Annotated in this window: 65 protein-coding genes and 2 riboswitches (1 of these 67 running past the window's edge); of the genes, 59 read left to right on the top strand and 6 right to left on the bottom strand. The window is 46.4% G+C overall.

What is annotated here, in order from left to right; genetic code table 11:
• Positions 1–22 precede the first annotated feature (22 nt).
• From deoB to lysA, 14 genes are all read left to right on the top strand, one after another.
• Entirely contained in the window at positions 23–1,207 is a 1,185-nt protein-coding gene (gene deoB / locus G9F50_RS10460; protein ID WP_015417748.1) for a phosphopentomutase, read from the top strand.
• Positions 1,208–1,218: 11 nt separating this feature from the next.
• The gene (locus tag G9F50_RS10455) at positions 1,219–2,037 is read left to right on the top strand and encodes a purine-nucleoside phosphorylase (protein WP_007409407.1); all 819 of its coding nucleotides are present in this window, start codon (positions 1,219–1,221) and stop codon (positions 2,035–2,037) included.
• Between the two features lie 136 nt (positions 2,038–2,173).
• Entirely contained in the window at positions 2,174–3,343 is a 1,170-nt protein-coding gene (locus tag G9F50_RS10450) for a D-alanyl-D-alanine carboxypeptidase family protein (protein WP_007409410.1), read from the top strand.
• 95 nt (positions 3,344–3,438) lie between these two features.
• Positions 3,439–3,792: an anti-sigma F factor antagonist gene (spoIIAA, locus tag G9F50_RS10445; RefSeq protein WP_007409411.1), complete on the top strand. Its 354-nt coding sequence runs from the start codon at positions 3,439–3,441 to the stop codon at positions 3,790–3,792.
• Positions 3,789–4,229, top strand: coding sequence for an anti-sigma F factor (spoIIAB, locus tag G9F50_RS10440; RefSeq protein WP_003153347.1), 441 nt, complete (start codon positions 3,789–3,791; stop codon positions 4,227–4,229). The genes spoIIAA and spoIIAB overlap by 4 nt, the downstream gene beginning before the upstream one ends.
• An 11-nt stretch (positions 4,230–4,240) precedes the next feature.
• The gene (sigF, locus tag G9F50_RS10435; protein WP_003153348.1) at positions 4,241–5,008 is read left to right on the top strand and encodes an RNA polymerase sporulation sigma factor SigF; all 768 of its coding nucleotides are present in this window, start codon (positions 4,241–4,243) and stop codon (positions 5,006–5,008) included.
• 126 nt (positions 5,009–5,134) lie between these two features.
• Positions 5,135–5,755, top strand: coding sequence for a stage V sporulation protein AA (locus G9F50_RS10430; protein ID WP_007409412.1), 621 nt, complete (start codon positions 5,135–5,137; stop codon positions 5,753–5,755).
• Positions 5,745–6,170: a stage V sporulation protein AB gene (locus tag G9F50_RS10425; protein WP_014418289.1), complete on the top strand. Its 426-nt coding sequence runs from the start codon at positions 5,745–5,747 to the stop codon at positions 6,168–6,170. The genes G9F50_RS10430 and G9F50_RS10425 overlap by 11 nt, the downstream gene beginning before the upstream one ends.
• A 12-nt stretch (positions 6,171–6,182) precedes the next feature.
• Positions 6,183–6,635 (top strand): stage V sporulation protein AC, encoded by a 453-nt coding sequence (spoVAC, locus tag G9F50_RS10420; protein ID WP_007612334.1) that lies wholly within the window; start codon positions 6,183–6,185, stop codon positions 6,633–6,635.
• A gap of 11 nt (positions 6,636–6,646) precedes the next feature.
• On the top strand, positions 6,647–7,663 hold the full coding sequence (gene spoVAD, locus G9F50_RS10415; protein ID WP_015240132.1) for a stage V sporulation protein AD: 1,017 nt from the start codon (positions 6,647–6,649) through the stop codon (positions 7,661–7,663).
• Positions 7,664–8,014 carry a stage V sporulation protein AE gene (spoVAE, locus tag G9F50_RS10410; RefSeq protein ID WP_007409415.1) on the top strand — a complete coding sequence of 117 codons (351 nt, stop codon included), beginning with the start codon at positions 7,664–7,666 and terminating at the stop codon, positions 8,012–8,014.
• 3 nt (positions 8,015–8,017) lie between these two features.
• The gene (gene spoVAEA / locus G9F50_RS10405; RefSeq protein WP_025284950.1) at positions 8,018–8,626 is read left to right on the top strand and encodes a stage V sporulation protein SpoVABEA; all 609 of its coding nucleotides are present in this window, start codon (positions 8,018–8,020) and stop codon (positions 8,624–8,626) included.
• Positions 8,580–10,061 carry a spore germination protein gene (locus tag G9F50_RS10400; RefSeq protein WP_007409417.1) on the top strand — a complete coding sequence of 494 codons (1,482 nt, stop codon included), beginning with the start codon at positions 8,580–8,582 and terminating at the stop codon, positions 10,059–10,061. The genes spoVAEA and G9F50_RS10400 overlap by 47 nt, the downstream gene beginning before the upstream one ends.
• Before the next feature lie 124 nt (positions 10,062–10,185).
• Complete coding sequence (lysA, locus tag G9F50_RS10395; RefSeq protein ID WP_060562765.1) at positions 10,186–11,505, top strand: diaminopimelate decarboxylase; 1,320 nt, start codon at positions 10,186–10,188, stop codon at positions 11,503–11,505.
• 44 nt (positions 11,506–11,549) lie between these two features.
• On the opposite strand, the gene G9F50_RS10390 is transcribed toward lysA, so the two are convergent.
• Positions 11,550–12,449 (bottom strand): DUF1002 domain-containing protein, encoded by a 900-nt coding sequence (locus G9F50_RS10390; RefSeq protein WP_060562766.1) that lies wholly within the window; start codon positions 12,447–12,449, stop codon positions 11,550–11,552.
• Positions 12,450–12,733: 284 nt separating this feature from the next.
• On the opposite strand from G9F50_RS10390, the gene G9F50_RS10385 reads away from it, so the two are divergent.
• The 9 genes from G9F50_RS10385 (at position 12,734) to ribT (ending at position 19,394) form a co-directional block, all read left to right on the top strand.
• The gene (locus tag G9F50_RS10385; protein ID WP_003153363.1) at positions 12,734–13,165 is read left to right on the top strand and encodes a peptidylprolyl isomerase; all 432 of its coding nucleotides are present in this window, start codon (positions 12,734–12,736) and stop codon (positions 13,163–13,165) included.
• Between the two features lie 149 nt (positions 13,166–13,314).
• Positions 13,315–13,806, top strand: coding sequence for a CcdC protein domain-containing protein (locus G9F50_RS10380; protein ID WP_015240128.1), 492 nt, complete (start codon positions 13,315–13,317; stop codon positions 13,804–13,806).
• A gap of 80 nt (positions 13,807–13,886) precedes the next feature.
• Positions 13,887–14,462: a signal peptidase I gene (gene lepB, locus G9F50_RS10375; RefSeq protein ID WP_032861567.1), complete on the top strand. Its 576-nt coding sequence runs from the start codon at positions 13,887–13,889 to the stop codon at positions 14,460–14,462.
• Positions 14,463–14,709: 247 nt separating this feature from the next.
• Positions 14,710–15,054, top strand: a complete 345-nt coding sequence (locus G9F50_RS10370) for a hypothetical protein (RefSeq protein WP_007409423.1) — start codon at positions 14,710–14,712, stop codon at positions 15,052–15,054.
• Positions 15,055–15,173: 119 nt separating this feature from the next.
• Positions 15,174–15,320, top strand: a riboswitch (FMN riboswitch).
• A 131-nt stretch (positions 15,321–15,451) separates the two neighbouring features.
• Positions 15,452–16,567, top strand: coding sequence for a bifunctional diaminohydroxyphosphoribosylaminopyrimidine deaminase/5-amino-6-(5-phosphoribosylamino)uracil reductase RibD (ribD, locus tag G9F50_RS10365; protein ID WP_060562767.1), 1,116 nt, complete (start codon positions 15,452–15,454; stop codon positions 16,565–16,567).
• Positions 16,548–17,195, top strand: a complete 648-nt coding sequence (gene ribE, locus G9F50_RS10360) for a riboflavin synthase (RefSeq protein WP_007409425.1) — start codon at positions 16,548–16,550, stop codon at positions 17,193–17,195. The genes ribD and ribE overlap by 20 nt, the downstream gene beginning before the upstream one ends.
• Before the next feature lie 14 nt (positions 17,196–17,209).
• The gene (locus G9F50_RS10355) at positions 17,210–18,406 is read left to right on the top strand and encodes a bifunctional 3,4-dihydroxy-2-butanone-4-phosphate synthase/GTP cyclohydrolase II (protein WP_060562768.1); all 1,197 of its coding nucleotides are present in this window, start codon (positions 17,210–17,212) and stop codon (positions 18,404–18,406) included.
• A gap of 32 nt (positions 18,407–18,438) precedes the next feature.
• Positions 18,439–18,903 (top strand): 6,7-dimethyl-8-ribityllumazine synthase, encoded by a 465-nt coding sequence (ribH, locus tag G9F50_RS10350; RefSeq protein ID WP_003153372.1) that lies wholly within the window; start codon positions 18,439–18,441, stop codon positions 18,901–18,903.
• A 116-nt stretch (positions 18,904–19,019) separates the two neighbouring features.
• Positions 19,020–19,394, top strand: coding sequence for a GNAT family N-acetyltransferase RibT (gene ribT / locus G9F50_RS10345; RefSeq protein WP_003153373.1), 375 nt, complete (start codon positions 19,020–19,022; stop codon positions 19,392–19,394).
• A 65-nt stretch (positions 19,395–19,459) separates the two neighbouring features.
• Here the strand turns inward: ribT and G9F50_RS10340 are convergent, their stop codons facing one another.
• Both G9F50_RS10340 and G9F50_RS10335 read right to left on the bottom strand, forming a co-directional pair.
• Positions 19,460–19,981, bottom strand: a complete 522-nt coding sequence (locus G9F50_RS10340; RefSeq protein ID WP_003153375.1) for a DUF309 domain-containing protein — start codon at positions 19,979–19,981, stop codon at positions 19,460–19,462.
• Positions 19,982–20,068: 87 nt separating this feature from the next.
• Positions 20,069–20,158: a YjcZ family sporulation protein gene (locus G9F50_RS10335; RefSeq protein WP_003153376.1), complete on the bottom strand. Its 90-nt coding sequence runs from the start codon at positions 20,156–20,158 to the stop codon at positions 20,069–20,071.
• Between the two features lie 207 nt (positions 20,159–20,365).
• Here G9F50_RS10335 and G9F50_RS10330 point away from each other — a divergent pair, with 207 nt between their 5' ends.
• The 14 genes from G9F50_RS10330 to G9F50_RS10265 all read left to right on the top strand — a co-directional run bounded on the left by G9F50_RS10330 (position 20,366) and on the right by G9F50_RS10265 (position 33,326).
• The gene (locus tag G9F50_RS10330) at positions 20,366–21,121 is read left to right on the top strand and encodes a segregation/condensation protein A (protein WP_007409427.1); all 756 of its coding nucleotides are present in this window, start codon (positions 20,366–20,368) and stop codon (positions 21,119–21,121) included.
• Positions 21,111–21,704, top strand: a complete 594-nt coding sequence (gene scpB, locus G9F50_RS10325; protein WP_007409428.1) for an SMC-Scp complex subunit ScpB — start codon at positions 21,111–21,113, stop codon at positions 21,702–21,704. The genes G9F50_RS10330 and scpB overlap by 11 nt, the downstream gene beginning before the upstream one ends.
• A gap of 89 nt (positions 21,705–21,793) precedes the next feature.
• Positions 21,794–22,279 (top strand): DUF3907 family protein, encoded by a 486-nt coding sequence (locus G9F50_RS10320; protein ID WP_015240120.1) that lies wholly within the window; start codon positions 21,794–21,796, stop codon positions 22,277–22,279.
• 112 nt (positions 22,280–22,391) lie between these two features.
• Complete coding sequence (locus G9F50_RS10315; protein WP_060562769.1) at positions 22,392–23,543, top strand: D-alanyl-D-alanine carboxypeptidase family protein; 1,152 nt, start codon at positions 22,392–22,394, stop codon at positions 23,541–23,543.
• On the top strand, positions 23,531–24,121 hold the full coding sequence (locus G9F50_RS10310; RefSeq protein ID WP_003153385.1) for a nucleoside recognition domain-containing protein: 591 nt from the start codon (positions 23,531–23,533) through the stop codon (positions 24,119–24,121). The genes G9F50_RS10315 and G9F50_RS10310 overlap by 13 nt, the downstream gene beginning before the upstream one ends.
• A 4-nt stretch (positions 24,122–24,125) precedes the next feature.
• The gene (gene spmB / locus G9F50_RS10305) at positions 24,126–24,662 is read left to right on the top strand and encodes a spore maturation protein SpmB (protein WP_003153387.1); all 537 of its coding nucleotides are present in this window, start codon (positions 24,126–24,128) and stop codon (positions 24,660–24,662) included.
• A 93-nt stretch (positions 24,663–24,755) separates the two neighbouring features.
• A complete protein-coding gene (gene rluB, locus G9F50_RS10300; RefSeq protein WP_007409432.1) occupies positions 24,756–25,490 on the top strand; it encodes a 23S rRNA pseudouridine(2605) synthase RluB in 735 nt (244 codons plus the stop codon).
• An 84-nt stretch (positions 25,491–25,574) separates the two neighbouring features.
• Entirely contained in the window at positions 25,575–26,114 is a 540-nt protein-coding gene (gene resA, locus G9F50_RS10295; protein ID WP_003153391.1) for a thiol-disulfide oxidoreductase ResA, read from the top strand.
• Entirely contained in the window at positions 26,111–27,739 is a 1,629-nt protein-coding gene (gene resB / locus G9F50_RS10290; protein ID WP_015240118.1) for a cytochrome c biogenesis protein ResB, read from the top strand. The genes resA and resB overlap by 4 nt, the downstream gene beginning before the upstream one ends.
• Before the next feature lie 18 nt (positions 27,740–27,757).
• Positions 27,758–28,933 (top strand): c-type cytochrome biogenesis protein CcsB, encoded by a 1,176-nt coding sequence (ccsB, locus tag G9F50_RS10285; RefSeq protein WP_015240117.1) that lies wholly within the window; start codon positions 27,758–27,760, stop codon positions 28,931–28,933.
• An 81-nt stretch (positions 28,934–29,014) separates the two neighbouring features.
• Complete coding sequence (gene resD, locus G9F50_RS10280) at positions 29,015–29,737, top strand: DNA-binding response regulator ResD (RefSeq protein ID WP_003153397.1); 723 nt, start codon at positions 29,015–29,017, stop codon at positions 29,735–29,737.
• Positions 29,734–31,515: an ATP-binding protein gene (locus G9F50_RS10275; RefSeq protein WP_025284944.1), complete on the top strand. Its 1,782-nt coding sequence runs from the start codon at positions 29,734–29,736 to the stop codon at positions 31,513–31,515. The genes resD and G9F50_RS10275 overlap by 4 nt, the downstream gene beginning before the upstream one ends.
• 190 nt (positions 31,516–31,705) lie before the next feature.
• Positions 31,706–32,290: an RNA polymerase sigma factor SigX gene (gene sigX / locus G9F50_RS10270; RefSeq protein ID WP_003153399.1), complete on the top strand. Its 585-nt coding sequence runs from the start codon at positions 31,706–31,708 to the stop codon at positions 32,288–32,290.
• Positions 32,226–33,326, top strand: coding sequence for a sugar dehydratase (locus tag G9F50_RS10265; RefSeq protein WP_483861494.1), 1,101 nt, complete (start codon positions 32,226–32,228; stop codon positions 33,324–33,326). The genes sigX and G9F50_RS10265 overlap by 65 nt, the downstream gene beginning before the upstream one ends.
• A 45-nt stretch (positions 33,327–33,371) precedes the next feature.
• Here G9F50_RS10265 and serA read toward each other — a convergent pair whose 3' ends face one another.
• On the bottom strand, positions 33,372–34,949 hold the full coding sequence (gene serA, locus G9F50_RS10260) for a phosphoglycerate dehydrogenase (protein ID WP_060562771.1): 1,578 nt from the start codon (positions 34,947–34,949) through the stop codon (positions 33,372–33,374).
• Between the two features lie 206 nt (positions 34,950–35,155).
• A riboswitch (FMN riboswitch) is annotated at positions 35,156–35,290 on the top strand.
• Between the two features lie 147 nt (positions 35,291–35,437).
• Between serA and fmnP the strand changes: the two genes are divergently transcribed.
• Entirely contained in the window at positions 35,438–36,010 is a 573-nt protein-coding gene (gene fmnP / locus G9F50_RS10255; protein ID WP_015240114.1) for a riboflavin transporter FmnP, read from the top strand.
• Between the two features lie 135 nt (positions 36,011–36,145).
• Here fmnP and G9F50_RS10250 read toward each other — a convergent pair whose 3' ends face one another.
• Entirely contained in the window at positions 36,146–36,394 is a 249-nt protein-coding gene (locus tag G9F50_RS10250) for a ferredoxin (RefSeq protein WP_003153403.1), read from the bottom strand.
• A 268-nt stretch (positions 36,395–36,662) separates the two neighbouring features.
• On the opposite strand from G9F50_RS10250, the gene G9F50_RS10245 reads away from it, so the two are divergent.
• The 17 genes from G9F50_RS10245 to fni all read left to right on the top strand — a co-directional run bounded on the left by G9F50_RS10245 (position 36,663) and on the right by fni (position 52,504).
• A complete protein-coding gene (locus G9F50_RS10245; RefSeq protein ID WP_060562772.1) occupies positions 36,663–37,721 on the top strand; it encodes a YpbB family protein in 1,059 nt (352 codons plus the stop codon).
• A complete protein-coding gene (locus tag G9F50_RS10240) occupies positions 37,714–39,204 on the top strand; it encodes a RecQ family ATP-dependent DNA helicase (protein WP_165406543.1) in 1,491 nt (496 codons plus the stop codon). Before G9F50_RS10245 ends, G9F50_RS10240 begins: the two co-directional genes overlap by 8 nt.
• 14 nt (positions 39,205–39,218) lie before the next feature.
• Complete coding sequence (locus tag G9F50_RS10235) at positions 39,219–39,806, top strand: CPBP family intramembrane glutamic endopeptidase (protein ID WP_025284939.1); 588 nt, start codon at positions 39,219–39,221, stop codon at positions 39,804–39,806.
• On the top strand, positions 39,784–40,554 hold the full coding sequence (locus tag G9F50_RS10230; RefSeq protein WP_098081541.1) for a LysM peptidoglycan-binding domain-containing protein: 771 nt from the start codon (positions 39,784–39,786) through the stop codon (positions 40,552–40,554). Before G9F50_RS10235 ends, G9F50_RS10230 begins: the two co-directional genes overlap by 23 nt.
• A 68-nt stretch (positions 40,555–40,622) precedes the next feature.
• Positions 40,623–41,081, top strand: coding sequence for a YpbF family protein (locus tag G9F50_RS10225; protein ID WP_007409443.1), 459 nt, complete (start codon positions 40,623–40,625; stop codon positions 41,079–41,081).
• An 86-nt stretch (positions 41,082–41,167) separates the two neighbouring features.
• Positions 41,168–41,956, top strand: coding sequence for a metallophosphoesterase (locus G9F50_RS10220; protein WP_060562775.1), 789 nt, complete (start codon positions 41,168–41,170; stop codon positions 41,954–41,956).
• Positions 41,957–42,107: 151 nt separating this feature from the next.
• Complete coding sequence (locus tag G9F50_RS10215) at positions 42,108–42,692, top strand: genetic competence negative regulator (protein ID WP_003153412.1); 585 nt, start codon at positions 42,108–42,110, stop codon at positions 42,690–42,692.
• 160 nt (positions 42,693–42,852) lie between these two features.
• Entirely contained in the window at positions 42,853–44,127 is a 1,275-nt protein-coding gene (gudB, locus tag G9F50_RS10210; RefSeq protein WP_003153413.1) for an NAD-specific glutamate dehydrogenase, read from the top strand.
• 105 nt (positions 44,128–44,232) lie between these two features.
• Positions 44,233–45,216 carry a YpdA family putative bacillithiol disulfide reductase gene (locus G9F50_RS10205; RefSeq protein ID WP_012117874.1) on the top strand — a complete coding sequence of 328 codons (984 nt, stop codon included), beginning with the start codon at positions 44,233–44,235 and terminating at the stop codon, positions 45,214–45,216.
• A 96-nt stretch (positions 45,217–45,312) separates the two neighbouring features.
• Complete coding sequence (prsW, locus tag G9F50_RS10200; protein ID WP_003153415.1) at positions 45,313–45,969, top strand: glutamic-type intramembrane protease PrsW; 657 nt, start codon at positions 45,313–45,315, stop codon at positions 45,967–45,969.
• Positions 45,970–46,099: 130 nt separating this feature from the next.
• Complete coding sequence (sleB, locus tag G9F50_RS10195) at positions 46,100–46,969, top strand: spore cortex-lytic enzyme (RefSeq protein WP_060562776.1); 870 nt, start codon at positions 46,100–46,102, stop codon at positions 46,967–46,969.
• 24 nt (positions 46,970–46,993) lie between these two features.
• A complete protein-coding gene (gene ypeB, locus G9F50_RS10190) occupies positions 46,994–48,343 on the top strand; it encodes a germination protein YpeB (RefSeq protein WP_007409448.1) in 1,350 nt (449 codons plus the stop codon).
• An 88-nt stretch (positions 48,344–48,431) separates the two neighbouring features.
• Complete coding sequence (locus tag G9F50_RS10185; RefSeq protein WP_007409449.1) at positions 48,432–49,088, top strand: flagellar brake protein; 657 nt, start codon at positions 48,432–48,434, stop codon at positions 49,086–49,088.
• A 46-nt stretch (positions 49,089–49,134) separates the two neighbouring features.
• The gene (locus tag G9F50_RS10180; protein ID WP_003153420.1) at positions 49,135–49,311 is read left to right on the top strand and encodes a YpfB family protein; all 177 of its coding nucleotides are present in this window, start codon (positions 49,135–49,137) and stop codon (positions 49,309–49,311) included.
• A 78-nt stretch (positions 49,312–49,389) separates the two neighbouring features.
• Positions 49,390–50,064, top strand: coding sequence for a (d)CMP kinase (cmk, locus tag G9F50_RS10175; protein WP_015240110.1), 675 nt, complete (start codon positions 49,390–49,392; stop codon positions 50,062–50,064).
• A 227-nt stretch (positions 50,065–50,291) separates the two neighbouring features.
• Positions 50,292–51,440 (top strand): 30S ribosomal protein S1, encoded by a 1,149-nt coding sequence (gene rpsA / locus G9F50_RS10170; RefSeq protein ID WP_003153426.1) that lies wholly within the window; start codon positions 50,292–50,294, stop codon positions 51,438–51,440.
• A gap of 14 nt (positions 51,441–51,454) precedes the next feature.
• Positions 51,455–52,504 carry a type 2 isopentenyl-diphosphate Delta-isomerase gene (fni, locus tag G9F50_RS10165; RefSeq protein WP_032866317.1) on the top strand — a complete coding sequence of 350 codons (1,050 nt, stop codon included), beginning with the start codon at positions 51,455–51,457 and terminating at the stop codon, positions 52,502–52,504.
• Between the two features lie 34 nt (positions 52,505–52,538).
• Here fni and G9F50_RS10160 read toward each other — a convergent pair whose 3' ends face one another.
• Complete coding sequence (locus G9F50_RS10160) at positions 52,539–52,670, bottom strand: YpzI family protein (protein WP_003153429.1); 132 nt, start codon at positions 52,668–52,670, stop codon at positions 52,539–52,541.
• A 76-nt stretch (positions 52,671–52,746) separates the two neighbouring features.
• Between G9F50_RS10160 and G9F50_RS10155 the strand changes: the two genes are divergently transcribed.
• The 4 genes from G9F50_RS10155 to G9F50_RS10140 all read left to right on the top strand — a co-directional run.
• On the top strand, positions 52,747–53,349 hold the full coding sequence (locus G9F50_RS10155) for a YphA family membrane protein (protein ID WP_025284933.1): 603 nt from the start codon (positions 52,747–52,749) through the stop codon (positions 53,347–53,349).
• Between the two features lie 192 nt (positions 53,350–53,541).
• Positions 53,542–54,852, top strand: a complete 1,311-nt coding sequence (gene der, locus G9F50_RS10150; protein ID WP_003153433.1) for a ribosome biogenesis GTPase Der — start codon at positions 53,542–53,544, stop codon at positions 54,850–54,852.
• Between the two features lie 17 nt (positions 54,853–54,869).
• Entirely contained in the window at positions 54,870–55,907 is a 1,038-nt protein-coding gene (locus tag G9F50_RS10145; RefSeq protein WP_003153434.1) for an NAD(P)H-dependent glycerol-3-phosphate dehydrogenase, read from the top strand.
• Between the two features lie 317 nt (positions 55,908–56,224).
• Positions 56,225–56,334, top strand: the 5' portion of a protein-coding gene (locus G9F50_RS10140; protein ID WP_015240106.1) for a DUF2768 domain-containing protein. The gene runs 94 nt beyond the window's last position; the window shows 110 of its 204 coding nt (coding positions 1–110); the start codon lies at positions 56,225–56,227; its stop codon lies beyond the right edge, outside the window.

The raw sequence follows: 56,334 nt of genomic DNA, 5'->3' as shown, positions 1-56,334 counted from the left end.
GGAAGAAAAGGAGGCTTTTATGATGTCTGAATACAAATATAACCGGGTATTTTTGATCGTAATGGATTCTGTCGGAATCGGTGAAGCGCCGGACGCCGCCGATTTTAATGATATAGGCGCAAATACGCTCGGACACATCGCAGAGCACATGAACGGCTTACATATGCCCCATATGGCGCAGCTCGGTCTCGGACTGATCGGAGACATTAAGGGCGTGGAAAAAACGGAGCACCCTCTTGCGTACTACGGAAAAATGCAGGAGGCGTCAAACGGGAAAGATACGATGACGGGGCACTGGGAGATTATGGGCCTCTACATTGAAAAACCGTTTAAAGTGTTCCCGGAAGGATTTCCGGATGAACTTCTTCAGGAACTTGAGCGGCGTTCAGGACGGAAAATCATCGGAAATAAGCCGGCTTCAGGCACGGCGATTCTGGACGAGCTCGGAAAAGAACATATGGAAACGGGTGCGCTGATCGTTTATACATCAGCAGATTCCGTACTGCAGATTGCGGCTCACGAAGATGTCGTTCCGCTTGACGAACTGTACAGCATCTGTGAAACGGCCAGAGAACTGACGCTTGATCCGAAATACATGGTCGGCCGGATTATCGCAAGACCGTTCGTCGGAGAACCGGGCAGCTTCAAACGCACGCCGAACCGTCATGATTATGCGCTCAAACCGTTCGGCCGCACGGTAATGAACGGAATGAAAGACAGCGGATTAGACGTCATTTCCATCGGCAAAATTTCTGATATTTATGACGGAGAAGGCATTACATCTTCCCGCCGCACGGTATCTAATATGGACGGCATGGACAAAGTGATTGAAACGCTCGGTGAAGAGTTTACGGGCCTGAGCTTTGCCAATCTCGTTGATTTTGACGCGCTGTACGGACACCGCCGCGATCCGGAAGGGTACGGAAAAGCGCTCGAGGAATTCGACGCGAGGCTTCCGGAAGTGTTTGAAAAAATGAAAGAAGACGATCTGCTTATTATCACTGCGGATCACGGCAATGATCCTGTCCATCACGGCACGGATCACACGAGGGAGTATGTGCCGCTTCTTGTGTACAGCAAAAAGCACAAACACACTGAACAGCTGCCGCTTGCGGATACATTTGCCGATATCGGCGCAACCATTGCGGATAATTTCAAAACGGAAAAGCCGGAATACGGAAAAAGTTTTTTATCAAGATTACAGTAGGGGGACTTTTTTTGAAACAAAAGATCGAACGTGCTGCTGCATTTATTAAAGAACACGTGAAAGAAACACCAAAGATCGGTCTGATTTTAGGGTCAGGGCTCGGCGTATTGGCCGATGAAATTGAAGGAGCTGTCAAGCTTACATATGAAACGATCCCTGATTTTCCGGTCTCAACGGTAGAAGGCCATGCCGGCCAGCTTGTGATGGGAACGCTTGAAGGCGTGCAGGTCATCGCGATGCAGGGCCGCTTTCATTACTATGAAGGCTACTCAATGGATCAGGTCACATTTCCCGTCCGCGTGATGAAGGCACTCGGCGTTGAATCTCTCGTTGTGACGAACGCAGCCGGCGGTATCAACACTGAATTCCGCGCCGGCGATCTGATGATTATTACAGACCACATCAACTTTACGGGCACCAACCCGTTAATCGGGCCTAACGAAGCTGAATTCGGACCGAGATTCCCGGACATGTCAGAAGCCTATGACAAAGAGCTGTCAGGCTTGGCTGAAAAAACGGCCGATGAGCTGGGCATTCCTGTTCAAAAAGGGGTGTATACAGCTGTTACGGGGCCGTCTTACGAAACGCCGGCTGAGGTTCGGTTTTTAAGAACGATGGGTTCTGACGCTGTCGGCATGTCGACCGTGCCGGAAGTCATCGTCGCCAACCACGCGGGGATGCGCGTGCTCGGCATCTCATGCATTTCCAACGCGGCGGCAGGTATTCTTGACCAGCCGTTATCCCATGAAGAAGTAATGGAAATGACGGAAAAAGTAAAAGGCGGCTTTTTGAAGCTTGTAAAAGCCGTAGTCGCACGATCTCAAAAATAAGTCAGCATAAGTCAGCTGTTTCTTCGGAAGCAGCTGTTTTTTTGTGCCCTCAACACGAAACATTTTCCAGATGAGGCGTATAAAACCACCGGATTTGGAAAAAATAAAAAGGATTATGAAATGGAGGGCTTTGGAGATGAAACGTCTTATATCCACTTTGTTGATTGGCATTTTATTAACGGCATCAGCACCGTCCGCTTTTGCAAAGCCGGACGGAAAACATACATCGGAGCTCGCTCATGAAGCCAAAAGCGCCGTGCTGATTGAACGCGATACGGGAAGCATTCTTTATAACAAGAACAGCCGGGAGCGTCTGGCGCCGGCAAGCATGACAAAAATTATGACCATGCTTTTAATCATGGAAGCGCTTGACAAAGGGAAAATAAAGATGAGCGATAAAGTCAGGACGAGTGAACATGCCGCGTCCATGGGCGGATCACAGATTTTCCTTGAACCCGGAGAAGAAATGACGGTAAAAGAAATGCTCAAAGGAATTGCGATAGCTTCCGGAAATGACGCATCCGTCGCAATGGCGGAGTATATTGCCGGTTCAGAAGAGGATTTCGTCAGCCGGATGAACAAAAAAGCAAAAGAATTGGGATTGAAAGATACCTCCTTCAAAAACCCGACGGGACTGCCTGAAAAAGACCATTACAGCTCTGCTTATGACATGGCGAAAATGGCGAAGGAATTATTAAAGTATGATAAAATCACTCAATTTACGGGAACGTATGAGGATTATTTAAGAGAAAATACAGACAAAAAGTTCTGGCTCGTCAATACAAACCGGCTGATCAAATTTTATCCGGGTGTAGACGGCGTGAAGACGGGCTTTACAGGCGAAGCGAAGTATTGTTTAACCGCCACCGCTAAAAAAGGAAATATGAGGGTTATTGCTGTTGTTTTCGGAGCCAGCACTCCGAAAGAAAGAAATGCCCAAGTGACCAAAATGCTTGATTACGCCTTCAGCCAGTTTAAAACACACCCGCTGTACAAACGGGATCAAATCGTCGGAACGGTAAAAGTAAAAAAAGGAAAACAGAAACTGATCAAGCTGACCACATCTGAGCCGATTTCTCTTCTGGCCAAAAAGGGAGAGAACATGGACAAAGTAAAAAAAGAAGTGAAAATCAACGGCAATGTAACGGCTCCGGTTAAAAAAGGAGAGGTGCTCGGCAGCCTCGTTCTGAAAAAAGACGGAAAGGTGCTCGTTGAAAGCCCGGTCACGGCAAAAGACGACATGGAAAAAGCGGGTTTTCTCACTTTTCTGAAGCGGACAATGGGAGATTGGACAAAATTTAAATAATCGTGGCGAACGGGCACTAGTTTTGTCATAGTGAAGGAATTGCTTTCCCGAAAATCGAAACACTCATTATCCGATCATATCAAGGAGGAATGAGCATGAGCCTTGGAATTGACTTTCATGTCAAAGAATCCGTGCTTTGTATTCGATTAACAGGTGAACTCGACCATCATACGGCAGAATCATTAAAACAAAAGGTTACTGAATCGCTGGAGGCTGACGGCATCCGTCACATCGTGCTGAACCTTGAAGATCTTACCTTCATGGACAGCTCCGGCCTCGGCGTGATTTTAGGGCGTTATAAACAAATTAAACAGCTCGGCGGAGAAATGGTCGTGTGCGCGATTTCGCCCGCGGTGAGACGTCTGTTTGACATGTCCGGCCTGTTTAAAATCATCAGGTTCGAACAATCAGAACAAAAAGCGCTTTTAACGTTGGGGGTGGCATCATGAAAAACGAGATGCATCTTGAATTTTCAGCCCTCAGTCAGAACGAATCGTTTGCGCGCGTAACAGTTGCTTCTTTTATCGCACAGCTCGACCCGACGATGGATGAGCTGACGGAAATCAAGACCGTCGTATCAGAAGCGGTAACAAACGCGATCATCCACGGCTATGAAGAAAACTGCGACGGAAAGGTGTACATCTCCGTTACGCTGGAGGATCATGTCGTCTATCTGACCATACGTGACGAAGGCCTCGGGATCACGGATCTTGAGGAAGCGCGCCAGCCGCTCTTTACGACAAAACCCGAGCTTGAGCGCTCCGGAATGGGCTTTACCATTATGGAAAACTTCATGGATGATGTCACGATTGATTCCTCGCCGGAGATGGGAACGACGATACGCTTAACAAAACACCTATCAAAAAGCAAAGCGCTTTGTAATTAAGGAGATTTGTTATGGATGTGGAGGTTAAGAAAAACAGCAAAAACGCGCAGCTCAAGGACCATGAAGTCAAAGAATTAATCAAAAAGAGCCAAGAGGGCGACCAGCAGGCAAGAGACCTCCTCATAGAAAAAAACATGCGTCTTGTGTGGTCCGTCGTTCAAAGGTTCTTAAACAGAGGCTATGAGCCGGACGATCTGTTTCAGATCGGCTGTATCGGATTGTTAAAATCCGTTGATAAATTCGATTTGTCCTATGATGTCCGTTTTTCAACTTATGCCGTGCCGATGATTATCGGAGAAATCCAGCGCTTCATCCGCGATGACGGAACCGTCAAAGTATCAAGATCTTTAAAAGAGCTCGGCAATAAAATACGCCGGGCGAAAGATGAACTGTCAAAAACATACGGAAGAGTGCCGACCGTCCAGGAAATCGCGGACCATTTAGAAATTGATGCGGAGGATGTGGTGCTTGCGCAGGAAGCGGTGCGGGCGCCTTCATCCATTCATGAGACCGTGTATGAAAATGACGGAGACCCGATCACCCTGCTTGATCAGATCGCCGATCATTCAGAAGAGAAGTGGTTTGACAAAATCGCCCTCAAGGAAGCGATCAGTGATTTGGAAGAACGGGAAAAACTCATTGTCTATCTGAGATATTATAAAGATCAGACACAGTCGGAAGTAGCCGAACGGCTCGGGATTTCCCAAGTCCAGGTATCGAGGCTGGAGAAAAAAATATTAAAGCAGATTAAAGTGCAGATGGATCATACGGAAAGCTGACCTTTTACGGGCCGGCTTTTTTTATTTGTGCATCGGTGGTAATTTATGGTCTTTTGCCGCTGATGAATGAGAACAAAAGTGAACCGCATACTACATATATAACCACCCGAAAGATGGTGATGCAAGATGGAAAGACGAATATTTCTCAGACTTCGCCACCGCGTGAAGGCTCATACCGGAGATATCATCACAATCGGCGACGCCGCGCAGATCGCGGGACAGCAAAAGCTGAAAAAAAAACTGTCGGCACTGCCGCTGTATAAGGTCACGAAAAAAGACAAAAATATCGTTGTGCTGGACATCATAAAAGTGCTGAAAACCATTCATACCGCTTTTCCCGCGCTTGATGTACAGACCGTCGGCGGCGCTGAAACGATAGTGGAAATCCATTACCAAAAAAAGCAGCTGTCAGCCGTTTTGTTCGTCGGTGTCTGGCTCCTGCTTTTTATCGGTTCATGTCTTGCCATTATGAATTTTCATGAAGATGTCAGTATGAGAGAAGTTCATATCGCCTTATATGAAATCATAACGGGCGAACGGAATGAATATCCGTATCTGCTTCAGATTCCGTACAGCATCGGCCTCGGTCTCGGTATGATCGTCTTTTTTAATCACATCTTCAAAAAACGCCTGAATGAAGAGCCAAGCCCGCTGGAAGTCGAGATGTTTAATTATCAGCTTGATCTCGATCATTATGTCGCAATGCACGAAAATGAAGAGACGATGAAAGATCTGCATGATCGTTAGCATTCTTTTCGTTATGTTTGTCGGGCTTGGCGGAGGGCTGACCGTGGGGGCAGGCTTTGTGGCTTTTTTAACCGTTATGGGAATCGTCCCCCGCCTTATGCAGCTGACAAAAACAATGCGCTTTGTACAGGCCTACGAAGGAGCTGTTATTTCAGGAGCTGTGTTCGGCGGCTGGGAAACCTTAAATATGAATCATTTTTTTTTATCTGAATGGCTGGCCGTTCCGGTCGGGCTTTTGGCCGGCATGTTTGTCGGCATGCTGGCCGCCGCGCTTACAGAAGTGCTGAATGTGCTTCCCATTCTTGCCAAACGGATCGGCTTCGGCAGCAAAATCATCATATTGCTGATGGCCATTGTGTTCGGCAAAATAGCCGGCTCTTTATTTCATTGGCTGTATTTTATCCATCATTCATAAGGAGGAACCGACGTGACAAACTTAAAAGAAAATTACAAAACAAAAGTGAAAGACTATCAGCCGAAACCGCCATATGTTTGGAATTGCGTCAAAGCCTTTCTGATCGGCGGTTTGATCTGTCTGATCGGGCAGGCTCTTCAAGACTTTTACATCCACTTTTTTAATTTTAATGAAAAAACAGCGGGCAACCCGACGTCCGCCACTCTTATTTTAATTTCCGCCCTTTTGACCGGATTCGGCATTTATGACAGACTCGGGCAGTTTGCCGGAGCGGGTTCAGCCGTGCCGGTGACGGGTTTTGCAAACAGTATGACAAGCGCCGCTCTCGAACACAGAAGTGAAGGACTCGTGCTCGGGGTAGCGACAAACATGTTTAAATTGGCGGGAAACGTCATTGTATTCGGCGTCGTGGCAGCCTATATCGTAGGCTTGATACGGTTTGCTTGTGAAAAACTGTTTTCGTAGGAGGAGAAAAAATGAAATTGACCGGAAAGCAAACCTGGGTGTTTGAAAACCCGTTATTTGTAAATGCGGCGGGGACGGCAGCCGGACCGAAAGAAAAAGACGGCCCGCTCGGTTCGCTATTTGATAAGACATACGATGAAATGCATTGCAATCAGAAAAACTGGGAAATGGCGGAACGTCAGTTAATGGAAGATGCCATCAACTCCGCTTTGCAAAAACAGAATTTGAAAAAGAGCGATATTGATTTGTTACTCGCGGGGGATCTTTTAAATCAAAATGTGACCGCCAACTACGTCGCCAGACATCTGAAAATTCCGTTCCTCTGTCTGTTCGGCGCCTGTTCGACATCAATGGAAACGATTGCCGTCGCATCCGCGCTCATTGACGGCGGTTTTGCGAACCGGGCGATCGCAGCCACGAGCAGCCATAACGCGACGGCAGAACGGCAATTCCGCAATCCGACGGAGTATGGCGGGCAAAAACCGGATACCGCCACTTCAACGGTCACGGGGGGCGGGGCGGTCATCATCAGCCAAAACCCTTCTGATATCAAGATTACAAGCGCAACAGTGGGAAAAGTAAGCGACCTCGGAATAACAGATCCGTTCGATATGGGGTCCGCCATGGCGCCCGCTGCCGCCGACACAATCAAACAGCACCTGCAGGACTTAAACCGCACGGCGGATGATTATGATCTGATTTTAACGGGAGACCTTTCAGGCGTCGGCTCGCCGATCGTGAAAGATTTGCTCAAAGAAGAAGGCTATCCCGTGGGAACGAAACACGATGACTGCGGTCTTCTCATCTATACGCCGGACCAGCAGGTGTTTGCGGGCGGAAGCGGCTGCGCCTGCTCTGCGCTTGTTACGTACACACATATTTTTAATCAATTAAAAGCGGGGACTCTAAACAGGGTACTCGTTGTCGCGACAGGAGCGCTTTTGAGTCCGACAATGATCCAGCAGAAGGAAACCATTCCGACCATCGCGCACGGTGTGGTATTTGAGCGGGCGGGAGGTGCATCATAAATGGAATATCTGTTGGCTTTTGTTTGCGGGGGAATCATATGCATTATCGGTCAGCTGCTGCTTGACATTTTTAAACTGACACCCGCCCATGTGATGACAACTTTTGTCGTCATCGGCGCCTTGTTAGATGGGTTCGGAATTTATGACAAATTTATCGAATTCGCAGGCGCGGGCGCGACGGTTCCCATCGTCAGCTTCGGTCACAGCTTATTGCACGGCGCCATGCATCAAGCTCACGAGCATGGATTTATCGGGATCGCCATGGGGATTTTTGAACTTACTTCCGCCGGTATATCTTCAGCGATTTTATTCGCATTTCTTGTAGCCGTTATTTTTAAACCGAAAGGATAATGCCTGATGACGAAACGGAAGGTCATTCTTGTGACAGACGGGGACGTATACGCCGCAAAAACAATTGAATACGCCGCGGAAAAAGCAGGCGGACGGTGTATTTCCCAATCAAAGGGCAATCCGTCAACGAGAAGCGGCCCCGAACTTGTTCAGCTGATTAAAGCCGCGCCGAATGACCCGGTGTTTGTCATGTTTGACGATTCAGGCCTGCAAGGGGAAGGGCCGGGCGAAACGGCGCTGAAATATGTCGCCTCACATCAGGACATTGAAGTGCTGGGGGTGATTGCGGTCGCTTCTAAGACCCATCAGGCTGAATGGACGAAAGTCGATGTCTCCATTGACCGTGATGGAGAAGTGACGGAGTTTGGCGTCGATAAAACCGGAATGAGAGAAATGGACGAGCACAGAATGAACGGAGATACGGTGTATTGTCTGGATAAATTGGACGTTCCCCTCATTGTGGGCATCGGCGACATAGGTAAGATGGGAAGAAAAGATGACATATCCAAAGGCTCGCCGATCACGATGAAGGCGGTCGAATTCATTTTAGAAAGGAGCGAAAGCCATGCCGGAAAAACCGGAAAACATGATCAAGGTGTACCGGGATCCTAGAAAAAATGAACAATTTTTTAAAGACCGCGTCGGTATGGGAACGAGCTATGATGTCGGCGTCCGCAAAGTTCGAGTATTAGACCGGGAAGTCCAGATTTACTTTGTCAACGGATTAACCGATACTTTGTTTATCATTCATTTAATGGAACAGCTCGTCGACGTCAATAATTATGACGAGAATGCGGATGAAGCGATTGACGTTGTTGAAAACAGGCTTGTCAATCAGCAGGTTCAAAAAGTCAAAACGCTCGACGAAGCAACGGATCAAGTGCTTTCCGGACTTGTGGCGGTTATCGTTGAAGACGCGGGCTTCGCCTTTATCGTTGACGTCAGAAGTTATCCCGGACGCACACCTGAAGAACCGGATACGGAAAAGGTCGTCCGCGGTGCAAGAGACGGTTTTATCGAAAATATCGTCATTAATACAGCATTGATCAGAAGACGAATCAGGGACGAAAGGCTCCGCGTCAAAATTACGAAAGTCGGCGAGCGCTCTAAGACCGATCTTGCGATTGTGTATATAGAAGACATCGCGGACCCGGACCTTGTCAGCATCGTCGAAAACGAAGTGAATGCGATTGACATTGACGGATTGACGATGGCTGATAAAACGGTGGAAGAATTCATCGTCAAACAGGGTTACAATCCGTTTCCGATGGTCAGATACACAGAGCGGCCGGATGTGGCAGCCAATCACATTTTGGAAGGGCACGTCATCATCGTCGTCGATACGTCACCGAGCGTGATCATAACGCCGACAACGATATTTCACCATGTTCAGCATGCGGAAGAATACAGGCAGGCGCCTTCAGTGGGCACATTTTTAAGATGGATCAGGTTCTTCGGTATTATCGCTTCAACGGTTCTGCTTCCGATCTGGTTCCTCTTTGTTCTCGAACCGTCTCTTCTGCCTGAAAGATTGGATTTTATCGGTTTAAATAAAAATACGCACATTCCGATCATTCTGCAAATCTTTTTGGCCGATTTGGGGATTGAGTTTCTCAGGATGGCCGCGATCCATACGCCGACCGCTTTATCCACCGCCATGGGTCTGATTGCGGCGGTGCTGATCGGTCAAATCGCCATAGCGGTGGGGCTGTTTTCAGCAGAAGTGATTCTGTACGTATCGATCGCCGCCATCGGATCATTTACCACGCCGAGCTATGAGCTCAGCCTCGCCAATAAAATGATACGCCTCATCTTAATGGTTCTCGTAGCCATTTTCCAAGTAAAAGGCTTTGTGATAGGTTTTACATTGCTGCTGATCATAATGGCGAATATCCGCTCGTTTCACACGCCGTATTTATGGCCGTTTTTACCGTTTAACGGCAAGGCGCTGTGGCAGGTGCTCGTCCGGACGACAGTGCCGGGAGCCAAAGTCAGACCGAGCATTGTTCACCCGAAAGACCGTCAAAGACAGCCAAGCGGTTCATAATCGCATTGAAACCGACAGAAGATTATGATATTGTATGTCTTAACTTATACGGGACTTGTATAAGGACAGCTCAAAAGAAGCTGTCCTTTTCACCCATATGCGGATCAGAAAGAGGGAATGAGCATTGTTCTTACATGGCACAAGCAGACAAAACAAACTAGGTCATTTGGAAATCGGAGGTGTGGACGCGCTGTATTTAGCGGAGCATTACGGCACGCCTCTTTATGTTTACGATGTGGCTTTAATACGTGAGCGCGCTAAAAGCTTTAAACAGGCATTCATTGACGCGGATTTAAAGGCGCAGGTCGCGTACGCGAGCAAGGCGTTTTCTTCCGTTGCGATGATACAGCTCGCTGAGCAGGAGGGGCTCTCATTGGACGTTGTATCCGGCGGAGAGCTGTTTACGGCGGTTGCGGCCGGTTTTCCGGCTGACAGGATTCACTTTCACGGCAATAACAAAAGCGAAGAAGAGTTGAAAATGGCGCTCGATCATCAAATCGGCTGCATCGTCGTTGATAATTTTTATGAAATATCCTTACTCGCGGAACTGTGCCGCAAATCAGGGCGCACAATGGATGTGCTTCTGCGGATCACTCCGGGGGTAGAGGCGCATACGCATGATTATATTACAACGGGACAGGAAGATTCCAAATTCGGTTTTGATCTGCATAACGGGCAAATAGAAAAGGCGATTGAACAAGTATTACAGTCAGACCATATCCGCCTTCTCGGCGTTCACTGCCACATCGGATCGCAAATTTTTGATACGGCGGGCTTTGTGCTGGCCGCAGAAAAAATCTTCGCAAAACTGAATGAATGGAGAGAATCATTCGGCTTTGTCTCTGAAGTGCTGAATTTAGGGGGCGGCTTTGGCATCCGCTACACGGAGGAGGATGAACCCCTTCATCCCGCCGTTTATGTGGAAAAAATTATCGAAGCGGTAAAAGAAAACGCAGCGATGCACGCTTTTGACATTCCGGAGATCTGGATTGAACCGGGACGCTCGCTCGTCGGAGACGCCGGAACGACGCTTTATACCATCGGTTCGCAAAAAGAAGTGCCCGGCACCCGTAAATATGCAGCGGTTGACGGGGGCATGAGCGATAATATCCGTCCTGCGCTGTATCAGGCGAAATATGAAGCCGTATCGGCAAACAGAATCGGAGAACACCACGATAAAACGGTATCCATCGCGGGTAAGTGCTGTGAAAGCGGTGATATGCTCATTTGGGATATAGACCTTCCGGAAGTGAAAGAAGGCGATCTTCTCGCCGTTTTCTGCACGGGAGCATACGGATACAGCATGGCTAACAACTACAACCGCATTCCGCGTCCCGCCGTCGTTTTTGTGGAAGACGGCGAAGCGCATCTTGTCATTAGAAGGGAAACTTATGAAGACATTGTAAAACTGGATCTGCCGTTTAAGACGGGGGTCAAACAATAAATAAAAAAGAGACCGGAACAATGGCGTCCGGTCTCTTTTTGCATTCAGCTGTTAGAACTTGATCCGCTGTCTCCTGTAAATACAGACACGATCGCATTCCAAATCGAAGCGAAGAAATCAATGACTTTTTGAACAAAGCTTTTGCCTTCATCGGATTGAATGAACTTCGTGATTTTGTCTTTTGCCTTATCGAGCTGGCTGCCGACTTGGCCCCAATCAATCTTGGCGTTTTTCATTTTATTAAACAATGAAACGAGCTGGTCTTTTTGAGCGTCAGTCAGTGTAATGTTAAGGTTTAAAGCCGCATCATCGACCTTTTTCCCGATTCCTTCTTTTGTATCGGGCACACCGTTTTTCGCGAAATCATCTTTAATGTTTGCGATGAGCGCGGAGGCGTTTTTATCCCCGATTTTATCCCCGAGATTTGAAGTGGTGACAAGCTCTTGGTTGGCGACCTGTTTTACATCTTCTGAAATCGCTTTGTCTGATGAGACTTCATATGCCTTGATGATTCCCGTTAATGCTGCGGTGCCTGATACCTCAAACGGCGCCGTCACGTATACTTTCGCATCTTTCACTCCTGCTGTCATCAGGGCGTTTAAGTACATTTCATCCGTGATGGAATCGATATTATGGGTCTTAACGTCAAGCCCGGACCCTTTCTTTGCCACCGTGATGGATGATGAAGAGATGGCTCTTGTGCCGATTTGGGCATTCGATATATATTTTCCCAGATATTCATGTTCTTCTTTATTCGTGACCGTCACTTTTGTCGCGTTATCAGGGACATTTAATTCGTCAAGCACTTTCTGACGGTTTTCGTTTGACAGATCCGCCCCCAGTGTGACGATGACATCTCCGACTGCGGCATCGGCCAGGCTGATTTTCGGTATTGTGCACAATACAACGGCCGCCGCCAGCAATCCAATCCACATTTTTTTCAAAGCGGTTAACCTCCTTCTTTTCACAAATGCCGTTTTGAAGCGGTTTGTGAGGGCCTGCGTGAAGCAGTTCCGATACATAGACGGCTGTGAAGCTGTTCTGGTTTCATTTTCTTTCTGCGGAAGCGGGGAGATTCGTTTTCCGGCTGAAGGTGTGGTATAATAGCCGCGAAAAGAAGAGCAGAGGCCTCTTCCTTCAAAAGAATATCAAAAAGAAAGCCGGCTTACAATTGAAATTCATATTGAAGAAGGCTTTGACAAAAAACAATACGGAAGTAGGAATGAGAATGAAAACTGGTTATATCGAAATGGAAAACGGCAGCAGAATCGAATTTGAACTTTATCCGAATGAAGCGCCTAATACAGTCGCTAACTTTGAAAACCTGGCGAATACGGGCTTTTATGACGGCGTTATTTTCCACCGCGTGATTCCGGGCTTTGTCAGCCAAGGCGGAGATCCGACTGGGACAGGCATGGGCGGAAGCGGAAAAACGATCAAATGTGAAACAGAAGGCAATCCGCATAAACACGAAGCCGGTTCTTTATCAATGGCGCATGCCGGTAAAGACACGGGTTCAAGCCAATTCTTCATCGTACATGAGCCGCAGCCGCATTTAAACGGCGTTCATACTGTATTCGGAAAAGTGACAAGCGGTTTAGAGCATGCGAAAAACATGTCTAACGGAGACAAAATGAAAGAAATCCGTGTAGAAGGATAAAAATGGAAAACCCGCCTTTTTCAGGCGGGTTTTTTTATGTATATGAAAATTCTCATGTGTAAATCATGAAAAAATACATATATGAACATCAGTGATCATTCTGGTATAGTGATAAAGACCGATTACAACAATGAAAAGAGGTAGAAACGTTGGTTCAATTGGCAACCGTTTTATTTGTCATTATCATTCTCGCACTTATAATTTGGTTCAGGGTGAAAAAGGGGAACAGGCCGATTAAAGGCGGCGGCTTCGGCATCATTCTCCCGCTTTTGATTATCGCCGTCATTTTTACATTCAGCATCAGCCAGCTCATGAATATCCCGGGAAAGCCGTTTCATTTTCCCGCTCTTTGGGAGCTCGCCATCGCCGGACTGTTAGGCGCGGTATTCGGCGTCATCATGCTGTCGCAAACCGCCTATGAAATCCGGGAAGACGGCTTTGTCTACTCCAAGCGGAATAAAAACTTTAAATATGTCATTATCGCGATTATTGCGATCCGTATCGTGCTCAGCCAATATTTCAAAAACATTGACGCGGCGGAATTCGCCGTTTTAACGATGGAACTTGCTTTTGTGTATTTGTGCATTTGGCGGATCGGAAGCTTCGTGAAATACCGTAAAATCAGCAGATCCGGCTTATAAAATGAAAAAAATGGATGAGGTGCGGGGCTTATTTGCCCTCTGTGCAGGGATTCATGGTAAAATAAAAACGACCATGGCTAATGGGAGGAAATCACTTGAAATCAGAAAAAGAAAAAACTTCTAAAAAAAGCGCCGTACTTGATTGGGCGAAAGCCATTATCATCGCTGTCGTTCTGGCACTGCTCATCCGAAACTTTTTATTTGCCCCTTATCTCGTTGATGGAAGATCAATGGATCCGACGCTGCATGACCGCGAGAGAATCTTTGTCAATATGACGGTCAAATACATAAGCGACTTCAAACGCGGCCAGATCGTCGTGCTGAACGGAGAAAACGAGCACTATGTCAAGCGGATTATCGGACTTCCCGGCGACACGGTGCAAATGAAAAACGACCAGCTGTACATCAACGGCAAAAAAGTGTCCGAACCGTATTTAGCGGCAAATAAGCACAAGGCGAAGCAAGACGGCTATGACCGGCTGACAGAAGACTTCGGCCCGGTGAAGGTGCCGGACGACAAATATTTCGTCATGGGTGATAACCGCAGAGAATCTATGGACAGCCGCAACGGCCTCGGTCTTTTTACGAAAAAACAAATAGCGGGCACATCAAAATTCGTCTTCTTCCCGTTTAATGAAATTCGCAAGACGAAATAAACCGTACAGGCAGTTTTCTTCATGAGGAAAACTGCTTTTTTATATAAATTTATCTTTCCACCCTCAAAAACAGAACATAAATTCGTATATCTATTTAATAGATAGAAAGTTTTACAGATACATGAAACATCTTCCCTTTATGAAACGTTATATGAATAACTCACGCAGGGAAGAACGGTTTTCTATTCATGAAAAAAAGGAATATGACATAGTAATGAATAGATTGATACGGGCTGGAGGTAGAAAAATGGGAAGAATTAAAACAAAAGCAGCCATTTTACTTGTACTGCTGCTGTTATTAGCGGGCGGTTATATGGTCATAAACGATATTGAACTGAAAGACGTGCCGACTGCAATCGGACAAACCCTGTCCCAGGAAAAAGAAGAATATACAGTCAAAACATATAAAATTACGAAAATCGAAGGAACTGAGTACCACGGTACGGCAGAAAACGGCACAAAAATTATTTTTAACGGCGACAAGCTGAAGCAGGATCTCTCCGATGTGAAAAAGGGAGATAAGATTAAAGCGTATTTCAGCAAATCAAACCGGATTGACGGCTTATTGAAGGTCGTCAAAGTGAACGAATAAATAAAGGCGCCTTTTATGGGAAAAGGGCGCTTTTTATTTTTCTGAATAATTAGGTGCAAATTCATTGCGCCTGCCGCAAAGGATGTTATAATAGCGGATAAGGACAAAAAAATATTGATTGTATCCTTCGGGGCTGGGTGAAAATCCCGACCGGCGGTAATAAGGCGTTTTGCGCTTTACAGCCCGTGACCCGTATGCATCTGTATACGGTGGATTCAGTGAAAAGCTGAAGCCGACAGTGAAAGTCTGGATGGGAGAAGGATGAGAGAAGCTATGCAAAAAATAAACTTACTGTATAGTCTTATTTCCTATGGATTAAAACTGGCAAAGCCCCGAACTGTGTAAACATTCGGGGCTTTTTTGACGCCAAATTGCGTGGAAGAAGGGAGGGATAACGATGGAAGAATATTATATGAATACGGCAATAGAACTTGCCAGACGCGGTGAAGGACAGACACAGTCCAATCCTCTTGTCGGCGCTGTCGTCGTCAAAAACGGACAGATCGTCGGAATGGGCGCCCATTTGCAATACGGAGAAGCGCATGCCGAGGTTCACGCGATTCATATGGCCGGCAGACACGCAAAAGGCGCCGATTTGTATGTGACGCTGGAGCCTTGCAGCCATTACGGAAAAACACCGCCATGCGCCGAACTGATAATAAAGTCGGGGATAAAAAGGGTGTTCATTGCTGTGAAAGATCCGAATCCGCTTGTAGCCGGAAAAGGCATCGGAATGCTGGAAGCAGCGGGCATCGAAGTGAAAACCGGACTTCTCAGGCAGCAGGCAGAAGAGCTGAATAAAATGTTTCTTCACTTCATGCGGACCGGACTTCCGTATGTCACCTTGAAAGCGGCCGCGAGCCTTGACGGGAAAACAGCGACTGAAACCGGTGACAGCAAATGGATTACATCAGAGGCGGCAAGGCTTGATGCCCAGCAATACAGGAAATCGCATCAAAGCATTCTTGTCGGAGCAGGCACAGTCAAAGCCGATAATCCGAGCCTGACCTGCAGGCTTCCTGATGCGGTGAAGCAGCCGGTCAGAGTGATTCTCGATACAAAGCTGACCATTCCTGAAACGGCAAATGTGCTCACTGACGGCGCTGCGCCGACATGGATATTTACGGCCAAAGGTGCAGACGTGCAAAAGAAAGACCGGCTGACCGCACTCGGAATAAAAGTTATTCCGTTGGAAACAGACCGCATTCACGTCCCTGAGGTGCTCAGTATTCTCGCTGAAAACGGCATAATGTCCGTTTATGTGGAAGGCGGAGCATCCGTACACGGAAGTTTTGTCAAGGAAGGCTGTTTCCAAGAGCTTCATTTCTATTTCGCCCCTAAATTAATCGGAGGAACGCTTGCTCCCAGCTTGATCTCCGGTGAAGGTTTTCAATCAATGATAGATGTCCCCCATTTACAATTCACACAAATCACCCAAATCGGGCCGGATATAAAACTGACGGCCATACCTAAAGATGGAAAGGATGGTGACGATGTTTACAGGAATCGTTGAAGAAACAGGCACGATCCAAGCAATCAAAAAGACAGGCCTTTCCATGGCATTAACCATCGCCGCTTCAAAAGTGACAAGTGACGTGAAGCTTGGCGACAGCATTGCGGTAAACGGCATCTGCCTGACCGTAACCGGATTTTCTGACAATCAATTTACGGTTGATGTCATGCCGGAAACAGTGAAAGCCACTTCGCTGAACGGCTTGTCAAAAGGCAGTAAAGTAAACCTGGAAAGAGCGATGTCCGCCAACGGACGGTTCGGCGGCCACTTTGTATCAGGGCACGTGGACGGAACGGCGGAAATTACGCGGATCGAGAAAAAAAGCAACGCGGTCTATTACGATTTAAAACTTTCGCCGGAATTGACAAAAACGCTCGTATTGAAAGGTTCAATTACGGTAGACGGCGTGAGCCTGACGATTTTCGGTTTATCAGACGAAAGCGTGACGGTATCCATCATTCCGCATACCATCTCAGAAACGATTTTTCAGACGAAAACAGTCGGATCGACCGTAAATATTGAGTGTGACATGATCGGCAAATACTTATACCGCTTTTTGCACAAAACAGAACAAACGAAAAGCAATCAAACTATCACGGAAGCCTTTTTAAGCGAGAACGGCTTTTAGAAAGGAAGATCGATATGTTTCATCCGATAGAAGAGGCGTTAGAGGCGCTGAAAAAAGGTGAAGTCATCATTGTTGTCGATGATGAAGACAGAGAAAACGAAGGAGACTTCGTAGCGCTGGCTGAGCATGCCACGCCGGAAGTGGTGAATTTTATGGCGACCCATGGGAGAGGCCTGATCTGCACGCCGCTGTCTGAAGACATCGCCGGCCGGCTGGATCTTCACCCGATGGTCGATCATAATACGGACTCACATGAGACCGCGTTTACGGTCAGTATTGACCACAGGCTGACAAAAACGGGCATCAGCGCGCAGGAACGATCCTTTACCATTCAGGCGCTGTTGAACGAAGAATCTGTGTCTGACGATTTTCAGCGTCCGGGCCACATTTTCCCCTTAATCGCAAAAAAAGGAGGCGTCCTGAAGCGGGCCGGCCATACGGAAGCAGCCGTTGACCTTGCAAAAGCCTGCGGATCTCAGGGAGCGGGCGTCATTTGTGAAATTATGAATGAAGACGGCACAATGGCCAGAGTGCCGGAGTTAGCCGAAATCGCCGAACGCCACCAGCTGATAATGATTACGATAAAAGACTTAATAGAGTACCGTTACAACATTACGACACTTGTGAACAGAGAAGTTGATATTACGCTGCCGACTGACTTCGGCACGTTTAGAGTTTACGGATATACAAACGAGGTTGACGGAAAAGAACACCTCGCCTTTGTCATGGGGGATGTCCCGTTTAACAGCGAACCCGTTCTTGTCAGAGTGCACTCAGAATGCCTGACGGGCGATGTGTTTGCATCCCATCGCTGTGATTGCGGACCTCAGCTTCATGCCGCGCTTGCGCAAATTGCTGAAGAAGGCCGCGGCGTTCTATTGTATTTGCGCCAGGAAGGCAGAGGAATCGGTTTAATTAATAAGCTGAAGGCGTACCGATTGCAGGAACAAGGGTATGACACGGTTGAAGCGAACGAAGCGCTCGGCTTTCTGCCTGATCTGCGCAACTACGGCATCGGCGCCCAGATTCTCCGCGACTTAGGGGTTCAGCATATGAAACTTTTAACCAATAACCCCCGGAAAATCGCCGGCCTCGAAGGGTACGGTCTCAGCATTTCAGAACGGGTGCCGCTTCAAATGGAAGCGAGTGAGCATAACAAGCAATATTTACAGACCAAAATGAAAAAACTTGGACATCTGCTTCATTTCTAAAAACAAATCTCACAAAAAAGGATGGATAACATATGAATATCATACAAGGAAACCTAGTAGGAACAGGACTTAAAATCGGAATTGTCGTCGGCAGATTTAATGAATTTATTACGAGCAAGCTGTTAAGCGGAGCGGAAGACACGTTGCTTCGTCACGGTGTAGAATCAAACGACATTGACGTCGCTTGGGTGCCGGGAGCGTTTGAAATCCCGTTTGCGGCAAAGAAAATGGCGGAAACGAAAAAATACGATGCCGTCATTACGCTCGGCACGGTTATCAGAGGAGCGACAACGCATTATGACTATGTCTGCAATGAAGCGGCAAAAGGCATTGCCCAGGCGGGAACGGCGACGGGCGTCCCGGTTATCTTCGGCATCGTGACGACTGAAACCATTGAGCAGGCCATCGAACGAGCCGGAACAAAAGCCGGAAATAAGGGAGCGGATTGCGCAGTATCTGCCATTGAAATGGCAAATTTAAACCGTTCATTTGAATAATTTGTTGAAAAGCGTTTAAAACAGCGGCGAAAATGATATAATGTGAGGAAACGGATCGCCTTTATGTATCCGTTTGATAGGACATGAATGGACATTTTGGATATAGAGGGGTTTTTATGTTAATTCGTTATAAAAAATCGTTTGAAAAGATTGCGATGGGTCTTCTGTCATTTATGCCGAATGAAAAAGATCTCAAGCAGCTTCAGCAGACAATAAAGGACTATGAAACGGATACTGGCCGCCAGCTCTTTCTTTGGAAAGAGGATGAAGATATCGTCGGAGCGATCGGAGTCGAAAAAAAGGACTCAGAAGTTGAAATCCGGCATATCAGCGTGAATCCTTCTCACCGCCATCAAGGAATCGGAAAGCAAATGATGGACGCCTTAAAACGTCTGTTCAAAACGGAGGCACTCGTTCCGAATGAATTAACGCAAAGCTTTTTTGAACGCTGTCAACATCAAAAAGATCAGGATATCTCATATAATAACTGACAAATGCTCCCGGAATCTTCACGGTTTCGGGAGCTGTTTTGATATAGAAAAAGCAGGGCTGACCGTCAGCCTCTGCTTTTTTTTCTTCTCTCAATTTCCCGTTCGCGTTCCTTAATGACATCCGTCCTGTCCCGCAGGCGGTGTTTATGAATAAGAAAGGTATCTGATACGCCGTCTTGCCCCCATGTATAGCCCTTTCGGCGGCATTCGGCAAGACATGCTTCTTTCAGGGCTTCATCTGTAATCGGCAGCATAACACTTCTGTAAGGCAGGCCCGCTTCTATATCGTCTGACAGCGTTTCTATCAGCTCAATCAGCTTCGGGTGGCTGAGACCGAGAGAACAGACCGCCTGCTTTTCAGACCGGAGAATACGTAAGCTGTTGGCAATCAGCCGTTTCGCCCCGGCTTCATTTCCCCTGCGCTGGTGATACAGAGCGACGGCAAGCTGAATCAGGCCGACCCAATGAATGCTCCGCTTTTCAGCCGGGCTTTCTTTCCAATATTCCTCTAACAGTTCATGACACTCAAAATAATCTCTTGATGCGTGAAATTCGGCCAAAAAGCCGATATAAGCTTTAGGATACAAGCCGCTTCCTCCTTTTATGCTAAAACCAGTGTACCACAGCGCTATGAAAAGGAAAAAAGAGCGGCTTGGTGTCTGAAGCCTGAGGAACTAGCAGATGTAAGATGCTCCTACGACAACGAGCAAAATAAACAGAACGACAATTAATGCAAAACCTCCGCCGAAACAAGCTCCGCTCATGTGAAATCAGCCTCCCTTTGTTTCAAGTTTACACGGCTATCATATGTGCATCCGCCTTTAAAGGTATAGGCGTATATCTTCTTTTTCAGTATTTTCTAAATAACGGAGGACGTGTATAAAAGTATTGGACGAGAGCATTTCGGTGGATTATACTAAAGGGTAGCCAGTTTTTCCGGCAATGAGAGTGATATTGAAAATGGTGAGATAATGGTAGAATATCAAGTGAAAATTGATACGTTTGAAGGCCCATTGGACCTGCTGCTTCATCTGATTAACCGTCTTGAAATCGACATATACGACATACCCGTGGCAACCATTACTGAACAATATTTATTATATGTACATACAATGCAAGAGCTTGAACTTGATGTCGCCAGTGAATATCTGGTCATGGCGGCGACGCTTCTCAGCATTAAAAGCAGAATGCTGCTTCCGAAGCAAGAGGAAGAGCTGTTTGAAGACGAAATGCTTGAAGAAGAAGACCCTCGGGACGAGCTGATTGAAAAGCTGATTGAGTATAGAAAGTATAAAACCGCTGCGAAGGATTTAAAAGAGCGGGAAGAAGAAAGACAAAAGTCATTTACAAAGCCGCCGAGTGATTTAAGTGAGTATGCAAAAGAAATCAAACAGACGGAGCAGAAGCTGTCGGTGACCGTTTATGACATGATCGGCGCGTTTCAAAAGGTGCTTCAGCGTAAAAAAATTACGCGGCCGAAAGAAACGACCATTACAAGACAGGAAATACCGATTGAAGACAGAATGAACGAAATCGTAAAAAGCTTAAAAACGGCGGGGAGAAGAATAAACTTCACGGAGCTTTTTCCTTCTCGGCAAAAGGACCATCTCGTCGTGACGTTTTTAGCAGTCCTGGAACTGATGAAAAATCAGCAGATTATCATTGAACAGGAAGAAAACTTTTCAGATATATACATTACGGGGAGTGAATCCATTCATGGCGCTTGATATCGTGAATTGGAAAGCGATTGTGGAAGCCCTGCTGTATGCGGCGGGTGATGAAGGGCTGACCAAAAAGCAATTGGTGACGGTGCTTGAAATAGAAGAAGCGGAACTGGCCGGAATCATGGAAGAAGTGGCCGCTCAGTACAAGGAAGACGACAGAGGCATCGAGCTTACCGAATATGCGGATACGTATATGCTTGGAACGAAAAAAGAATTCGTGCCTTATTTGAAAAAACTAATCGAAGTGCCGTCAAAAGGGCTGTCACAGGCTTCTTTGGAAGTGCTGGCGATCGTTTCGTACAAGCAGCCGATCACACGGGCGGAAATTGAAGATATCCGGGGCGTGAAGTCTGAGCGGATTCTGCACAGCCTCGTGTCAAAAGCGCTGCTGTGTGAGGTGGGCCGCGCCGACGGTCCCGGCCGGGCGATTTTATACGGCACGACACCGGTATTTCTTGAACAATTCGGCTTAAAAACATTGGAGGAGCTCCCGCCGCTTCCTGAAAATGCGGAGGAAGACGTTCTCCAGGAGGAAGCCGATTTATTCTTTGAAAACTTCAACCAAACTTTTGAGGATATTAAATAATAATCGTTTTTCATCATACGATAGTAGGGAAAGGCCATTGATGAATGACGCAAATGACGACGTACAAGAGAGGAAGGAAACGGACGGAAATGGGAAATTCGATTGTGAGGGCCCATACTGAAGAAACTGGTGAATTTTTAGCCGAGGTTGTCACGATGGTCAGCAGCTATTTAAATCATACAACTTTGCCGGAGATGCGGGCTCAAGGAGAGGCGGATGAGGCATACTGTCGCGACGTGCTCAGTGTGCTGAGGAGGATGACCGTCTTTTGCGAAGGCGCCCAGGAAGCCTGCAGGCGGCTTTTAATGCAGGAGCCGTTTCATGAGGCGAGAGCGGAAAAAACGCTGTATAAAGTATATCATCAGTGCGTGGAAGAGTTTTTCATGCCGAAAAAGGATACATGGTACGAAAACAGCCGCGCCGCTTATACAGGCCAAAGCGCGATTGAATTCTACCAGCAAGTGCCGGACTCGCTGCGGAGCCTTCTGCTTTCGCTCAGCAGTGAATTTCTGCGCATGCGGGAAGAATTGGCGCAATATGAAGCATCAGGCTCAAATATGGCATCAGTCAGATAAAAACTCTTCCTTTTGGGAGAGTTTTTTTATGTGAAAGTGATGCAATTGGTATTCATAAGTCATGGACATGCGCATAAACTTGTACAAACCCACAACAAGGACGTGAGCATTCATGCGCTTTCTCAAAAAAGCTGCCGTATTTCTTTTGACTTTTGTTATTCTTTTTTCCATTACAGACGGCAATACGGCACATGCCCAAATACATGTCAGCGCAAAAAGCGCGATTATAATCGATGGAGCATCTGGCAGGGTGTTATTCGCCAAGGATGAACATCATAAGCGGCGGATTGCAAGCATTACGAAAATCATGACGGCGGTGCTGGCGATTGAATCAGGGAAGATGGAAGAGACCGTGACGGTTTCCCCGAATGCCGTAAAAACGGAAGGCTCAGCCATTTATCTTCAGCCGGGACAAAAAGTAAAGCTGAAAGATCTCGTATACGGGCTTATGTTAAGGTCAGGAAATGACGCCGCTGCGGCAATAGCGGAATATGTCGGCGGAAGCCTTGACGGTTTTGTATTTATGATGAACAAAAAAGCCGAGCAAATCGGGATGGAAAATACAAAATTTCAAAATCCGCACGGGCTGGACGACCATGAAAATTTATATTCAACCGCGTATGACATGGCGCTTTTGACTAAATACGCGATGAAAATCAAGGAATACCGAACCGTTTCAGGCACAAAAGTGTATAAGGCGGAAACGATGGACCGGGTATGGAAAAATAAAAACAAGCTTCTGACAGGGCTCTACCGTTACAGCACAGGCGGAAAAACGGGTTACACAAAAATCGCGAAACGGACGCTCGTCTCGACGGCCTCAAAAGACGGTACGGATCTCATCGCGGTCACCATAAATGATCCGGATGATTGGGATGATCATATGAATATGTTTAATTATGTCTTTGATCACTATAAAACCTATGTCGTCGCCAAAAAAGGCGGCATCCCGAAGCTGAAAAAGACGTTTTACGGAAGGCGCGCTTTTATTGCCCGGGATGTCAAATATTTGTTAAAAGAGGATGAAATCGACGATGTAAAAATCCGCACAACCTTAATAAAACCGAAAAAAGCCTGGAAAAAGGACGCCTCTCTCATTCCTGATGTCGTCGGCCGGATGACTGTTATGCATGATGGGAAAGTGATCGCCAAGATCCCCGTCTATTATGAAAATGAGCGCCATAAAAAACCGAAAAAGCATTTCATTGAGACGTTTACGAGCCTGTTTATGAGCGCGGCGGGCGGTTCGTCATGGTCAATTTAATCTGGGTATGTCTGACGGTAATCGGACTTGTCTTTGCGATGTTTAACGGTACCTTGCAGGATGTGAATGAAGCCGTTTTTAAAGGAGCGAAAGAAGCGGTTACGATCTCGTTTGGATTAATGAGCGTTCTCGTGTTCTGGCTCGGCCTGATGAAAATAGCCGAGCAGTCCGGCCTTTTGGATATATTCAGCAGAATGTGCCGCCCGTTTATTTCTAAGCTGTTTCCCGATATTCCCCCTGATCATCCGGCGATGGGATACATCTTATCAAATCTCATGGCAAACTTTTTCGGACTGGGAAATGCGGCGACACCGCTCGGCATTAAAGCCATGGAGCAGATGAAAAAGCTGAATGGAGGTAAGTCTGAGGCCAGCCGTTCCATGATTACCTTTTTGGCGGTAAATACTTCGAGTATTACATTGATACCGACAACCGTCATTGCCGTGCGCATGGCTTACTCGGCGAAATCACCGACCGATATCGTCGGGCCGACCATCTTAGCGACTTTAATTTCGGGAATCGGCGCGATTTTCATTGACCGCTACTTCTGGTACCGCCGCAAAAGAAAAGGGAGGTAAGCGAATGGAAATGGTGAATTGGCTGTCTTTAGCCATGATTCCGATTATTATCGCCGGTATATTGATATACGGCACGATCAAAAAAGTGCCGACGTATGAATCATTCGTTGAAGGCGGAAAAGAAGGAATTGAGATTGCGTTTTCCATCATTCCATATTTGGTCGGGATGCTGGTGGCGATTACCGTATTCCGGGCCTCGGGCGCGCTGGATTTTGTCATGGGGCTGTGCAAGCCTTTCTTTACAGCGCTCGGCATTCCCGCAGAAGTCGTGCCGCTTGCTCTGATCCGCCCGATTTCGGGGACGGCGGCGCTCGGCATGACGACAGATCTGATCGCCGTGTACGGGCCTGATTCATTTATCGGCAGACTGGCCTCGGTCATGCAGGGATCGACTGACACGACGCTGTATGTCCTGACGGTGTATTTCGGGGCGGTCGGCATCAAAAAAATGGGGGATGCTTTAAAGGTTGGTCTTCTTGCTGATTTGATCGGGGTGGTTGCATCAATCATCATAGTTACGTTATTATTTGGAAGCGCCTGAAATCAGGCGCTTTTTATATATCAGAATAACTCTCCTTGAAAAAGCTTGTTTGTTCAAGGGGAAAAAAGTAAGATTATACTTGAGGTGAACGACATGGAAAGACTGCAAAAAGTTATTGCTCATGCCGGCGTGGCATCACGCAGAAAGGCAGAAGAGCTGATAAAAGAAGGAAAAGTAAAGGTGAATGGAAAAGTAATAACAGAGCTCGGCGTAAAAGTGACCGGTTCTGATCAGATTGAAGTAAACGGATTAAAGGTGGAGCGGGAAGAACCCGTGTACTTTCTGCTTTATAAACCGAGAGGAGTGATCTCAGCAGCTGATGACGACAAAGGGCGGAAAGTGGTGACCGACTTTTTCAAAGAAGTGCCGCAGCGCATTTATCCGATCGGCAGGCTTGATTATGATACGAGCGGACTTTTATTGCTGACAAATGACGGCGAGTTTGCCAACAAACTCATGCATCCGAAATACGAAATTGATAAGACGTACGTCGCCAAAGTGAAGGGGATTCCTTCCAAGGAACTTCTGAGAAAGCTTGAGCGCGGCATTCAGCTTGAAGAAGGCAAGACGGCGCCGGCCAGAGCGAAATTGCTTTCCCTGGACAAAAGAAAGCAGACGAGCATCATTCAGCTGACGATTCATGAAGGCCGAAACAGACAGGTCCGCCGCATGTTCGAGGCGATCGGTCATGACGTGCTGAAACTAAAACGTGAAGAATACGCATTTTTAGATTTAAGAGGCCTGCGCACAGGAGACGCAAGAGAATTGTCGCCGCATGAGGTGAAAAGGCTGCGGGCTTTAGCTGAACACGGTAAAAACGCTTTCTAATTTTCACATAACCTTCAAAAATTACAAAACGTGTTGATGATATAATTGAATGGATTTGCAGGCAGGGGAGGGGAGCAGTGTACAATGAACAAAAAACGGCGGCGTTTATTCATTCGGACCGGCATCCTTCTCATCTTACTCTGCGCGCTCGGATATACCATCTATAATGCCGTATACACAAACGGTGAGCGTATATCTGAGGGGTCCAAAGCCCCGAATTTCGCGCTGAAAGATACAGAGGGCAGACTCATAGAACTGAGTCAGTTAAAAGGAAAAGGTGTTTTTCTGAATTTCTGGGGAACGTGGTGTGAGCCGTGCAAGCAGGAATTTCCCTACATGGAGAATCAATACAAGCATTTTAAAGACCTCGGTGTCGAGGTGGTTGCGGTAAATGTCGGCGAATCAAAGATTGCAGTACATAATTTTATGAAAACATACGGCGTCAATTTCCCGGTTGCGCTCGATACTGACCGGCAAGTGCTGGACGCGTACGGCGTATCACCTATTCCGACGACATTTTTGATCAATCCCGACGGAAAAGTCGTGAAAGTGGTGACCGGCACGATGACAGAACGCATGGTTCATGACTATATGAATTTAATTAAGCCGGAGGCGTCTTCATGAAAAAGGTCAAATGTGAATGCGGGCACGTGAACCCAGCCGGGACGGTTTTGTGCGAGTCGTGCGGGAAGCCGCTTGATGATCAAAAATCGCCGCTTGCCGATATGCGGTACGACGGCAGCGCAAGGCGTTCGCAAACATATAACAAAACAATCGTAGATAAGGTATGGAACTTCTTTTCTTCCGTAAAAGTCGGAATATGGCTGATCGTCATTACTCTGGCGGCGTCTGCTTTCGGCACGGTTTTTCCGCAGGAAGCTTATCTGCCGCCGGGCGCCCAGCCGGATACATATTATGAACAGCAGTACGGCATAATCGGCCAAATGTATTATCTGCTGGGATTTCATCACCTGTACGGCTCATGGTGGTATATGCTCCTGATCGCATCCATTGGCATATCACTGGTCATCTGCAGCCTGGATCGGGTGATTCCTTTGTACAGGGCGCTGAAAAATCAAGGAGTTCGGCGGAATCCGGTCTTTTTGAAGAGGCAGCGTCTATACAGCCGGACAGAAACCGAGCTGAGCGGGGATGCGGCTGATGGCCTCAGAACACGATTGAAAAAAAAGCATTATAGAGTGCGAGAACAAGAGGGAAGCATTCTGGCGGAAAAAGGCCGTTTTTCAAGGTGGGGGCCCTACGTCAATCATATCGGCCTGATCATTTTTCTGATCGGAGCCATGCTGAGATTTGTACCCGGTATGTATGTCGATGAAACGCTCTGGGTCCGTGAAGGCGAAACCGCCCAGATCCCCGGCACTGACGGCAAGTATTACTTAAAAAACAATCGGTTCACGATGCAGACATATAACAAAGACACTGAGAAAAAAGTATTCGCCGACGCCATTGACAGAGCCGGAAACGGCAAAGTCGCCAAATCCTTCACAACGGACGCGGTTTTGTACAAGAGGGAAGGCGACATTGTATTCGGTGAAAAGCCGAAGCTTAAAAGAGTCAAAGAAAACAATATCCGCGTCAATGAACCGCTGCGCTTTGACTCCTATTCTGTGTATCAGGTGGACTATAAAGAAAACCAGCTCGATCAGATGGTATTTCAGCTGATCGACCAAAAAACAAAACAGTCATTTGGCAAACTGAAGATCAATCTTCTTGATCCCGACACGGACTATGATCTTGGTAACGGTTACAAAGTGCAGATCGCCAGTTATCTTCCTGATTTTTATTTTAACAAGGACGGAGAACCGAGCACGAAAACGAAGGTTCCTAACAATCCGGCTTTTGTCTTTAAAATCACGGCTCCTGACAAGCCGAAAGGGGAGAAAAGTTTTGTTGCGATTCAGCAGACTGTTGAAGGTTCCGAAAGTAACAAGTACAAATTAAAATTCGACCATGTGGAAACGAAAAACATTACAGGACTCACCGTCAGAAAAGATTTAACCTTATGGGTGCTTGCCGTCGGCGGCGCGATCTTTATGATCGGCGTCATTCAAGGAATGTACTGGCAGCACAGAAGGATCTGGATCAAAACAGGTGATCATGAAGTGCTTGTGGCGGGACATACGAACAAAAACTGGTTCGGTCTGAAAAAGGATATCGAATTTGTTCTTAGCGGGACCGGGATTCAAGAGCCGGCCGATCAAAAAGAATTGGCCAAAAATCAGGCCTAGTGAAAAAGGAGTGGTGTCATGGCGGAGCTGAGCGCAAATTTTCTTTATGCTGCCTTTTTGATTTATTTAATTGCCGTCCCGGTTTTCGGCGGCGCCATCCGGGGAACAAAAGGTGCTAAGGACGGTAACGGCCGCTGGTCGGCTATCGGAATCACGTTAACCATATTCGGATTTCTTTGTCATCTCGCCTACTTCATTGCGAGATGGTCGGCAAGCGGACATGCGCCTGTCAGCAATATGTTTGAATTTACGACGTCATTCGGCATGATGCTTGTTCTCGCTTTTATTATTATTTACTTTATTTACAGACTGCCTTCATTAGGCATGTTCACATTGTCTATCGCGCTTTTGCTTATCGCATATGCAAGCATGTTTCCGACAGACATCACGCCGCTTATTCCGTCACTGCAGAGCAATTGGCTGTACATTCACGTCACGACGGCGGCGCTCGGGCAGGCGATTCTTGCGATCAGTTTTGTAGCCGGCGTCATTTTCCTGTTAAAGCATGTCGACCAATCAAGACCGGGCAAAAAAACGTTCTGGCTTGAAGTCATCATGTTTATACTCGTGACGACCGTGGCATTTATCGCCGTCACGTCGGCATTCCGGCTGGCGGACTACAAAGCTGAATTTAATTGGGTGGATAAAAAAGAAGCCAAAAGCGTCATGATATATGATATGCCTGCGCTTGTCGGCCCGCATGAGGGAGAACTGCTTACGGAAGGCGCAATGAAGCCGCTTATTGAGCTTCCGGCCATTTTTTCAGGCAGAAAGGTCAATACGGTGATCTGGTCGTTTGGCGCAGGCCTCGTTTTATACGGTGCGCTCAGGCTGATATTCAGAAAGAGAATCAGCGCTCTTATCAGCCCGCTCGTCAAAAATGTGAATCTGGACTTGGTCGATGAAGTCGGCTACCGCGCTGTTTCCATCGGTTTTCCGGTATTCACACTCGGCGCGCTTGTGTTTGCGATGATTTGGGCGCAGCTTGCATGGACGCGTTTTTGGGGCTGGGACCCGAAGGAAGTATGGGCGCTGATCACCTTTTTATTTTACGCAGCGTATTTGCACTTGCGGCTGTCAAGAGGCTGGCATGGTGAAAAGTCCGCGTGGCTTGCCGTCATCGGCTTCGCCATTATTATGTTTAACTTGATTTTTGTGAATCTCGTGCTTGCCGGACTTCATTCGTACGCATAGATGCAAAAAGCCGATACAGTTCTCAAGCTGCCGCACAGTTTGTTAAAATGAAAGTAACAGAAGGAAAGCAGGGGGAAAACGATGGATCAAACAAATGAAACTAAAATATTAGTAGTAGATGATGAAGCCAGAATTCGACGCCTTTTAAGAATGTACCTTGAACGGGAAAACTATGTGATTGAAGAAGCGGAAAACGGCGACGAGGCCATTAAAATGGGGCTGGCATCAGATTATGATCTGGTGCTCTTGGATTTAATGATGCCGGGAACGGACGGAATCGAAGTATGCCGGCAGCTCAGAGAAAAAAAAGCGACGCCGATTATCATGCTGACGGCAAAAGGGGAAGAAGCCAACCGCGTCCAGGGGTTTGAAGCGGGTACGGACGATTATATCGTCAAGCCTTTCAGCCCGAGAGAAGTGGTGCTTCGGGTAAAGGCGCTTTTAAGAAGGGCTTCCCAAACATCTTATCTGACAGCCAATACCCCGACAAAAAATGTGCTCGTCTTTTCGCATCTATCCATTGATCACGATGCTCACAGGGTGACTGCGGACGGCACGGAGGTGAGCCTGACGCCGAAGGAATATGAACTGCTGTACTTCCTGGCGAAAACACCGGACAAAGTGTACGACAGGGAAAAGCTTTTAAAAGAAGTGTGGCAGTATGAATTTTTCGGAGACCTTAGAACGGTGGACACCCATGTCAAACGGCTCCGTGAAAAATTAAATAAAGTGTCCCCGGGAGCGGCGAAAAAAATCGTCACCGTATGGGGAGTCGGATACAAATTTGAGGTAGGCGCTGAATGAAGTTTTGGAAAAGCGTAGTAGGAAAGCTTTGGTTTACCATTCTTTCACTCGTGTTAATTGTTTTATTTATTTTAACGGTGCTGCTTCTGGAATTTATCGAAAATTACCACGTTGAAGAAGCGGAAAAAGATTTAACGCAGCTTGCCGACAAAATTGCGGTCATAATAGAAAATCATGAAGACCAGCCGCTTGCCAGATCCATCACGTGGGAACTGGCGGACAATTTAACGAGCATCGCGATCATTCAGGATGATAAGCATGTCTGGTATTCGCCCAATGACGATAATCATTTATCCTCTATTACATTAGAGCAGATCAAACATGACCGGGATCTGCACAAGGCGCTGACAGACCGCAAAAAAGTAAGCAAACGCGCGGTCCCCAACAATGCCGGTTCGGATAACGAACGGCTGATCGTCGGAGTGCCGTATGAAAAAGACGGCAAAAAAGGCATGGTCTTTTTATCCCAATCGCTGCTTGCCGTCAAAGATACGACGAAACATACGACACGCTATATTTTTCTTGCGGCGGGCATTGCCATCGTCTTGACAACGTTTTTCGCGTTCTTTTTATCCAGCAGGGTGACATATCCCCTTCGGAAAATGCGGGAAGGCGCCCAAGACTTGGCGAAAGGAAAGTTTGATACAAAAATTCCGATTCTGACCCAAGATGAAATCGGGGAACTGGCCATTGCCTTTAATCAGATGGGACGGCAGCTCAATTTCCATATTAACGCGCTGAATCAGGAAAAAGAACAGCTGTCCAATATTTTAAGCAGTATGGCAGACGGGGTCATCACCATTAATATCGACGGCACCATTTTGGTGACCAACCCGCCGGCCGAACGTTTTCTGCAGGCATGGTATTATGAGCAGAACATGAACATTAAAGAAGGAGACAACCTTCCCCCTGAAGCAAAAGAGCTATTTCAAAATGCAGTGAACACGGAAAAAGAGCAAATGATTGAAATGACGCTTCAAGGAAGGTCATGGGTTTTATTGATGTCGCCTCTTTATGCGGAATCACACGTCCGCGGCGCCGTGGCCGTGCTCCGTGATATGACCGAAGAGCGCAGGCTGGATAAATTGCGTGAAGACTTCATTGCCAATGTCAGTCATGAGCTCAGAACCCCGATTTCTATGCTGCAGGGATACAGCGAAGCAATAGTGGACGACATTGCAAGCACCGAAGAGGAGAAAAAAGAAATCGCGCAGATCATTTATGATGAATCTCTTCGCATGGGCCGGCTCGTCAATGATTTGCTGGATTTGGCCAGAATGGAATCCGGACATACGGGCCTGCACTATGAAACGGTAAACCTGCATGAATTTCTGGAGAAGATCTCCCGCAAATTTTCCGGGGTAGCGAAGGAAAAAGGCGTTTCGCTCACAGAGGACATCTCAGTGTCTCAGCCGGAGTGTGTCTTTGATGAAGACAAAATGGAACAGGTGTTTACCAACCTTATAGATAATGCGCTGCGCCATACGGAGTCAGGCGGAAGCGTTCATATCGCGGCTCAGACCGTAAAAGACGGACTGAAAATCGATATCAAAGATTCCGGCTCTGGAATACCGGAAGAGGACCTGCCTTTTATTTTTGAACGTTTTTATAAAGCGGACAAAGCAAGAACAAGAGGCAGGGCGGGAACCGGACTCGGACTCGCCATCGTAAAAAATATCGTGGAAGCCCACGGCGGCTCAATTGCGGTTCACAGCAGCATCGACAAAGGGACGACGTTTACATTTTATATTCCGACAAAAGCGCAGGATGACGTCTGAAATTGACGAACAATCTTGTTCCATACGAAACACCCGCATGTTCTGCGGGTGTTTTTTATTTGTTTCTCCTTTAAAAATTTAAGAATATGTTAATATAAATTCCCTTCCAAATTCCAGTTTCTCGTAATATAGTTGTAATGTAACTTTTCAACGCATTTTTACGACAAAAAAGTGAACGGAGGGGTTTCCCATGGAAGAAACCTTTCAGATATTATATGATGCATACCATCAAGATTTATATCAATTTTTATTTTATATGGTAAAAGATAAGTCGCAGGCTGAAGATTTGACGCAGGAAGTGTATATCCGCGTCTTGAATTCCTATCATACATTTGAAGGAAGAAGCAGTGAAAAAACATGGCTGTTGTCCATCGCACGCCATGTGGCGATTGACTGGTTCCGCAAGCAGCAGACGATCAGACAGCGTATTATGGGTACGTTTGATTGGGATACACAAGATGTCAGAGATCAACATTTGCTTCCGGACGAACTCGCCGTACAGCATGAAAACGTCCGGGAAATTTATACCGCGCTTGATCATTGCACCATTGATCAAAGAGCTGTTATTATCTTGAGATTTATTCAGGGATATTCCATTCAGGAAACAGCCGCCGCTCTCCGCTTCTCGGAAAGCAAAGTCAAAACGACCCAACACAGAGGGCTCAAAATACTTCGGAAACAGATGGAGCTTTTGAGGGAGGAGCTAATGGATGATGAAGTCATATTGGAACGAAGAAAGAGTAGAGGAGTTGTTAAGACAACTTCCGGCGGTTAGAGATCATCGTTCACCCGAGGCCATTTACCGGAATATTGAAACGGGTAAACCGTACAGGAAAAAACCGGCCCGAAGCTGGATCGGCCCCGCCGCAGCCGGCGTCTGCGCATTGTGCATCGCTCTGATTATATCTCCTCACCTGATGACAAACAAATCTGCCGGTGATCTTACAGCTGACAGCCGCCAGACTGAAAAAGCCAGTCAGTCAGCTACTGTCAAGCCGGATCAGAAGACGTTTGTCGTTTCTAACGAAAACAAAAACAATTACATTACTTTGGCGTTTGCCGATTCAGATACATCCGCCGTCATTCCGGTCAGTTTTGAAAAAAAGAAGCCGGATGAATCGGTTTCAGAGGCATTATCTGATGCAGAAAACTTAGAAGTGCCCGAATCTTTCCTGTCTGTTCCTCAGCTTTTGGACGGTGTGCAGGTAACGGCGGATAAGAAGGATTTGCTTGTGCAGGTAAACGGACGGCTCTCTATCGAATCAGCTGCCGAAGCTGACTTATTGAAAAAGATGCTGAAAGAGACTTTGACATGGAGTCCTTACGAGCGGATTAAATTGAAAAAGGTTCAAAACGGAGCCGGACAGGATTTTTATAAATCTTACGGCATTTCCGCTGAGATGTCCGTACATAAACAGACAAACCGGGCGTATTTTTCTTACAGCGACAGTCTGGGACAAGAGTATCTCGTCCCGTCTGAACAAACCTATTATTCAGTATATCAGGCTATTGACGGGATGAAGACAACAGACGGAGGCTCACAGACTGCGAGCATTATAGAAGCCGATGCGATTGCATCGGTATCGGAAAGGGAAGACGGCGAGCAGCTGCGGATTCAATTGTCCGAAAAACATAAGGTTGAAGATTCGCTGGAAGGGATTTTAATGATCGAAGGACTTCTGTTAACTGCGAAGGAATTCGGTTATTCTGAGGTGCTGTTCACACATGCGCATACAAAGAAAATCGGTAATTATGATGTGACAAAACCTATCGCTGTGCCTGCCGCGCCTAATCCGCTTCCAAGCCATTAAACGTAAAAAACCCAAAACATATGAATGTTTTGGGTTTTTTGTTGGTTACGGAAGGTCAATCAGTTTAACGGAAACAATATCCTGAATTGAAGTCAGCTCATTGACGACTTTATCATCTAAATGTTTATCAAAAGAAAGCATCATAATGGCTTCTCCGCCTTTTTCTTTACGGCCTACCTGCATGGTAGCGATATTGATATCGTTATCGCCGAGGATGCGTCCTACGCGTCCGATTACACCAGTCGTATCCTGGTGCTGGATATAAACGAGGTGGCCGGCAGGATTTAAGTCAATATTAAAGCCGTTCAGTTCAACGATTCGTTCACCGAAGTGAGGGATATACGTAGCCGTTAACGTAAATGTGCTCCGGTCTCCGGTTACTTTTACGCTGATGCAGTTATCATATCCTGATTCATTGGAGGAAATCTTCTCGCTGAAGCTGATTCCGCGTTCTTTTGCTACACCGCCGGCGTTCACTTCATTGACCGTTGAGTCTACACGCGGTTTTAAGAAACCGGACAGCAGGCTTTTTGTAATAAATGATGTTTCAAGTTTGGCGATGGTGCCTTCATATTGAATCGCAACATCTTTGACGGGTTCCTTCATACATTGTGACACGAGACTTCCGATTTTATCGGCAATTTGGTGATAAGGCTGGATTTTTTTGAATTCATCTTTCGTCATCGCAGGCAGGTTGATCGCTGACATGACAGGCAGACCTTTTGCAAACTGCAGCACTTCTTCAGAAACCTGTGCCGCGACATTCAGCTGTGCTTCTTTCGTTGAAGCGCCTAAGTGAGGTGTGGCGATCACCAGCGGATGATCGGGAAGCTTTGATTCAACTGGCGGTTCCACTTCAAACACGTCAAGGGCAGCGCCTGCGACATGGCCGCTTTCCAGCGCTTCCAAAAGCGCCGCTTCATCAATAATGCCGCCTCTTGCGCAGTTGATAAGACGGACGCCTTTTTTCGTTTTGGCAATGGTTTCTCTGTTAAGCAGTCCTTTTGTTTCCTTTGTTAAAGGCGTGTGGACGGTAATGATATCCGCGCTTTCAAGCACTTCTTCGAATGTCCGGCTGTTTACGCCGATTTTGCCGGCTCTCTCTTCGGTTAAGAAAGGATCGAATACATGAACCGTCATACCGAACGCTCTGGCGCGCTGGGCAATCTCGCTTCCGATCCGGCCCAGACCGACAATGCCTAAAGTCTTTCCGTAGAGCTCCGCCCCGACAAAAGCCGTCCGGTTCCATTCTCTTGATTTTACTGAGATATTGGCTTGCGGAATGTGTCTCATTAATGAAGAAATCATCGCGAATGTATGCTCTGCCGTTGAAATGGTGTTTCCATTCGGCGCGTTTATCACGATAACCCCATGTTTTGTGGCCTCATCAATGTCGATGTTGTCTACGCCGACACCGGCTCTGCCGACGATTTTTAAAGAGGTCATTTTTTTAAACAATTCTTCGGTTACTTTCGTGGCACTGCGGACTAACAGGGCATCAAAGGTATGTAATTCATCTTCTGCTTCCGCGACGTTTTTTTGAACAATTTCTATAAAGTCTGATTCCATCAGCGGCTTTAAGCCGTCATTGCTCATCTTATCTGAGACCAAAACTCGAAACATTGTTAGATTTCCTCCTAGTTTAGCTGACTAAATATCTGATAATTTATCATATTCTCAATAGAGTGTCAATGTGTATTGACGCAGTAAAGGAGAAAAGGAAACCGCTGAATCAGCTTAAATTGGGCTTCCCCAATATTTTATTTAAATTTGAGCAGTTCTCTATACAATTGCAATTTGATCATATATAATGTGAATAAATTCATAAGATCAATCTTCGGGGCAGGGTGAAATTCCCTACCGGCGGTGATGAGCATCATGCTCTAAGCCCGCGAGCTGCTTCGGCGGCAGGATCCGGTGAGATTCCGGAGCCGACAGTATAGTCTGGATGGGAGAAGATGGAGGTTCAGCAGGCGTTTTGATGCTTATATCAAACGTTTCTTTGCCAAGCCTTAGTAAGCTCCCGCTTTTTAACAAAAGCGGTTTTTTTATTGGGGCGCAAAAGAACCTTTCCTCTTTTCGAGAGATTTGATCGAAAAGGAGAGAGCATTGTGAAAGTAAAAAAATTAGTTGTCATCAGTATGCTTAGCAGTATTGCTTTTGTGCTTATGCTGTTAAATTTCCCGTTTCCGGGGCTGCCGGATTACTTGAAAATTGATTTCAGTGACGTTCCTGCAATTATCGCCATTTTGGTTTACGGGCCTGCGGCGGGGATTGCGGTTGAAGCGATTAAAAATATTCTGCAGTATATCATTCAAGGAAGCATGGCCGGCGTGCCTGTCGGGCAGGCAGCCAATTTTATCGCAGGAACGCTGTTTATTCTGCCGACGGCGTTTATGTTTAAAAAGCTCAAATCTGCTAAAGGACTTGCAGTGAGCCTGCTGGCCGGAACCGCAGCGATGACTGTATTGATGAGTATTTTGAACTATATTCTTATCCTGCCCGCGTATACTTGGTTTTTACATTCACCGGCACTGTCAAACAGCCAGTTAAAAACGGCGGTTGTCGCAGGAATCCTGCCGTTTAACATTGTAAAAGGCGTTATCATCACCATCGTCTTTACGTTCATCTTTACGAAGCTGAAACCTTGGATTGAACAAAAACGCAGCATCCAGACACAATAAAGGCTTAAAGCGTCCGCTCTGTGAAAACAGCCGGACGCTTTTTTGTTTGTGCTGATCGCAAAAAATAAGACTCCGGCCGATAACAGCCGGAGTCTTATTCAGGACGAAAAAGCTCCTCTCACGGGGAGGGCTTTTTTATTCGTATTTCAGCGGGTCGCCTTCGAACGGTTCATCCGCAACTTTGATTGAATCAGTAGGGCATCCTTCAAATGCGTCAATCATATCTTCTTCCAGAACTTCCGGAACTTCGACGACGCCTTTATTTTCGTCAAGCGTAACGAACGCAATGCCTTCATCATCATAATCATAAATGTCTGGTGCCGCAGCTCCGCAGGCGCCGCATGCAATACACGTATCTTTATCTACAATTGTGTACTTTGCCATGAATAAAACCTCCCAGATTGTTCGTGTTGGAACAAATGGTTTACCTTATATATTTTTAAATATAACACCTATTCCTCTTACTTATTGTAATGATGTTAGTGTCAAATTTCAACAGAAAAATGATTGAGAATGCTTATCACATAAGGGATTCTCTTTAGCACTTCCCCCTAAAAGATGACTTTAAACGTCAAATTTATATGAAAATCTGTTAAAATAAAAAGAACCAAAAAACGAAACTTGTCACAGAAGAAATGTAGGTGTGTTTAGATTGGCGATAAACTACTTTGATACCGTGGTTCTCGACTGTCTGGACAAAATAGACGGCGAACGGACTCCGAGTGCTGTGTTTCATTTATTAAAAGGAAAAAAGTCGTCTCAAACCATTCAGGATGCCGGCTTATTTCAGATCGCTAAATATTTCGGCATGGCTTCACATTGTGAACGCGGCGATATTGCGGCTTCTTTGCATAAACTCACCGAGAACTCATTCATTACAGCCGGAAAAGAAGAGGGAACGTGGAAAGTGACTGCGCACGGCGTTCAAAGGCTTGAACGGGCGTTTGCCGAGCGGCCTTGGCCGAAGCACTGCCACGGCGCGAATTATCAAACGCCTGCTGTCAGCCTGTGGAGGCGGCTTTCCCTGCTCATTCAAGTCCTGTCAAACAAAGAGCATCAATGCAGTCAATATATCCCGGTTACAAACGATGTGCAGACGCTGAGATGGGTCAAACGGTTCATGCGGAAAAACAGAGACGCTAAAGAGCTCTCCGTCCAAATGCATGAGACGCTGTTTCACCTTCTGCAAGGCGTAAGTGAACGGCAGGCGCTTATTTTTGTCTATTCTTTAACTTCATTCAACAGAATCGGCAAAACGAATAAGCAGCTCGCTCTCCAGCTGAACGAAGATGAATGGTATGTGTCCGTCCAGTTTTGGGGAGCGGTACATTATGTTATTCAATCGCTTCCGCAATGTGCATATCCCGCTCTGCGCGAGCTGTTGTCCGATCTGCAGGCGGAAAGCGCGCTGACACAGTCTGCCAGAAAAACCTTTGAGCTGTTGGAAAAAGGGTTTCCGATTGAACGGATCGCCGCGGTCAGAAATTTAAAAACCGCCACAATCGAAGATCATATCGTAGAAATATCATTGCATCAGCCTGCATTTTTTATAGAACAGTATCTTTCTGAAGAGGAACAGCGTATGATAACGGCATTTGCAAAACAGCATCAAACGAATAAAATTAAACGGATTCGCGAAGGAATGCAGATGCGCTTCAGCTATTTTCAGATCAGGCTGGCGCTGGCAAAGACGGTGAATCAGCATGACTGAGCTGCATAAAGCTTTATCCAGGTATTTTGGTTTGCATTCCTTTAAAAAAGGGCAGGAAGAGATTATGACTAGCGTGCTCCAAAAAAAAGATACGATCGCCATGCTTCCGACCGGCGGGGGAAAATCATTATGCTATCAACTCCCGGGTTACATGATGGACGGGCTGGTGCTGATTATTTCGCCGCTCCTTTCATTAATGGAAGATCAGGTGCAGCAGCTGAAAGCGAAAGGAGAAAAGCGGGTTGCGGCATTAAACAGCATGCTGAATTCCGCAGAGCGGCATTTTATCCTCAGCAACATCAGCCGGTATAAATTTCTCTATATTTCTCCTGAAGCCCTTTCTTCACCTTATGTGCTGAACCGTTTGAAAAATGTCCCGGTCAGTTTATTTGTTATTGATGAGGCTCATTGCATATCAGAATGGGGACATGATTTCAGGCCTGATTACTCGAAGCTCGGACCTTTCAGGCAGGCACTCGGAAAGCCGCCTGTATTGGCGCTGACCGCAACAGCGACAAAAGAAACGCTCAGAGACGTGACGGATGTGCTCGGACTTGAGCATGCGGTGCGTCATCTTTATTCAGTCAACCGGCCGAATATTCTCCTGGCGGCAGAACATTTGGCTGATAATGCCGAAAAAATAAGCAGGCTCACGGAGCTTGCCGAAAAGCTTGAAGGCCCGGGTATCATATATTGTCCGACCAGAAAATGGGCGGAAGAGCTTGCGGCTGAGCTGAACGAAAAAACGGGAAAGCGGACGGATTATTATCACGGCGGAATGGATACAGGCGACAGGATTTTAATCCAGCAGCAATTTATCCATAACCAGCTTGATTGCATCTGCTGCACCAATGCGTTCGGCATGGGTGTGGATAAGTCAGATATCCGCTTTGTCATTCACTTTTATCCTCCCCAAACGGCCGAGGCCTTTATGCAGGAAATCGGCAGAGCGGGACGCGACGGCAGCCCGAGTGTCAGTATTTTGCTGAGGGCGCCCGGCGATACCGAGCTTCAGCAGCAGATTATTCAGACAGAAAGCCTGTCTGATTATGACCTGGAAGGCATTCTGGCCGTCATACGGGATGCCGGTACGAGTGATGAGCGAAAGCTTCGGGACGTTCTGATCAATAAGGGCGTCCAGGAAACACAGGCGCGAACGGCCGTCCATCTGTATCTGCAAGGAAAAACCACAAAAGAGCAGCTGCAGGAAGAACTGACATACCGCGTGGAAAAGAAGCTGCGTAAAATGAATCGTTTTTCGGCGTTATTAGAGCGGAAAGAATGTATAAGAGAAGCGCTGCTGTCTTATTTTGATGAACCGTATGAGCCTGATGGTCAAACCGGACAATGCTGCAGCAGCTGCGGACTTGATCTGGCTCCGTACGAGCAAAAAGGAGAACGTAAAAATATGGAACGGTTTGAAGATTGGAAGCTGGAATTAGGCCGGATTTTCGGATCAGAGTCTGCGGGTGAGTTCAGCTGAGACGGCAAAGCGAATTGATCCGGCAGCTCTCAGACCGGGAGATTGTGATGCAGCTGTACGCCACCCAATTGCTCATATTGGCGGTTTCAGCTATTATCGGCTTTTTCTTTTTTACCGACATTCACGATTTTTTAAAGCTGTGGCATATACGTGACGATAATATCATATGGTACGGTGTAACTCTTGCCGTCCTTGTCATTTTTGCCGATCTGGCGGTGATGAAATGGTGTCCTTCGCATTTATATGATGACGGCGGCATTAATGTATTGCTTTTTAAGAACAGGCCGGTTCTGCACATTTTGTTTTTGACGCTTCTCATTTCGTTCAGCGAAGAGATTTTGTTCAGAGGCGTTCTGCAGACACATATCGGCTTATGGGCCGCCAGCTTGATTTTTACCGTGCTTCATTTCAGATACTTGGCGAAGTGGCTTCTGTTTATGATGGTTGCGGGCATCAGTCTTTTGCTGGGGCTTATCTATGAATGGACCGGCAATTTATTCGTTCCGGTTACAGCGCATTTTATTATTGATGCGGTATTTGCCTGTCAGATCCGTTTTCAATACGTTAGGAGGGGTTTGCATGACGGAAATGTCAAGAGTTGAAAGAAGAAAAGCTCAGCTGCGTGCCGAGCAGCAGGTTGCCGCGGCCGCGGATGAACAAATTGAATATCTTGAAGACAGCCTCCCGACAAGACAATCTGTAAAAGAGGAGCGTAAAAAAAAGGAAGAGCAGGTGAAGGAAAAAACCAAAACAAAAACGCCGCTGTTCACTTTTCTGACCGTCCTGTTCATTATCGTAACAATCGGTGTCTTTTTCGGTCTTCTTTATATGACGAACAGCAGCAGATTTGACCCGAAGGACTATGAAGATGTCTTCATAGACCACAGTGAAAGCGCGCCTGCCGTTATTCCGAAAGGCGCTCAGAAAGAAACGTCAGAAACCGCTCTTTTAGAACAATCGAAAAAAAAGTCTGACGACAAAGATAAGAAAGAAGCGGCTGCACCTGAAAAAACGAAAGAAAAACCAAGTGAAAAAACACCTGAAAAAACGGAAACGCCCTCAGAAAAACAAGTAAAGCCGACAGACACCGATTACGCGGAGACAAAACAGCAGTCTCCGCCGGCTGTCCGTGAAAAAGCGGCTCCGGCTGAGGCGAGTGATCAAGCCGGGACTGTCCCAAAAAAAGTGCGGACCGTACAGCATACTGTACAGCCGAAAGAAACGCTTTACCGCATTTCAATGAAATATTATAAAAGCCGGGCGGGCGAAGAAAAAATCCGCAGCTACAACGGATTAAACGGAAACGACGTGTACACCGGCCAGGTTCTGAACATTCCGCTGTCTGATTAAAATAAATGCATGTTTTCACCGCGTTTTTCATATAGTGTACCAATGAAAACGGACAAGGTGTGAAGCGCATGGATTCTTTATGGAAGCAATTAGACCGATTTGCTGACGGACCGACGAAACAAATGCTTCAGGCGCTGGTGAAACGGAAATTAAAATACGAAAATTATGCTGCACAATGCCGAAGATGGCAGTGGGCGTCCCTCGTTTGTTTTTCCCTGATGTGCATACTGCTGATGTTTAAAAGCTTTAATGCCCCCCAAGCCTCTCCGCAGCTGATTCTGCAGGAAATATTAGGCCATACGGTTTACTTGTGCTGGATTATGGCTTCCGCTTTTGCGTATTGCACTTCTTATTATTTCAAAAAAAAGGAAGAAAAAGCTGAGGGTGAATTTCATAAACTGAGGTGTGAAATTATCCAAAAAAGCACGGATTTATGGCCCCAGCCTGAAAAATGGAGGGCGAGAGAATCTGTTTTTCACTTGATGAAACATCGGTATGATATCAATCTTTATTTTGAAAGCAAATAAAATGAGGCGTTTTCCGGAAAGGATAGAAACGTCTTTTTTTGTTTGTCCGTCTAATATAAGACAATGACAGAATGGAGAGTGCGTTTATGAAGCTTACAGCGGGAATTCTCGGCTCATTGGCGGGAGCGGCTGCGGTTATGGCGGCCGTTATGTACAAAACGGCAAACGGCAGCCATCTGAAAACACATACATTTACGCTTGATAAAATGAAGGGGATGAAGCCGCTCACCATCTTTTTTATATCTGACGTGCACCGCCGTTTAATTGATGAAAAGCTTCTCCGCGAAGCGGCAGGTTATAAGCCGGATGCCGTTTTGCTCGGCGGTGATTTGGCGGAGGGCGGAGTTCCTTACGCCAGAATTGAAGAAAACATCAAACGTCTTACGGCTCTCGCGCCTGTCATGTATGTGTGGGGGAATAATGATTACGAGGTCAGCCAGCAAAAACTGCTCTCTCTTTTACGGGCATATAAAGTGATCCCGCTGAGAAATGAATCGGTTCAGTTTGCTTATAAAGGGGAAACCGTTACGATCTGCGGGGTGGATGATATCAGGATGATGATGGATGATTACGAATCTGCAATCAGATATACGGATGCTGACAAAGTAAACCTCCTGCTTTGCCATAACCCGGACATCCATGAGCAGATGAGGGAGTCAGACGGGATTGACGCTGTGTTCAGCGGCCATACGCATGGCGGCCAAATCCGTTTCGGCCGGTTCGGGCCGTACGAATTGGGCGGGACGGGAACGATAAAAAAAGCGCATTACCTGATCAGCAACGGCTACGGGACGACAAAAGTTCCGCTGAGGCTCGGGGCGAAACCGGAGACGCATATGATTACGCTGTGCGGACCGGATGAGCCGTCTTCCTGAAACAAACCCGGCCGCGGTGATAAAAAACGGCATTCTGCTTGTCTTCCCGCTGTACACGGTGTAAACTGATAACAAATTAAGAACCTATGACTCATTTATTCATATACTGTGTTATATGATTTGTGTGCAAGAAGAGGCAGGAGGGAACATTATGCGGCTTGAGCGTCTGAACTATAATAAGATTAAAATCTTTTTAACCCTCGACGATCTGACTGATCGGGGACTGACAAAAGAAGACCTCTGGAAGGACTCGTTTAAAGTCCACCAGTTATTTAAAGATATGATGAATGAAGCAAATACAGAGCTCGGCTTTGAAGCGAATGGTCCGATCGCGGTGGAAGTATATTCTCTTCAGGCACAAGGCATGGTTGTGATTGTAACGAAAAATCATGACGCGGACGCAGAAGATGACGAATATGACGATGATTATATCGAGATGCAGGTCAAACTTGACGAAAGCCCGGATATTATTTATCAGTTCCATTCGTTTGAAGATATCATTCAGCTTGCCGGAAGCCTTCACCGAATCGGGATTACCGGCGGCACCGTCTACCACTATGAGAACCAATACTATGTAAGCCTTGAAGACCTCGGCTCCCGTTCCGCCGAAGGCGTCATCGCGGTGCTGGCTGAATACGGACACCCGGCGACGATTACGATTTACAGGCTCCATGAGTACGGAAAACTCATCATGGACGGCAATGCTGTGGAGACCATCCAGAAACATTTTTCATAAAAAAGACTTGAAACGGCAGCTGTTTTCAGCGGCCGTCTTTTTTTAAGCGAAATAATGGAAAAATCATTGTCTTTCTTCTATGCACGGAGATATTGAAGGTGTATACTAGTCACTGAAAGGGAGCATGAGAGAAACAGAAGATTTTAGGAGGTTAACTCAAATGGCAGCCGATCGATTCACCGGTCATAATGAAGAAGACAAACATGATGTATTAAAATCAACCCAAACCGTAATACATAAAGCTCTGGAAAAATTGGGGTATCCAGAAGAAGTGTATGAACTGCTGAAAGAGCCGCTCAGATTATTAACGGTTAAAATTCCTGTTCGGATGGATGACGGGTCTGTGAAAATATTTACAGGCTATCGTGCGCAGCACAATGATTCCGTAGGTCCGACAAAAGGCGGCATTCGTTTTCACCCGAATGTAACTGAAAAAGAGGTGAAAGCACTTTCCATCTGGATGAGTTTAAAATGCGGAATTATTGATCTTCCTTATGGCGGTGGTAAAGGCGGAATTGTTTGTGATCCGAGAAATATGTCATTCAGAGAGCTTGAAAGACTGAGCAGGGGATATGTCAGAGCAATCAGTCAGATTGTCGGACCGACTAAAGACGTCCCGGCACCTGACGTATTTACAAACTCACAGATTATGGCTTGGATGATGGATGAATATTCAAGAATTGATGAATTTAACTCACCCGGTTTTATTACGGGAAAACCGCTTGTACTCGGCGGATCCCACGGCAGGGAATCAGCGACAGCAAAAGGCGTCACCATCTGCATAAAAGAAGCGGCCAAGAAAAAAGGTCTCGATATTCAGAACGCGCGCGTCGTCGTACAAGGTTTCGGAAACGCGGGCAGCTATCTGGCCAAGTTTATGCATGACGCCGGCGCGAAAGTTGTCGGAATTTCTGACGCGTACGGAGGCCTTTACGATCCGGACGGTCTTGATATTGATTATCTGCTTGACCGCAGAGACAGCTTCGGAACGGTGACGAAGCTTTTCAATGACACCATTACGAATCAGGAGCTGCTTGAGCTGGACTGTGATATACTTGTCCCGGCGGCGATCGAAAACCAAATTACAGAAGAGAACGCTGACCGCATCAAAGCGAAAATCGTTGTAGAAGCGGCAAACGGACCGACGACACTGGAAGGAACGAAAATCCTGACAGACAAAGGAACGCTGCTGGTTCCCGATGTTCTGGCGAGCGCCGGCGGTGTAACGGTTTCTTATTTTGAATGGGTTCAAAACAACCAAGGCTTCTACTGGAGTGAAGAAGAAGTCGAGGAAAAACTGGAAAATATGATGATAAAATCGTTTAATAATATTTATGAAATGTCCCAAAACCGCCGGATTGACATGAGGCTTGCGGCTTACATGGTCGGCGTGCGGAAAATGGCGGAGGCTTCGCGTTTCAGAGGCTGGATATAAGCCAATCGTTTGCATAAACAAAAAAAATCTCCTATGATAATATAGGAGATTTTTTATATGAGTGGAAACTTATGATGGAAATGCCAATCGCAGGAGTTGAAGGACATGACAGAAGAAAAAGCAATTATAATAGGCGGAGGTCCTTGCGGATTATCGGCGGCTATACATCTGAAGCAAATTGGCGTGAACGCGCTTGTGATCGAAAAAGGGAATGTCGTAAACAGCATTTATAACTATCCGACCCACCAAACTTTTTTCAGTTCAAGTGAAAAATTGGAGATCGGCGATGTCGCCTTTATTACGGAAAACAGAAAACCGGTCCGAATACAGGCTCTCTCTTACTACAGAGAGGTTGTCAGAAGAAAAGAGCTGCGCGTAAACGCCTTTGAAACAGTGGAGCGCGTAACGAAACAGGAAGACGGCCGTTTTCTTGTAGAAACATCAAAAGACCGCTACCTCACTCCGTTTTGTATCATTGCGACAGGATATTATGATCATCCGAATTATATGAACATACCGGGTGAAGGGCTTCCTAAGGTATTTCATTACTTTAAAGAAGGCCATCCTTATTTTGATAAAGATGTTGCTGTGATCGGCGGGAAAAACTCAAGTGTGGACGCGGCTTTGGAACTGGTGAAGTCCGGTGCGCGCGTCACGGTGCTCTACAGAGGACATGAGTACTCCCCGAGCATCAAGCCGTGGATTTTGCCTGAGTTTGAGGCCCTCGTCAGAAACGGCACAATCCGGATGGAATTCGGCGCTTGTCTTGAAGAAGTGACGGAAGATGAAATCATTTTCCGCTCCGGCCGAAATGAGACGGTCCGGCTGAAAAACGATTTCGTATTTGCCATGACGGGATACCATCCCGATCACGGTTTCCTCGAAAAAATCGGTGTGCGGATTGATGCGGAATCAGGCCGGCCGTTTTTCCGGGAAGAAACGATGGAAACAAATGTTGACGGTGTTTTTATCGCCGGAGTCATTGCGGCTGGAAATAACGCCAACGAAATTTTTATCGAGAACGGCCGTTTTCACGGCGGCTTGATCGCAAATGAAATATCAAAACGGCTGGGTGCAGAGAGCATATGATCATTCATATGCTCTTTTTTAAAAAAATTGAAAGATGTAAAAATATGAACAACATGGTACGATAGATATAGGAATATAAAGGAAAGAGGTTGCCTGATGTTTGCAATCATCTCTGCAGGAATTGCTCCCGGCATTGCGCTGTTAAGCTATTTTTATTTAAAAGATCAGTATGACAATGAACCCGTACATATGGTGCTGAGGTCTTTTTTTCTCGGGGTTGTCCTTGTGTTTCCGACCATGTTTATCCAATATGTTCTTGAAAAAGAGCATGTGGGGGGAGGAAGCTTTTTCGTTTCGTTTTTGTCTTCGGGATTTCTGGAAGAATCGGTGAAATGGTTCGTTCTGATGATCAGTGTGTATCCGCATGCTCATTTTGATGAGCATTATGACGGAATCGTTTACGGGGCCAGTGTGTCTTTAGGATTTGCCACGCTTGAAAATATTCTGTATCTATTCGGCCACGGCGTTGAGCATGCTTTCATCAGGGCGCTTCTGCCGGTCTCCTGCCATGCGCTGATCGGAGTGATTATGGGATTTTATCTCGGGAAAGCCCGCTTTTCGCAGAAAAAAGCCCGTGTCAAATGGCTTGTGATTTCGCTGGCCGTGCCTTCATGTCTGCACGGTTCTTACGATTTTATTCTTACCGCCCTCAATCATTGGGTATATTATATGCTGCCGTTTATGCTGTTTTTATGGTGGTTCGGGCTGCGAAAGGCAAAAAAAGCACGCTCCGTCAATATGATCCAAGTGTGAAGAAACCGCGCGTCGCGTGCGGTTTCTTTTTTATGCCTTGACAGGGGATAAGAAGGAAACGTGCATAAAAATAACCTCGTGACAGACAATACGGGTACACTTTAAATTTTGCAGTAGGAGGCTTGAAGAGATGAAGTGCAAAGGAGCCTTTATGGCATGTCTCATTCTATTTTCTTTCGCCGCCGCTTTCTTCGATCATCATGAAACGGTTCATGCGTTTTCAAATCAAGTGATTCAAAGAGGCGCGACGGGTGATGATGTTATAGAATTGCAGGCCCGTCTTCAATATAACGGATTTTATAACGGGAAAATCGATGGTGTTTACGGCTGGATCACATACTGGGCCGTGAGAAATTTTCAGGAGAAATTCGGCATGAAGCCGGTTGACGGCCTCGTCGGCGCGAAAACCAAACAGGTGCTGATTTCTAAATCAAAATATTACCGTGAATATGTAATGGAGCAGATCCAAAAAGGGAATACGTTCACTCATTATGGCAACGTCCCATTGGAAAACCAAACAAAACCGAGAGCCGGAACGCAGAAGCCGGCGGGAACGAATAAGCCTGCTCAAAAGCCGCAAAACAATACAGGCGGTCAGTCAAATCAAAAGCAAAATACGACAGCGGCCAATATGCCTGGCGGTTTCTCAAACAACGACATCAATCTTCTGGCACAGGCTGTGTACGGGGAAGCACGCGGTGAGCCGTTTGAAGGGCAGGTTGCCATCGCCGCGGTTATTTTAAACCGTATTAAAAGCCCGTTATTTCCGAATACGGTGGCCGGCGTCATTTTCGAACCGCTCGCGTTTACCGCCGTTGCCGACGGCCAAATATATATGCAGCCGAATGAAAGGGCAAAAGAAGCGGTTCTTGATGCGATCAACGGCTGGGATCCTTCTGAAAACGCGATTTATTATTTCAATCCTGATACGGCGACAAGCAAATGGATTTGGGGACGTCCGCAGATAAAAAGAATCGGAAAACACATTTTCTGTGAGTAAAAGTACGCAAAATGAGGTGTTAACATGATTAGAGGAATCATTATCGCTGTTCTCGGTGTCGCGATCGCCGCAACCGGATACTGGGGATATAAAGAGCATCAGGAAAAAGATGCGGTCCTTCTGCATGCGGAAAATAATTATCAGAGGGCTTTTCATGAATTGACGTACCATGTTGATCAGCTTCACGACAAAATCGGGACGACGCTTGCAATGAACAGTAAAAAATCTCTGTCTCCGGCGCTCATTGATGTATGGAGAATTACATCTGAAGCACATAACAATGTGAGCCAGCTGCCGCTGACTCTCATGCCTTTTAATAAGACGGAGGAGTTTTTATCCAACATAGGAGATTTCAGCTATAAAACATCCGTCCGGGATTTAGATCAAAAACCGCTTGATAAGAAAGAATATACAACACTGAACAGCCTGTACAAACAGGCGGAGAACATTCAAAACCAGCTCCGCAGCGTTCAGCATCTCGTCATGAGCAAAAATTTACGGTGGATGGATGTTGAGATGGCGCTCGCCTCTGACAAAAAACAAAGCGATAATACGATCGTCGACAGCTTTAAAACAGTCGAAAAAAATGTAGGCGCTTTTTCTGAAGACAGCATCAGCCCCACATTTACGGGAGCAAATACAGAACGAAAAGGTTTTACGCATCTGAAAGGAAAACAAATTACGGAAAAAGAAGCGGTCAAAATCGCACAACGGTTTGCGCCTGATCATAATTATTCAATTAAAGTGGTCAAAAGCGGCAGGAAGACGAATCGGGACGTATACAGCATCCGCATGAAAGACGCCGACAACAAGTCTTTTATCTATATGGATATTACCCAAAAAGGCGGACATCCGGTCTATTTGATTCAAAAACGGGCCGTGAAGAAACAAAAGATCAGCCTCAATGAAGCATCAAACCGGGCCGTCGCGTTTTTAAAGAAAAATGGATATGAAACAAAAGGCCTCGAAATTGATGAAAGCGCGCAATATAATAACATCGGCGTCTTTTCTTTTATCCCCGTGGAGAAAAATGTCCGCATTTATCCGGAAGCCATCCGAATGAAAGTGGCGCTGGATGATGGTGAAGTCGTCGGTTTTTCCGCGCGTGATTACCTGGCCGCACACCGCACGAGAACGATTCCGGCTCCCGCTTTGTCAGCTGATGAAGCGAAAGCGAAGCTGAATAAAAATGTTGAAGTGCGGGAGACCCGGCAGGCGCTGATCACGAATGAACTCGGTCAGGAAGTGCTTTGCTACGAAATGCTTGGGACGATCGGGAAAGACACATATCAAATGTTCATTAATGCGGACGACGGAAAAGAGGAAAAAATAGAAAAGTTAAAAAGTGCAGAACCTATATATAAAGACCTATAAAAAATAAAGGAGGAAAGGACTAAAAGTCTTTTCCTTTTTTTCGTTACATGCTTTAATAAAAGCATAAATAATGAAAGAGTGAAGGCCCATGATAGCTGTCGGAGATTATATTTGGATTGAATACATAGAGAACAATGAGCCCAAAAAAGCGAGGAGCAAAGCAGTAAGCGTTGAAAACGGCGAACTGCACATCTCATATCCCGTCGATTTGGATTCGGGACGGACGGTCTTTTTGCATAAAGGATTGGAAATAACAGCGGAATTTATGGGGAATGGCCACGTGCCGTATCAATTTAAAAGCATAATCAAAGGAAAGAAAAAAGACCCCATCCCGATGATCGGATTGGACATCCCCCCTCAGGAGGAAATGAAGCGGATTCAAAGACGCCGATACGTCCGTGCAGACGCAGTATTGGATGTATCCGTCAAAATGGAAGCGAAAAAAACCGCTTTCCAAACGGTTTCCTCTAATATCAGCGCCGGCGGAATCGCTGTTGTGATGCCTGAGCATATTTCCGCGGAACCAGGTGAAAAGCTGTATGTCTCATTTTCTCTTCCCGGCAAGGAAAATACAGCCGATATTACGGCCGAGGCTGTTACCCAGCGGATTTTTTATGATGAAAAGGCGGATAAACAAAAAATGACGCTTGAATTTGCAGAAATCGATCCCGCATCACAGCAGCTTTTACTCCAATATTGTATGCGCGCGCAGCTTCAGCAGAGAAGAAACAGTCTGTCGGAATAAACAGCAGCGCACTTTTCCATACTAATCCTAATGGAGGTGCGCGTATATGAAAACGTTTGAACGTCTGCTGGTCAAATTGGTCTGTATTCAGCTTATAATTTTGGGCGCGGTGCAATTTTTGCTTCATTATCAGCCTATTGAACCTTATATTTCGAAAGCTGTGAAATATGAGGGAGTTGATAAAATGGAGAAAAAAGAATGGATTGAAACGGTAAAGCGGTAAATCAGCTCAATTTTTTCGCCCCTTTTCCGGCAGTTCATGATACAATCCATAGAGGAGTAAAGAGCAAGGAGAGAGATTATGGACAAGAAATTATCAATTGCGATCGACGGGCCGGCCGCTGCCGGAAAAAGCACCGTTGCTAAAATAGTGGCTGAGAAAAAATCATATGTGTACATTGATACAGGAGCGATGTATCGTGCCATTACATATACGGCGCTCAAGCAGAATGCCGATTTAACTGATGAAGCAGCGCTTACAGAGCTGCTGAAGCGTACGGAAATTGAGCTTGTATCCGCTCCGGAAGGACAAATCGTTCTGGTAAACGGAGAAGATGTGACAGAAGAAATCCGAAAAGACGAAGTCAGCAACCAAGTATCAATCGCCGCCAAGCATAAAGGCGTCAGAGAAGAAATGGTCAAAAGACAGCAGCAGCTCGGACAAAAAGGCGGTGTCGTCATGGACGGCCGTGATATCGGTACTCATGTGCTGCCTGATGCCGAAGTGAAAATTTTTCTGCTCGCGTCTGTAGAGGAAAGAGCGAAGCGCCGATATGAAGAGAATAAGAAAAAAGGCTATGACGTGAATTACGAGACGCTCATTGAAGAAATTTCCAGACGCGACAAACTCGATTCAGAGAGGGAAGTTTCCCCGCTGCGCAAAGCGGAAGACGCGATTGAAATCGATACGACGTCACTCAGCATTGCCGAAGTCGCAGGAAAAATTCTGGAGATCGTCGAACAGAAATCACGTTAACTTCGGGCGGAGCGCTTTATAATTTTTTTCGAAAGACAAGATGTTATTGCTTGACAAACCAGTCCATTTATTAGAAGTTAATACTAATAAAACTTTTTATTGATCATTCAAAATCTTTTTTGGATGATTCTTTAATACATATTCGGCTGAAAAGCGGACATTCACATGTTCAGCTTTCAAACCGTATTAATTAAGCTGTGTAGGTTTGGACCAAGGAGGTTATTCAAATGACAGAGGAAATGAATCAAATTGATGTTCAAGTGCCAGAGGTTGGAGATGTAGTAAAAGGGATTGTGACAAAGGTAGAGGACAAGCATGTAGATGTCGAAATTGTCAATGTCAAACAGTCCGGAATCATTCCAATCAGTGAATTATCAAGTCTTCATGTAGAGAAAGCATCGGATGTCGTAAAAGTTGACGACGAGCTTGACCTGAAAGTAACAAAAGTGGAAGACGATGCTTTGATTTTATCTAAACGTGCCGTTGATGCTGACCGCGCTTGGGAAGACCTTGAAAAAAAATTCGACACAAAAGAAGTGTTTGAAGCTGAAGTGAAAGATGTGGTGAAAGGCGGTCTCGTCGTTGATATCGGCGTTCGCGGCTTCATTCCCGCATCACTTGTCGAAGCTCATTTCGTCGAGGATTTCACTGACTATAAAGGGAAAACCCTCTCTCTTATCGTCGTTGAACTCGACCGTGATAAAAACCGGGTGATTCTGTCACACCGGGCTGTAGTGGAAAAAGAACAGACAGCCAAAAAGCATGATTTTCTCCAAACACTTGAGGTTGGAAGCGTGCTTGAAGGAAAAGTGCAGCGTCTGACTGATTTCGGCGCATTTGTCGACATCGGCGGAATTGACGGGCTTGTTCATATTTCGCAGCTGTCTCATTCACACGTCGAAAAACCGTCTGACGTGGTGGAAGAAGGTCAGGACGTAAAAGTGAAAGTACTGTCCGTAGACCGCGATAACGAACGTATTTCTTTATCTATTAAAGAAACGCTGCCGGGACCTTGGAGCCAGATCGGCGAAAAGGTAAAACAGGGAGATGTGCTTGAAGGAAAAGTGCAGCGCCTTGTAAGCTTCGGCGCCTTCGTTGAAATTCTTCCGGGCGTGGAAGGACTTGTGCACATTTCGCAAATTTCCAATAAACATATCGGAACGCCGCATGAAGTGCTTGAAGAAGGACAGACTGTTAAAGTGAAAGTGCTTGACGTGAACGAAAGCGAAGAGCGCATTTCCTTAAGCATGCGTGAGCTTGAAGAAGCGCCGAAAGCCGATCAGGAGGACTTCCGCCAATACCAGGCGAAAGAAGAGCCGAGCACCGGCTTCCAGCTTGGCGATTTAATCGGAGACAAGCTTAATAAATTAAAATAAATTGGTGATAAAACGTGACACGAGCAGAACGAAAAAGAGAACATATAAATCATGCGCTGTCTACCGGCCAAAACCGGGAAACGGGGCTTGATGATATTACGTTTGTTCATGTCAGCCTACCGAACCTAGCATTGGAAAAAGTGGATATATCAACGAAAATCGGCGGACTCACAAGCAGTTCGCCGATTTTTATCAATGCGATGACAGGCGGCGGCGGACAGCTTACATACGAAATTAACAGATCGCTGGCAATAGCCGCGCGCAAAGCCGGCATGCCGCTGGCTGTCGGTTCGCAAATGTCAGCTTTAAAAGATCCCTCCGAACGGTGTTCTTACGAGATCGTCAGAAAAGAGAATCCGGACGGGCTGATATTTGCCAATTTAGGCAGCGAGGCGGATGCCGAGCAAGCGAAAAGAGCAGTTGATATGATTCAAGCAGATGCCCTCCAGATTCATTTAAATGTGATTCAGGAGATCGTCATGCCAGAGGGTGACAGAAGCTTTACTGGCGCTCTCGGCCGTATTGAGCGGATTGCGGCGGAAGCGGGAGTTCCCGTTTTTGTCAAAGAAGTCGGCTTCGGAATGAGCAGGGAATCGGCACGGCAGTTATTTGATGCTGGCGCAGCAGCAGTTGATGCCGGCGGATACGGCGGTACAAATTTCTCTAAGATCGAAAATATGCGCAGAGAGAAGGAGCTTCATTTTTTTAATACGTGGGGGATTTCCACTGCCGCAAGCTTAGCGGAAATCCACTCGCTCTCCGCTGATCAATCAATTATCGCATCCGGCGGGCTGCAAAGCGCCCTGGATGTCGCCAAATCGATTGCCCTCGGCGCTTCCGGCGCGGGAATGGCGGGCACTTTTCTGAAAGCTCTCACCTCTAAAGGAGAAGAGGGCCTGTTTGACGAGATGACGGCGCTTTTGCAAGAGCTGAAAATGATTATGACCGCCCTCGGATGCCAATCGGTTTCCCAATTGCAAAAGACGCCTTTGGTCATAAAAGGTGACACACATCACTGGCTTTCTGAACGGGGGATTGACACGTCCCGTTTCAGCAGACGTTAAAAGGCATGCGAACCCGCATGCCTTTTTCTGTTTTTTACGATTTTCTTTTTCGGAATTCCCCGTTTTGCTCAAGGCTTGTCGCTCCTTTATGGTGAATCGAATCATCGCGATCAGATTCCACTCGTCGGGAGGCTTTCAGTTTTTTCTCCTGTCTGTCTTTTCCCATCCTTATCCGCTCCTTTCAGGCATAATTGGTTTAAAAAATGCGTTCCCGCTCCATACTGATCAGAGGAGGAGCGATTATGGAACCGTTTTATTATTACTGGTCAATGTGGTTTTTATGGATACTAGCGACTTTTATTTTTGCCAAAACGAAAAGCCGTTTTTACGTATCAGTCTTTATTTTGACTAATATGATGGCAAGCATACATCAGATTACGGCTTATTTTACGCTGAATGCGGCATATGTCATGTTTTTTGCTGCGGCATTTGTTTATGCGGGAAGCCTCGGCATGCATAAACGGCTCCGTAATATTGTGATTCATCTGACGGCGGCTGCGGCGTACAGCTTTATTTTTCTTTTTGCATTATATGATCCTGTTTGGTTTATCATAAAACCTGAATGGGCGGCGGTTATACTGCTTACCGTTATTACGCTTTCCGTTGAGGGGCGGTTCCCTGAGAGGCTTTGTCTTTTTGTTCTCGGCATGTGCCAGGGGGAGCTATTGTATGCTGCGGTCATCCGCAATATTGCGGGTGCTGCAGCCGTCGGGGATTATCAATGGCTTTCAGGCTGTTCGGCGGGAGTGATTCTGCTCGTCGGGCTGACTACATATGAACAGCTTGCGGCGCGCATCAGCCAAAAAAGCAAAAAGCAGGGCAAAGGAGCGACAAAAATGTCTTGAAAACAGACGGAGACTGTTACATGAATGCGAAACATTTTGAAGAATACATTGTGATCTCAGTGAAAACTGATATAATAAATGAGTTAAGCCCTTCTGTTTGAAGGGTTCTTTTCATAGCGAAGATGATTTTTAATAACCGGTTGAACAATTTTTTGTGAAAATGTAAGCGGCTGGATTGAAAGGAAGGGTACTATGGGTAAACCTGTCGTAGCCATTGTCGGAAGACCGAATGTGGGAAAATCCACAATCTTTAACCGGATTGCGGGTGAAAGAATTTCAATAGTAGAAGATACCCCCGGAGTGACGCGGGACCGGATATACAGTTCGGCGGAATGGCTGAATTATGATTTTAACCTGATTGATACGGGCGGAATTGATATTGGAGACGAACCGTTTCTGACACAGATCCGCCAGCAGGCTGAAATCGCCATGGACGAGGCTGATGTGATCATCTTTATGGTGAACGGCCGCGAAGGTGTGACGTCTGCGGATGAAGAAGTGGCAAAAATACTGTACCGGACGAAAAAACCGGTCGTATTAGCCGTAAATAAATTAGATAATACCGAAATGAGAGCGAACATCTATGACTTTTATGCGCTCGGCTTTGGAGAACCGTATCCGATTTCGGGTACACACGGTTTAGGATTGGGAGATTTGCTCGATGCTTGTGCCGAGCATTTTAAAAACATTCCGGAGACGAAGTACAGTGATGATGTCGTTCAATTCTGCCTGATCGGCCGCCCGAATGTCGGAAAATCATCCCTTGTCAATGCGATGCTCGGCGAAGAGCGAGTTATCGTGAGCAACGTAGCCGGAACGACTAGAGACGCTGTGGATACGGCGTTCACCTACAATCAGCAGGAATTTGTAATCGTTGACACGGCGGGAATGAGAAAAAAGGGTAAAGTATATGAAACAACAGAAAAATACAGTGTGCTTCGGGCGTTAAAAGCCATTGACCGCTCAGACGTCGTCGGCGTTGTGCTGAATGCAGAAGAAGGCATCCTTGAGCAGGACAAGCGGATCGCCGGATACGCCCATGAAGCCGGGAAAGCCGTCGTCATTATCGTAAACAAATGGGATGCCGTTGATAAAGACGAGCGCACGATGAAAGAATTTGAACAGAATATTCGGGAACATTTCCAATTTCTCGATTACGCGCCGGTGCTGTTTATGTCGGCACTGACGACAAAGCGGATTCATACACTCATGCCTGCGATTATTAAAGCGAGTGAAAACCACTCTCTCCGCGTGCAGACAAATGTCTTAAATGATGTCATTATGGATGCGGTCGCCATGAATCCAACTCCGACGCACAACGGCTCCCGTCTGAAAATTTATTATGCGACTCAAGTCGCTGTTAAGCCGCCGAGCTTCGTTGTTTTTGTCAACGATCCGGAACTGATGCATTTTTCTTATGAACGCTTTTTAGAAAACCGAATCCGGGACGCTTTCGGATTTGAAGGTACGCCAATTAAAATATTTGCAAGAGCAAGAAAATAAAAAGGTGTGATACAGAGATGAAAAAAGTGGCAATGCTTGGAGCGGGAAGCTGGGGCACTGCACTTTCTTTAGTGCTGGCTGATAACGGACATCAAGTCATGATGTGGGGACACCGTGCCGAATTGATCGATCAAATCAACGAACTGCATGAAAACAAAGATTACCTGCCGGGGGTGGAGCTATCAAGTTCTATCATCGGTACAGCTGATTTAAGCGAGGCTTTAAAAGGAGCTGACTTCATCATTGTGGCAGTTCCGACAAAAGCCATTCGGGAAGTGCTGAAAAAGGCTCTGCCGTACATCCCGAAACAATCGATTTTTGTTCATGTCAGCAAGGGAATTGAGCCGGATTCGCTTCTCCGCATTTCAGAATTAATGGAAGAGGAGCTGCCTGAGGAGTACAGAAAAGACATCGTCGTGCTTTCAGGGCCGAGCCACGCTGAGGAAGTCGGATTAAGACACCCGACGACTGTTACATCATCTTCAAAAAATATCAAGGCTGCAGAAGCGGTTCAGGATTTATTCATGAACCAGCATTTCCGCGTCTATACCAATCCGGATATGATCGGTGTTGAAATAGGGGGAGCGTTAAAGAATATCATCGCTCTTGCAGCGGGGATTACAGACGGATTGGGATACGGAGATAATGCAAAAGCGGCCTTAATCACCCGAGGTCTTGCTGAAATCGCCAGACTCGGCACAAAGATGGGCGGAAATCCGCTCACCTTTTCCGGCCTGACCGGCGTAGGCGATTTAATCGTGACGTGTACAAGCGTTCATTCCCGAAACTGGCGCGCCGGCAACCTGCTCGGCAAAGGATATAAGCTGGAAGCTGTCCTGGATAAGATGGGGATGGTTGTTGAAGGCGTGCGGACGACGAAAGCTGCGTATCAGCTGTCTCAAAAATACCAAGTGAAAATGCCGATCACAGAGGCGCTTCATCAAGTATTATTTAACGGGCAGAAGGTAGAAACGGCCGTAGAATCCTTAATGGCCAGAGTGAAAACCCATGAGATGGAAGACTTGGTCAACACATTCGAAAACCGGGTGAAGTGACAATACCATGCCGTCAGCATATTCTGAAGTGACGAAAGTCCAAAACGCAGAACTCTCCGGCTGAAATCGCTTAAAACATTTGCTGATTTAGGCAGAAGAGGATGCAGACGTATGCATCTGCGCATACTATAGCATCGAAGTCCAAGAGAGTGTATCTCAGACGTACAGGTGAATATAGTCAACTTGACTGAAGCAAAGTCCCCCTCTTTGCTTCAGTTTTTTTGTTTTTCAATAGATGGAAAACCTGTTGATCTTTTCAACATTTGTATATTAAAATGAAATATAACGCTTACAATGATGGGACGGGGGGCACGAACGTGAGTGTGGCATTGATGAAAATGTGGTTTGCGCTTGGTGCGATGGGATTAATGTTTGTTGCGGTGGCCTCTATTTATGTCAGCAGGTACAAAGTGAAAAACAAACTGAT

This window comes from Bacillus sp. EKM206B, from assembly GCF_011066015.1.
GTDB classification, from domain to species: Bacteria; Bacillota; Bacilli; order Bacillales; family Bacillaceae; genus Bacillus; species Bacillus velezensis.
Note: the sequence above shows the minus strand (reverse complement) of the source record. Positions and strands in the feature narration are given on the sequence as shown.

Bases quoted from the DNA above. Each gene is read 5' to 3' on its own strand.
- deoB (WP_015417748.1), top strand. From the start codon at position 23: ATGTCTGAATACAAATATAACCGGGTATTTTTGATCGTAATGGATTCT.
- G9F50_RS10450 (WP_007409410.1), top strand. From the start codon at position 2,174: ATGAAACGTCTTATATCCACTTTGTTGATTGGCATTTTATTAACGGCA.
- spoIIAA (WP_007409411.1), top strand. From the start codon at position 3,439: ATGAGCCTTGGAATTGACTTTCATGTCAAAGAATCCGTGCTTTGTATT.
- spoIIAB (WP_003153347.1), top strand. From the start codon at position 3,789: ATGAAAAACGAGATGCATCTTGAATTTTCAGCCCTCAGTCAGAACGAA.
- sigF (WP_003153348.1), top strand. From the start codon at position 4,241: ATGGATGTGGAGGTTAAGAAAAACAGCAAAAACGCGCAGCTCAAGGAC.
- G9F50_RS10430 (WP_007409412.1), top strand. From the start codon at position 5,135: ATGGAAAGACGAATATTTCTCAGACTTCGCCACCGCGTGAAGGCTCAT.
- G9F50_RS10425 (WP_014418289.1), top strand. From the start codon at position 5,745: ATGATCGTTAGCATTCTTTTCGTTATGTTTGTCGGGCTTGGCGGAGGG.
- spoVAD (WP_015240132.1), top strand. From the start codon at position 6,647: ATGAAATTGACCGGAAAGCAAACCTGGGTGTTTGAAAACCCGTTATTT.
- spoVAE (WP_007409415.1), top strand. From the start codon at position 7,664: ATGGAATATCTGTTGGCTTTTGTTTGCGGGGGAATCATATGCATTATC.
- G9F50_RS10400 (WP_007409417.1), top strand. From the start codon at position 8,580: ATGCCGGAAAAACCGGAAAACATGATCAAGGTGTACCGGGATCCTAGA.
- G9F50_RS10385 (WP_003153363.1), top strand. From the start codon at position 12,734: ATGAAAACTGGTTATATCGAAATGGAAAACGGCAGCAGAATCGAATTT.
- lepB (WP_032861567.1), top strand. From the start codon at position 13,887: ATGGGAGGAAATCACTTGAAATCAGAAAAAGAAAAAACTTCTAAAAAA.
- G9F50_RS10370 (WP_007409423.1), top strand. From the start codon at position 14,710: ATGGGAAGAATTAAAACAAAAGCAGCCATTTTACTTGTACTGCTGCTG.
- ribD (WP_060562767.1), top strand. From the start codon at position 15,452: ATGGAAGAATATTATATGAATACGGCAATAGAACTTGCCAGACGCGGT.
- ribE (WP_007409425.1), top strand. From the start codon at position 16,548: ATGTTTACAGGAATCGTTGAAGAAACAGGCACGATCCAAGCAATCAAA.
- G9F50_RS10355 (WP_060562768.1), top strand. From the start codon at position 17,210: ATGTTTCATCCGATAGAAGAGGCGTTAGAGGCGCTGAAAAAAGGTGAA.
- ribH (WP_003153372.1), top strand. From the start codon at position 18,439: ATGAATATCATACAAGGAAACCTAGTAGGAACAGGACTTAAAATCGGA.
- ribT (WP_003153373.1), top strand. From the start codon at position 19,020: ATGTTAATTCGTTATAAAAAATCGTTTGAAAAGATTGCGATGGGTCTT.
- G9F50_RS10335 (WP_003153376.1), bottom strand. From the start codon at position 20,158: ATGAGCGGAGCTTGTTTCGGCGGAGGTTTTGCATTAATTGTCGTTCTG.
- G9F50_RS10330 (WP_007409427.1), top strand. From the start codon at position 20,366: ATGGTAGAATATCAAGTGAAAATTGATACGTTTGAAGGCCCATTGGAC.
- scpB (WP_007409428.1), top strand. From the start codon at position 21,111: ATGGCGCTTGATATCGTGAATTGGAAAGCGATTGTGGAAGCCCTGCTG.
- G9F50_RS10320 (WP_015240120.1), top strand. From the start codon at position 21,794: ATGGGAAATTCGATTGTGAGGGCCCATACTGAAGAAACTGGTGAATTT.
- G9F50_RS10315 (WP_060562769.1), top strand. From the start codon at position 22,392: ATGCGCTTTCTCAAAAAAGCTGCCGTATTTCTTTTGACTTTTGTTATT.
- G9F50_RS10310 (WP_003153385.1), top strand. From the start codon at position 23,531: ATGGTCAATTTAATCTGGGTATGTCTGACGGTAATCGGACTTGTCTTT.
- spmB (WP_003153387.1), top strand. From the start codon at position 24,126: ATGGAAATGGTGAATTGGCTGTCTTTAGCCATGATTCCGATTATTATC.
- rluB (WP_007409432.1), top strand. From the start codon at position 24,756: ATGGAAAGACTGCAAAAAGTTATTGCTCATGCCGGCGTGGCATCACGC.
- resA (WP_003153391.1), top strand. From the start codon at position 25,575: ATGAACAAAAAACGGCGGCGTTTATTCATTCGGACCGGCATCCTTCTC.
- resB (WP_015240118.1), top strand. From the start codon at position 26,111: ATGAAAAAGGTCAAATGTGAATGCGGGCACGTGAACCCAGCCGGGACG.
- ccsB (WP_015240117.1), top strand. From the start codon at position 27,758: ATGGCGGAGCTGAGCGCAAATTTTCTTTATGCTGCCTTTTTGATTTAT.
- resD (WP_003153397.1), top strand. From the start codon at position 29,015: ATGGATCAAACAAATGAAACTAAAATATTAGTAGTAGATGATGAAGCC.
- G9F50_RS10275 (WP_025284944.1), top strand. From the start codon at position 29,734: ATGAAGTTTTGGAAAAGCGTAGTAGGAAAGCTTTGGTTTACCATTCTT.
- sigX (WP_003153399.1), top strand. From the start codon at position 31,706: ATGGAAGAAACCTTTCAGATATTATATGATGCATACCATCAAGATTTA.
- G9F50_RS10265 (WP_483861494.1), top strand. From the start codon at position 32,226: ATGATGAAGTCATATTGGAACGAAGAAAGAGTAGAGGAGTTGTTAAGA.
- serA (WP_060562771.1), bottom strand. From the start codon at position 34,949: ATGTTTCGAGTTTTGGTCTCAGATAAGATGAGCAATGACGGCTTAAAG.
- G9F50_RS10250 (WP_003153403.1), bottom strand. From the start codon at position 36,394: ATGGCAAAGTACACAATTGTAGATAAAGATACGTGTATTGCATGCGGC.
- G9F50_RS10240 (WP_165406543.1), top strand. From the start codon at position 37,714: ATGACTGAGCTGCATAAAGCTTTATCCAGGTATTTTGGTTTGCATTCC.
- G9F50_RS10230 (WP_098081541.1), top strand. From the start codon at position 39,784: ATGACGGAAATGTCAAGAGTTGAAAGAAGAAAAGCTCAGCTGCGTGCC.
- G9F50_RS10225 (WP_007409443.1), top strand. From the start codon at position 40,623: ATGGATTCTTTATGGAAGCAATTAGACCGATTTGCTGACGGACCGACG.
- G9F50_RS10220 (WP_060562775.1), top strand. From the start codon at position 41,168: ATGAAGCTTACAGCGGGAATTCTCGGCTCATTGGCGGGAGCGGCTGCG.
- G9F50_RS10215 (WP_003153412.1), top strand. From the start codon at position 42,108: ATGCGGCTTGAGCGTCTGAACTATAATAAGATTAAAATCTTTTTAACC.
- gudB (WP_003153413.1), top strand. From the start codon at position 42,853: ATGGCAGCCGATCGATTCACCGGTCATAATGAAGAAGACAAACATGAT.
- G9F50_RS10205 (WP_012117874.1), top strand. From the start codon at position 44,233: ATGACAGAAGAAAAAGCAATTATAATAGGCGGAGGTCCTTGCGGATTA.
- prsW (WP_003153415.1), top strand. From the start codon at position 45,313: ATGTTTGCAATCATCTCTGCAGGAATTGCTCCCGGCATTGCGCTGTTA.
- sleB (WP_060562776.1), top strand. From the start codon at position 46,100: ATGAAGTGCAAAGGAGCCTTTATGGCATGTCTCATTCTATTTTCTTTC.
- ypeB (WP_007409448.1), top strand. From the start codon at position 46,994: ATGATTAGAGGAATCATTATCGCTGTTCTCGGTGTCGCGATCGCCGCA.
- G9F50_RS10185 (WP_007409449.1), top strand. From the start codon at position 48,432: ATGATAGCTGTCGGAGATTATATTTGGATTGAATACATAGAGAACAAT.
- G9F50_RS10180 (WP_003153420.1), top strand. From the start codon at position 49,135: ATGAAAACGTTTGAACGTCTGCTGGTCAAATTGGTCTGTATTCAGCTT.
- cmk (WP_015240110.1), top strand. From the start codon at position 49,390: ATGGACAAGAAATTATCAATTGCGATCGACGGGCCGGCCGCTGCCGGA.
- rpsA (WP_003153426.1), top strand. From the start codon at position 50,292: ATGACAGAGGAAATGAATCAAATTGATGTTCAAGTGCCAGAGGTTGGA.
- G9F50_RS10160 (WP_003153429.1), bottom strand. From the start codon at position 52,670: ATGGGAAAAGACAGACAGGAGAAAAAACTGAAAGCCTCCCGACGAGTG.
- G9F50_RS10155 (WP_025284933.1), top strand. From the start codon at position 52,747: ATGGAACCGTTTTATTATTACTGGTCAATGTGGTTTTTATGGATACTA.
- der (WP_003153433.1), top strand. From the start codon at position 53,542: ATGGGTAAACCTGTCGTAGCCATTGTCGGAAGACCGAATGTGGGAAAA.
- G9F50_RS10145 (WP_003153434.1), top strand. From the start codon at position 54,870: ATGAAAAAAGTGGCAATGCTTGGAGCGGGAAGCTGGGGCACTGCACTT.